We start from the raw sequence: 57,671 nt of genomic DNA on the forward strand, positions 1-57,671 counted from the left end.
CGGAAAAGAAAAACCGTTTTGAGCGAGAAACGAGACTCGAACTCGCGACCCTAACCTTGGCAAGGTTATGCTCTACCAACTGAGCTATTCTCGCATTCTGTAATGAACCTTTGTTCTTACTTTTGCGATGCAAATATAGATATTCCCTAGGTTTTCGCAAGTGTTTTTTTCAAAAAAATGTCAATTGTCCTCCTAAATTTCTGAGTGTTTGTACAAAAGAAAAGGGAAAAAATTTCTCAATTCTTTCCCTTTTATATTTAAATCAGCATAAATCGTTCTTATAAATTATCTTTTAAAAATTTATTAAAACGCTTGTACAGATGTAACCTGGTTTTACCTCCGTAAATGCTATGATTTCTGTTGGTATAAATTTGCATCTCGAATTGCTTGTCAGCTTGAACCAATCTCTCAGCAAACTCATAAACATTTTGTACATGAACGTTATCATCTGCAGTTCCATGGCAAAGCAATAAGCTTCCCTGTAGTTTGTCTACATGATTAATTGGAGAATTATCGTCGTAACCTTTAGGATTTTCCTGAGGAGTTCTCATGAAGCGTTCTGTATAAACCGAATCATAGTATCTCCAGTTGGTTACCGGAGCAATTGCAATTGCCGCTGCAAAAACATCAGGAGCTTTCTCCAAACAAAGCGATGACATGAATCCACCAAAACTCCATCCCCATATTGCAATTCTATTTTCATCGATAAAGGATTCCCCGGATAATGCTCTTCCCGCTGAAATCATATCGTCCGATTCCAATCTTCCCAACTGCATATAGGTACACTTGCGGAACTCCTGACCACGAGCACCAGTTCCACGAGGATCAACACAAACCACAATATATCCTTCTTGAGCAAGATATTGGTACCAATCAAAGCTCCATCTGTTCTCAACACTTTGGGAGTTTGGTCCACTATATTGAGTCATTACCACAGGGTATTTTTTAGAAGGATCAAAATTGAATGGCTTAATCATCCAGGCATTCAACATGGTCATACCATCAGCTGCTGGTAACATGGTAAACTCTTTTGGATTGTATTGATAACTCTTCAACTTTTCAACCAAAGCCTTGTTATCTTCCAACACACGAATCAATTTTCCTTTATAGTTATACAAGCTAACTGTGTTTGGCTGTGTAACACTCGAAAAATAATTGATATAGTATTTAAAACCATTACTAAATACTGTTCTGTTGGTTCCTTTAGCAGGAGTAATCAATTTCTTTCCAGTTCCATTCAATTTCACAGAATAAGTATTTCTGTCCATTGGCGAAACCTCTGCCGATTCGTAGTAACATACTTTCTTCGCTTCATCAAAACCTAGAAAATCTGTCATGTCCCAATCTCCTGATGTAATTTGATTAACTGGTTTTCCAGTAATCATATCAAACAAATACAAGTGGTTGAATCCATCTTTCTCATCTGGATAAATGAATTGAGTTCCATTATCCAGGAAAGTTAAGAAATCGAAATTACGCTCCTCAACGTAATACTTGTTTTCTTGTGTATACATTACATCCGACTCTCCTGTTTTGGCATTAGCTAACAAAAACTCCAATTTATTCTGATGACGATTCAAACGGTAAATGCTTAGCTTTTTAGGATCTTTGGTCCACTTCAATCGTGGAATGTACTGATCCTTCTCCTCGCCTACATTCATTTTCTTGGTAATACGATCTTCAACATTGTATACCCATACACTTACTTCTGAGTTTTTCTCTCCTGCTTTTGGATATTTGTAAGTATAGTTTTCAGGATAAAGAGCATTTTCTTTTACTTGTGGATACAAACCTTCAAACTTATTCATGTTGAACATCTTCACTTCGCTCTCATCGAACTTCATGTATGCCAAAAACTTACTATCAGGCGACCATGTAAAGGCTTTATTAAATTCGAATTCTTCTTCGTAAACCCAGTCAGGTGTACCATTTTGAATCTTATTGAACTCACCATCTTTGGTAATTCTAATTTCCGATCCGAAAAGTACATTATGAATAAACAAGTTGTTGTCTCTTACAAAAGCAATTCTATTGCCATTTGGCGAGAAAGTTGCCAATCGTTGCTTTCCATTTTTCGAAAGGGGAACCAACTCCTTATTTTTAAACGAATAAACGTAATAATCAGCCGTAAACGATCTTCTGTAAATTCTTTCCTGATTTGTTGTCAAAAGCAGCCTCTTCTCATCATTACTAAATGTATATTCACTGATATACTTTAAGTCAGTATCCTTCATTTCACTTAAATCGAAAAGTGTTTCAACAACTTTTCCTGTCGCAAAACTGTACTTTACAATTTTAGTTCCGTTTCCTTCCAATGTGGTATAGTGTACACCATCATTCATCGAGCGCAAGCCATACACCGATTTTTGCCCAAATGTGCGATTTAGCATCAAATCTTCCATGCTTATTTTCTTCACCTCTTGTTGTGCAAAAACTACGAGTGAGAAACACATCACGATAGCTGATGTTAAAATCAATCTTATTTTTCTCATGTTTGTTGAATTATTTACAATTTGTATAGGTTGTATTTACAAAGTCCAAAGATTCTACTTTTTTAGAGAAAAGAAAAATTTTTAATCCTGATATAAATCAGAACTAACAAGCATTACAAGTCTCCATCCTCGTCTTAAATTAACCTGTTATCGTAAGAAATTGCCAAATCTATTGAAATGCTAAATATTGCTCACAATTTAAAGTTCTATTTGAACAGAAAGTTATATCTTTGTGGATTGAATTTCAAAATGGTTGATTTATTATCTCAATTAACTGAATATTAGCACGAAATTCATATTTTCTATTTAAGTATATCATGCTGGTTTGTAGCGGTGTGAATAAAAATTAAAAACAATAGGATGATTAAAATTACATTTCCAGATGGAACAGTAAAAGAGTTTGAAGCTGGCATCTCTGGTATCGAGATCGCGAAAAGCATTTCCAGTCGATTGGCAAAAGAAGTTTTGTCGATAACCGTTAACGATCAGTTGTATGATCTTACACGTGCGATTAACGAAGATGCAAGTATTAAGCTTCACACTTGGAATGATGAAGAAGGGAAACACGCTTTTTGGCACTCTTCAGCTCACTTAATGGCTGAAGCCTTAGAGGTATTGTACCCAGGAGTAAAATTTGGTATTGGTCCTGCAATTGAAATGGGCTTTTACTACGATGTTGATTTAGGAAATGGTACGGTACTTACCGACAAAGATCTTCCTAAGATTGAACAGAAAATGCTTGAACTTGCACGTAGCAAGAACGAATATAAAAGAACCGATGTAACAAAAGAGGAAGCTCTTCAGTTTTTCGGTGAAAGAAATGAGGAGTACAAAGTTGAGTTGATCAACGAATTGGAAGATGGTACAATTAGCTTTTACCAACAAGGTGGATTTACCGATTTGTGTAGAGGTCCACACTTGCCAAACACAAGTTACATCAAAGCTATCAAACTAAACTCGGTAGCTGGTGCTTACTGGAGAGGCGACGAAAAACGTCCTCAGCTTACTCGTGTTTATGGTATTACTTTCCCAAAGAAAAAATACCTTGACGAGTATGAGGTAATGATGGAAGAAGCTAAAAAGCGTGACCACAGAAAATTGGGTAAGGAAATGGAATTGTTCACTTTCTCTCAAAATGTTGGTCAGGGGATGCCAATTTGGTTGCCAAAAGGTGCTCAATTGCGCGAAAGCCTGGAATCATTCCTAAAGCGAGTTCAAAAGAAATTTGGATACGAGCAAATTATCACACCGCACATTGGTAACATTAATTTGTACAAAACTTCAGGTCACTACGACAAATATGGCGAAGATTCATTCCAGGCAATCCAAACTCCACAAGAAGGAGAAGAGTATTTGCTAAAACCAATGAACTGTCCTCACCACTGTGAAGCATATAAATTCAAACCTCGTTCTTATAAAGACCTTCCTGTTCGTTTTGCAGAATTTGGAACCGTTTATCGTTACGAGCAAAGTGGAGAGCTTCACGGATTAACTCGTGTTCGTAGTTTTACTCAGGATGATGCTCACTTGTTCTGTACTCCAGATCAATTGAAAGATGAATTTAAAAAGGTAATCGATATCATTTTCATCATCTTTAAAGCATTGAACTTTACCGAATATGTTGCTCAGGTATCTCTTCGTGATAAAGAAAATCATGCAAAATATATTGGTGCTGAAGAAAATTGGGATAAAGCTGAAAAAGCAATTATCGAAGCGGCAGAAGAAAAAGGCTTGAACACTGTAGTGGAATACGGGGAAGCTGCATTCTATGGCCCAAAGCTTGACTTCATGATTAAGGATGCAATTGGTCGTAAGTGGCAGTTGGGTACAATTCAGGTTGACTACAACTTGCCAGAACGTTTCGAATTGGAATATGTAGGAAGTGATAACCAGAAACATAGACCAATTATGATTCACCGTGCACCCTTTGGATCTATGGAACGTTTCGTTGCAGTATTGCTTGAACATACAGGAGGTAAATTCCCATTGTGGTTAACACCTGAACAAGCTGTTATCATGCCAATTAGCGAAAAATATAACGATTATGCAAAAAAAGTTTTAAATTCGTTAAATAATTCCGATATTCGCGCCGTATTAGATGATCGCAACGAGAAAATCGGAAGAAAAATCCGTGACAACGAGTTGAAAAAGACCCCATACTTAATTATTGTTGGCGAGAAAGAAGCTACAGAAAATACAGTTTCAGTTCGTAAACAAGGAGAAGGTGACATGGGATCTATGACTATTACAGAATTTTCAGAATTTATTAATAAAGAAGTAGAAGCACAATTGTCTTCTATCGAGAATTACTAACTAAAATAGGAGGACCTAGCCATAGCTGGATTTCATCACAGAAACAATAGAGGTCAAAGAAGACCTCAAGAGGCTCAACACAAGATTAACCAAGCAATTAGAGCCCGCAGTGTTCGCGTTGTTGGAGATAACGTAGAACCAGGAGTTTATTCAATTTCAGAAGCATTAAAGTTTGCTGAAGAACAAGAATTGGACTTAGTTGAAATTTCACCAAAAGCCGATCCACCAGTTTGTAAGATCATCGATTACAAAAAGTTTCTTTATCAGCAGAAAAAGAAACAAAAGGAAATGAAGGCTAAAGCGGTTAAAGTTGTTGTAAAAGAAATTCGTTTCGGACCAAATACCGACGAACATGATTACAACTTTAAATTGAAACATGCCGAAAAATTCCTTAACGAAGGAGCTAAGGTTAAAGCATACGTTTTCTTTAAAGGACGTTCAATCCTTTTTAAAGATAAAGGTGAGATTTTATTGTTAAAATTCGCTCAAGATCTTGAAGAATTAGGGAAAGTTGAACAAATGCCTCGTTTGGAAGGTAAGCGTATGACTATGTTCATTACTCCAAAGAAAAAGTAGAATAATTTATATATACATTAATTTTTAAATTTGTACAATGCCTAAGATGAAAACAAATTGCAGTGCAAAGAAAAGATTTACTTTGACTGCATCTGGAAAAATCAAAAGAAAGCACGCTTTTAAAAGTCACATTTTGACTAAAAAAAGCACTAAAAGGAAGAGAAATCTTACCTACTTCGGTACTGTAAATAAAGCAGACCAGAAAAACGTTAAGTTAATGCTTAACATGTTGTAAGAATCAGTTATTGATTTTTTTAGTTATTAACCGAGTGGTTAGCACCAAAGAGTCCTTAAATGGAACGCTAACATTCAAAAATTAGGAATTATGCCAAGATCAGTAAATTCTGTAGCTTCAAGAGCTAGAAGAAAAAGAATTTTAAAAGAAACCAGAGGTAACTTTGGAGCAAGAGCTAATGTTTGGACAGTAGCCAAAAATACTTTCGAAAAAGGTTTGCAATATGCTTACCGCGATAGAAAGAAAAAGAAATCAAACTTTAGAGCATTGTGGATTCAGCGTATTAACGCAGCAGCAAGACTTGAAGGTCTTTCTTATTCACAATTAATTGGTTTGATGCACAAAGCTAACATCGAAATTAACCGTAAGGTTTTAGCAGATTTAGCTGTAAATCATCCAGAAGCATTTAAAGCTGTAGTGGGTAAAGCACAAGCAGCTAAATAGTACTATAAATTATTTACTTTGAAAAGGGGTTGTGTTTCACAATCCCTTTTTTACGTTTCAACTCCTAATAATTAGTACTTATTGCCCTCAGTAAGTACATTATCGAAAAAGCATAATAATAGCTGCAATGCTTGACATTATTATGCTTTGGATTTACTATTTTTGAAATCATAACAAGGGAAAGCTATTAACCAAACCAATTTCCCACTAAATAAACCACAAATGAGAATTGCATTAATAGGCTACGGAAAAATGGGTAAAGAAATAGAGCAAATTGCTCTGGATCGTGGCCATGAAATCGGATTAATTATCGATCAGCACAATCCAAAAGATCTTTGTGCAGATCATTTACAAAATATTGATGTTGCCATTGAGTTTACGAATCCAGATTCGGCGTTTGGCAATTATTTAAAATGCTTCGAAGCTAATGTTCCTGTTGTATCCGGAACAACTGGCTGGCTTGATCAACTACCAGAAATTGAGAAACAATGTGCTGAAGGCAAAGGTTTCTTTTATGCATCGAACTTTAGCTTGGGCGTAAATCTGTTTTTTGAATTGAATAAGAAGCTAACCAAACTAATGGCTCCATTTAAGGAATACAATGTGGATATGGAGGAAATTCACCACATTCACAAATTGGATTCTCCGAGTGGAACTGCTTTGACATTAGCTGATGGGATTATTGAAAATCATCCTAAAAAGGAAAAGTGGATTGAAGCTACCAGCATGAAGGAAGATGAACTTAGCATATTGGCCAAACGCCACGGTGCAGTTCCTGGTACACATTCCATTACCTGGCATTCCGAAGTTGATGAAATTATGATTCAACATCAAGCATACAGTAGAAAAGGATTTGCTTTGGGAGCAGTGCTGGCAGCCGAGTTTATGCCGAAAAAAGAAGGGTTTTATGGCATGAAAGATTTGCTTCAACTATAAAAGAAAATTGAGTAATCATTTAAATACAATTGAATGGCAAACATACTAAGAAACAAATGGTTTAAATTTTCAATCGCGCTAATCATTACTTTATTAATGATTATTTGGATTGGCAATTATTGGCTTTTATTAGGATTACCTATCCTTTTTGATGTTTATATCAGCAAAAGGGTGCATTGGGCCTTTTGGAAGAAAAAAGGAGTTAAGAAACAAAGTACAACTGTTGAATGGATTGATGCCATTATTTTTGCAGTAGTCGCCGCAACAATCATTAGAATGTTCTTTATTGAGGCTTACACAATTCCAACCAGTTCGATGGAAAAATCATTACTTGTTGGCGATTACTTATTTGTAAGTAAGGTAGCTTATGGTCCTAAAGTACCTAACACACCTCTATCCTTCCCTTTTGCACACCATACCATGCCTGGGACAAGCAAAACCAAATCATATTTGGAATGGATTAACTGGCCTTACAAGCGTCTTGCAGGATTGAATGAGATAAAACGTAACGATGTTGTGGTATTCAATTTCCCCGCAGGAGATACCATTGTGGTAGGAGCCGAAAATCCAGATTACTATTCTCAATTAAGAGCTGCTACTGCAACCATAAAGGAAAATGACATGAGAAGAGGACGTGCACTTCAATCTGATAATGCCTATATGAAAGTTGCTCGCAAATACTTCGCTCAAAATATGGAAATTGCCACTCGTCCGGTTGATAAACGTGAAAACTATATAAAGAGATGCGTTGCCATGCCAGGTGATACCATTTCCAGTGTAGACGGGCAGCTTTATATCAATGGGAAAGCTCAAGATAAAGTTGGAGAAGTGCAATACAATTATGAAATACGTACCAATGGCAGCATGATCAATCCTCGTAAATTAGAGGAAATGAATATCGCGAAAGACGAAATTAGCCATAGTGGTTCGGTTTATCACATGCCTTTATCAAAAGAAAAGGCCGATAAACTAAGTAAGCTAAGCAATATTTCATCATTGGTGAAGATGGTTCATGGGGTGGGCACTCCAGAAGATGTTTTCCCATTTAGCGAACATTACAACTGGAACAGAGATAACTTTGGACCTCTTGTAATCCCGCAAAAAGGACAAACCGTTGAGCTGAACATGAAAACTCTTCCATTGTATGAAAGAGCAATTAATGCCTATGAAGCTAATGATTTGACAGTAAAAGACTCTATTATTTACATCAATGGGAAAGCTGCAGATACCTACACTTTTAAAATGGATTACTACTGGATGATGGGTGATAATCGTCACCGCTCAGCAGATTCTCGTTATTGGGGATATGTTCCGGAAGACCATGTGGTAGGTAAAGCTTCATTCATCTGGCTATCGCTTGATAAGGATCAAAGCGGTTTTGGAAAAATCAGATGGGATAGAATTTTCAAGTGGATACACTAAGATATTGAAATCATATAAGTAAAGGCATCTGCAAAGATGCCTTTTTCTTTTATCTATATTTTTTATAGTTTCGCAATCCAAACAGAAGAACAATGGAAAATACTAAAGCTCTACTTTCAACAGCATATTTTGCACCAATTCAGTACTATTGCAAATTGATTCAGTATCCTAATGTGATGATTGAACAATGGGAAAACTATTCAAAGCAATCGTATCGCAACAGGTGTAATATTTATGGAGCAAACGGAGCATTGGCTATTTCTGTTCCAGTGGCAAAGGCTACCAATAAAAAGGTATTCACCAAAGATGTTAAGATCTCTTACGACACCAACTGGCAAAAACTGCATTGGAAAGGGATAGAATCTGCTTATAAATCATCGCCTTTTTACGAATATTACATCGATGATTTAGAACGATTTTTTAAGCAAAAATGGGACTTCCTTTTAGATTTTAATCTTGAAATTCAATCAGAGATTTGTGAAATCCTGGAAATAGAAAACAAGAACTCACTAACCGATGATTTTATTCCTGTAAACACTCCTAACATTGCTGATTTTAGAAATGTAATTCATCCAAAACCCCAAAAAGGAATAGATGATACCAAGTTCAATCCACAAACTTACACTCAAGTTTTTGGCGATAAACATGGTTTCATTCCCAACCTAAGCATTTTGGATTTGATATTTAATTTAGGTCCTGATAGTTCGTACTATCTGGAATCCTGCCTAAAGTAATGAAAGGTGATCTTTAAGATCTTGCATAATTGCATCATGATCGAATGCCAAGGCAGGTAATTTACTTACATCAATCCATTGAGCTTTTAATGCATCATCTTCGCCTTTAACTTGTGGTAAGGATTCTGCCTCCATTTGAGCCAAATAAACAACCGAAACCGTGCGTCCTCTAGGATCACGATCTACAGCTCCATATGTCTTGAACTGTGAAATAAAAACGCCTTCAAAACCTGTTTCTTCCTTTAACTCACGATACGCTGCAGTATCCAAATCTTCATCCATATCAACAAAACCACCAGGAAATGCCCATTTATTTTTGAAAGGTTCATTAGCTCTTTCAATTAACAACACATAGTGATTGCTTTCACATTTACAAAAAATGGCACAATCAACAGTTAATGCCGGACGTGGATATTCGTATGTATACATGATGTAGTTTGTGAATGAATGAGTGAATGAGTAAATGAGTAAAATAAATTAGACTTGGGCAATAATTCGCTTAATTACTCTTAATTTATGCGTGTAACGTTTGGTGTCTACATTAAAAATTCCTTGATGATCGACATTATCAATTCTCACCTTACCGGAAGCATGGATAATTTTGTGTCTGTCCCAAATAATACCAACATGTGTAATTTTACCTTCGGCATTATCGAAAAAGGCCAAATCACCTGGCATTGCTTCTTCTACAAAAGTTAATGGTTCACCCACCAAAACTTGCTGACTGGCATCGCGAGGTAAACTAATTCCATTCAGCTTGTAAACAATTTGTGTTAAGCCAGAACAATCTATTCCATAAGGTGTTCTTCCCCCCCAAAGGTAAGGTGCATTAAAATATTTTAATGCTGCTTCAATTATGGAATCACGCACATTCGTTTCATCTCCATTTTCTGTCACTTTTCCCTGGTAGAAGTACTTCTTCTCTCCTATTTTAAAAGATTTCTCTTCTCGATCGCAAAATGGGAAGGAACTTCCAGGTACAATCAATTTATTTGAATAATCTTTCTCCTGAAAAACCAGATTAAAAGTATCATTTGCAACCGCTGGTGACTGAGTAGCTAGCAGATTAAAAAATTCTTCATTGATAACACTTATCATTTTAGTATCAACCCAACCCTCGTAATTATCGTAGGCCAATCTTACCTTGCTCCAGTTTTCAACATCCTCAATAACTTCAAAATGCTCTCCAAATAAAATTTGGGTTACCATTTCGCTTTTTTCAGCAGGTTCGCTTCGAACCGGGATGATGCTTAAATCGGAAATTCCGTAATTCATGTAGTGGTTGCTTAATGATTGTTATCAATCAAATATAAAAAATATAATTATGTTTTTACATTTGCATTGATATATTTGCTGTATATATCGAAGGTAAAAGAAAGGAATAAATATTTTTTACCAAAAAATATTCAACTAATTTTATAAAAAGAATTTCAACACTCCTAATCAGAATAGAATGAATAAATACTTTAGGTTAATTCGACAAAACTTAAGTAACATTTATCGCTTTACCATTACAACAATTACCATTGTACTGATCATGCTTCTATTCCCGAATACGGGAAACTTTAAGTATGAATATCAGAAAGGTAAGCCTTGGATGCATGAAACACTTATTGCTCCTTTCGATTTTTCCATATTAAAAACTGAGCAGGAATTAAATCAGGATCGAGATAGTATTTTGAATCGATTCAGCCCTTATTTTAAAATTGACACTTCCGTTTACCCATCGGTAATAGAAAGGTTTGAAAAGAATTTTGAGAAAAAATGGAGAAGTTTTGAAAGGTCTTCAGCCTATAAAAAGCTAAATTATTCTCAAAAGAGATCGGATGCCGAAAAATTACTATGCTATAATTACCTAAAAACAAACCTTAAAAATTATTATAACATTGGGATTGCTGATTTTCAAAACGAAAAGCTACAATACAATTTCGAAATACCTGAATCAATTAACAGGTCAGTAAACAACATTAATGAGAAAGTTCTTACCAATAATGTATACTCGGCTAGAACTGCCTATGAAAACATTAGTGAAAATTTAAAAACTGATTACAACAAGCCTGTTTTTCAAAGTTTTCTTCAGAATTTAAATCTTGATTCTTACCTGACTCAAAATCTGTTTTACGACAAAACCATGTCCGATCAGATTAAAAACAGCATGCTTTCAAACGTTTCACTAACCAAGGGCAAAGTTGATTTTGGAACTCGTATTGTTTTAAGAGGTGATGTAATTAACGACGATACCTTTCTAATTTTAGAATCACTAAAAAAAGAATATGAAAACTTTTTAGGTGCATCGCAAAATCATTACCTAATTGTTGGTGGACAAGCACTATTAATCATTTCCTGTGTGATTCTCTTGTTTCTATACCTGCGAAACTTTAGAAAACAAATCTTACACGACAACAAAAAACTTCTTTTCATATTTCTGTTGGTTTCATTATTCGTTGCTCTCACCACTTTGGTATTAAAACTCCAGAATCAAAACGTTGATGTTAACATTTACATTATTCCATTTGCACTCATCACCATTGTGGTGCGAACACTAATGGATAGCAGAACAGCATTGTTTGTTTTCATTGTTACGGTTTTAATCACCGGATTTTTAGCCCCTAACGGCTTCGAGTTTGTATTCCTTCAATTGGCAGCAGGTATTATGGCCATTTACAGTTTGCCTAGATTGGAGAGACGTGGTCAGCTTGTATTAACCGCTATTATTACATTCTGTACCTACAGTGTAGTTTATTTCGCTTTCGCGATCACGCAAGAAGGTAGTATAGAAGAAATTGAATGGTTCAACTTTGTATGGTTCGCTTTTAATGGACTGTTACTTACCTTCTCCTACTCATTAATTTACATTTTTGAGAAATTATTTGGATTCCTTTCAGATGTTACCTTAATAGAGTTATCGAATCAGAACCATCCACTATTGCGACAGCTAATTCAACATTCGCCAGGAACATTCCAACACTGCTTGCAGGTTGCAAATCTTGCCGAAGCTGCAATCAATAAAATTGGAGGTAATCCTTTACTGGTAAGAACTGGTGCACTTTATCATGATATTGGTAAAATGAAACATCCGGTTTATTTTATCGAAAATCAGATGTCAAACAAAAACCCTCATGATGATCTTGAATTTGATAAGAGTGCACAAATCATTACCGACCATGTAAAGTATGGAGTAAAAATTGCAAAAAAACACAAATTGCCTCAACAAATTATCGACTTCATTGAAACTCATCATGGTGCAGGTAAAGTGATGTACTTTTACACATCCTTTAAAAACAAGTATCCCGATAAAGAGATTGACGAAGAGAAATTCCAATACCCTGGTCCAGATCCTTTTACCAAAGAAACCGCTGTTTTAATGATGGCTGATGGTATTGAGGCTGCTTCGAGAAGTTTGAAAGAAAAAACTCCCGAAACCATTCGCGAGTTGATCGATAAAATTATTGACAAGCAGGTAAAAGAAAATCGTTTCGCCAATGCGGATATCACCTTTAAGAATATCAACGAAATAAAGGAGATTTTCACCAACAACTTGATTAATGTGTACCATGCAAGAATTGAATATCCAAAAGAGATAAAAAACAAAAATTAATTAACTTGAAGATAAAACGAGCTTAGATAGACCTTTCTACCTAAGCTCGTTTTATTTGATACGAAATTACGTTTGCAAATTATAACATGTGTGAAAATCATTTTTGACACATGCTAAAATGGTTTTTGACGCGTGTTAAAATATTTTTTGACACGTGTCTAAATCATTTTTGACATGCGTTAAGAATAATTTTAATACCTATCAAAAATAGAACGGCAAAGCACGCTTGTTATAGACTTCCCCTTTAAACCACTAAAAACTTCGGCTTGAATCCTACTAATAGCGTGCACTCTAAAACAACAATATCAGTAGTTATTACCCTTCAACTCTCTTCATTCTGATCCAGCTTACTTTCACCCTCAGTTTCGGAAAACTCAATTTTTTTCCCACTCCTATTTTTTGTAACTTATAGATTGTGGCCAGCTTCATGCAAAACATATTAGTTTTTCATGTGAAATGGATATGATGTATAAGCATCTGTTTACTTAATCTTCACCCAAAACCCTACTATTATGATACGGAATAGCATATTTTTACTCGGTCTGATTGTATCAATTGCATTTGCAGTGTCTTGTCAACCTGAAAAAAAGGCAGAAGACAAAAAAACTGGCGATACTGTGATACAAAGAAAATTAGCCAATTATGCAGAAGTTAAACTTTCTGCTGATTTAAACTCCCTCTCTGCTCAACAAATAAAATTGTTCTCTCATTTAATAAAAGCTGCCGACGCCATTGATGATATTTATTGGATGCAAGCCTATGGGGATAAAAATGCCCTGCTAAATAACATCAAAGATCCTGATATGAAACAGTATGCCAAAATAAATTATGGTCCTTGGGATAGATTAGATGGATTTAAACCTTTTACAGAAGACTTTCCTCCAAGACCTTTAGGCATTGGCTTTTTTCCTGCTGATATCAATCAGGAAGAGTTCTTTCAATTGAACAACGATGAAAAATACGGTGCATTTACAAACCTAACAAGAGATGATAATGGTAAATTAAAAGTCGTTCCATATCATGTTACTTATAAAATGCAATTGCAATTGGCTGCTGATCATTTGAAGAAAGCTGCAATTCTATCTGAGTCTGACGATTTCAAGCAATATTTACTCCAAAGAGCTAATGATCTTACTTCTGACAACTTTACAGAAAGTGATCAGCTTTGGCTAGGGCTTAGCAACAACCAACTTGATTTTATTGCAGGTCCTATTGTAAATACAGAAGATCACTTAATTTGGACAAAATATTCCTATGGTGCCTTTATTCTATTAAGAGATAACGAATGTACCAACAACGTATCCAAATACGCTTCACTATTGCCATTCTTGCAACAAAATTTACCTGTAGATGACAAACTTAAAGCTGAATCTGTTAGTAGCAAGGCCAACCTGTCAATTTATAATGTTCTATATAACTCAGGCTATTGCAACGCTGGTAATAAACTAATTGGTTTAAATCTTCCTGTGGGACTTCAAAATGCCTCAGATGCAAAAAGAGTATATTTCAAAAATGTAATGCAAGCTAAATTCAACAAAATATTAAATCCAATAAGTGAATTGGTAATAGATGAAAAGCAACGTAAACATGTAAATTTTGAATCGTTTTTCTTAAATACCATTTTCTTTGAACTAACCAGTGGAATTGATATCACCAACACAATTAATGGAAATGGAGATGTAAAAGATGCCTTAAAAGAGCATTACAATGTAATTAATGAGCTAAAAAATGATGTACTAAGAATGTACCTTTTAAATCAGGTTCACAACATGAGACAAATAGAAGAAATAGATATGCTTGACAACTATGTAACCTATATGGCCGATGTATTTAGATCGATTCGATTTGGTGTTACAGATGCTCAAGGTGTAGCAAATATGATACGCTTCTATTATTTCCAGGAACATGAAGCTTTTAAATACCATCAGAATACAGGAACCTATAAAATCAATGATTACAAAATGGAAAAAGCAATTGAATCGCTTGCAAAAATGGTTCTTGAAATTCAAGGGAATGGTGATTACGCAGCTGCCGATAAACTTATAAAGGATAAAGGCTATATCAGAAATGAATTATTGCAAGATTTATATCGAATTCAACGTGCAAAAATTCCTAAAGACTTAACTTATGATCAAGGAGAAAAAGTAATAATTGCTGAAAAGTAATATTGCTTGTAACATGTAATTTTTAGAGGGCATCCAAGAGATGCCCTTTTTTATACTTAAAATAAAAGATTAATCATATATTTGAGTTTTCTCTTTAATAATAGAATATATGTTACGCCTACTAAGCTCTTTCTTACTTGTATTAATTGCAACTTTAAGTTTTTCGCAACAAATTAAAGTTATTGATAAAGAATCCAATAAGCCAATTGAAAATGTATACATATTTAACAAATACAATTCCATACTAACTAACAAATTTGGGATTGCTGATTTATCAGAATTTAAAGAAAAAAAGTTTTTACACTTTCAGCATCCATCTTATCAGAACCTGGAAGTGGATTTTAACGATATCAAAAATCAAAACTACATTGTTAAACTACATTCAAATATTTTCCCCATACAAGAGGTGGTAGTTTCTGCAAATAAATGGGAACAAAATGTCAAAGAAGTCCCTTTAAAAGTGCACAAATTAGACAAGGCCGAAATCACAAATTCCAACTCACAAACCACGGCTGAGCTTTTAAAATCATGTAATCAGGTTTACATTCAAAAAAGTCAGCTAGGAGGTGGTAGCCCAATGATTAGAGGTTTTGCAGCAAACCGGGTTCTTCTGGTTGTGGATGGCGTTCGTTTAAATAACGCGATTTACCGAAGTGGTAACCTGCAAAATGTGATCAGTATTGATGCCAACAGTCTGGAATCTGCAGAAGTAATTTTAGGACCTGGTTCAATTATATATGGTAGCGATGCAATTGGAGGTGTGATGGATTTTCATACCATAAAACCACTTTTTTCTACCTCAGGAAAAACCAATACCAATTTTAGATACAAAAACCGCTATTCATCGGCCAATAATGAATTCATGAACCATGTTTCCTATAATATTGGGAAAGAACGTTTGAGTTATGCCGGAAGCATTACTTACAGTGATTTTGATGATCAAAAAATGGGCAGTCATGGACCAAACGAGTATTTAAGAAATGAATATGTGATTAGAGAAAATGGGACGGACAAAATAATCATTAATTCTGATCCTAAAACCCAAAAAAAATCAGGCTACAAGCAATTCAACCTGGTTCAGAAGCTCAGGTACAAAGCTTCTGAAAATACCGATTTGCTTTATGGATTTCACTACACAACAAGTTCTAATATTCCTCGTTACGACAGATTAATTCAATACAAAGGAGATAAGCTAAAGTATGCAGAATGGTATTACGGGCCACAAACATTACAAATGCACAACTTTCAACTTGCATTGAAGAAAGCCAATCTTTTGTATGATTCATTCAGGTTAACTGCAGCATTTCAAAATTATAAAGAAAGTCGCCACGACAGAAAATTCTCCTCTACTACGAAACGAAATCGATCGGAGAAATTAAAGATCTATATCGTAAATGCCGATGCTGAAAAAAAATTATCAAAATCAACCCATTTGTTTTGGGGAGCAGAAATGACTCACAATCGGTTAAGATCGAAAGGACACAGTTCCCATATTGAAACCAATACTTTTGAGGAAATTGCAAGTCGTTATCCTGATCAATCAAAATACTCAACACTTGCTTTTTACAGCAATATCAAACACAAATTGAATTCAAACTGGACCTTAAATACAGGGATCAGATATTCTCATATCCGGATCAATTCTGAACTTGATCATACCTACTATGACTTTCCATTTACCAATCTTGATTTATCAACCGGGGCACTTAATGGAGGCGTAGGTGTTACATACAATTCCGATTCTGGTTGGGATTTTAAATTTAATGCAAGCTCAGGTTTTCGAGCTCCGAACATTGATGACATAGGTAAAGTCTTTGATTCTGAACCTGGAAAAGTGGTTGTTCCCAACAAAGACTTAAAACCAGAATATATTTACAATCTCGACTTTAATGTCAGTAAGAATTTTAATCAGAAATTTTTTATTGATATCAATGCATTTTATTCATTTCTTGATGATGCAATGATCCGAAGCGACTACAGTTTTAATGGTCAAAACACCATAATTTACGATGGTGCAGAAAGTGAAGTTCAAGCCATTGTTAATGCTGATAATGCAAAAATATGGGGAGTAAACTTCCAATGCATTGCAAAAATCAATCAAAACTTTTCTGCTACAGCAAATATGAACTACAACAAGGGCGAATACAAAGACGGTAGCCCTGTAAGGCATGTTGCCCCAATGTTTAGCTCATTTAAACTGGATTATAAGTCAAATAAACTATCTTCCAATATTGCATTAGAGTACAATGCTAAAATAGCTTACAAAGATCTTGCAGAGGTCGAAAAAGACAAAGCTTATCTGTATGCTGAGGATAAGAATGGCAATCCTTATTCTCCCGAGTGGTTAATTGTTAGTTGGAACAACAATTATAAACTTACAAACTCAATAAATCTTAACTTTTCAATCGAGAATATATTTGACAAAAGATATCGTCCGTATTCCTCAGGAATTGCCGGTGTTGGAAGGAATTTTGTAATAGGATTACAGTATCAGCTATAGAATTAACATTTACTGACTTAATCAAAAAATAAAAGCCGGTAAGCAATGCTTACCGGCTATATTTTTGATGATTTCTAATTGACTATATTAGTCAACATCCCACCATAATTTAGAATAAATTACATCTCCGTTACTTAATGCGTCTGCAGCAACTTTACGGTTTGCACCGTTTAGCGTTTGCTCTTGTGCAGGGTATCTCATTCTGTAAGGAAGATCAGTTACCTCTTCTACCAATGGAGTAAATACTTTATCTAACCATGTGTCAGCAGTTGGATCATAAACACTATATTCTGCAAATGGAGGAATTAATGTTTTAGGATATCCAGTACGACGATAGTTCATCCATGAAGTATGTCCTTGCATATATAAAGCAATATAGTTTTGTGTTAAAACATTTTCCTCATTTGCTGCAGGAACAGCTGCAAGATAATCTGTAATATCAGCCTCACTTACACCCCATTTTTCCATAGATGCGCGAATACCAGCTTCGTACCAAGTTTGATCCCATCCATTTAATTCACTTTGAATAAAACAAACTTCAGCATATTCCATCAATGTTTCTGCAAAATCAGGCTTATCGATAATATCAACACCTGGTAAAGATTCAATAGTAAAGGTAGCAGCTTCTGCAGAACTTTCAGAAATGAACATTCCAACATAATCACCATTACTATTTTTCTGTGCATACTCATGGATTCTAGGATCAATAATTCCTAAAAACGGATTCGCATTTGCACCAGCAGTTATAGTAGTATGTGTATGATCTACTAAGTTTTCACCTTTTAGTAAGTTGATGAAACTATGACCTACTGCGAAATCACTTCGGTTAGATACATTCCATGCTCTGTACATACGTGAAGCATTCTTATCTCCACTTTCGTATTTGAACATAGCGTTATCGCTATTTGCAGCAAAAACACCTGAAGCAATTGCATCTGCAATATGCGTATTTGCCAATGTAGCATTTGCACCTTTAATTTTATTAGCTATTCTTAAACGAAGTGAGTTTGCAAATACTTTCCACTTTGCAACATCTCCACCAAATACATTATCACCACTGATTCCAGTCTTCGACTCATCTAACTGGTTCGCTGCAGCTTGAAGTTCCTTTAGGATATCTTCATTAATTTTAGCTTGAGTAGCATAAACAGGACTAATAATAGCTTCAGCATCTCCAAAACCAGAAACTCTTAACGCTTGGAAATCAGGATCCTCAGTTCCGTATGAATAATAAGGAATATCACCCCAAGTATCAGTCATTAAATTAAAGGTCCAGGCAAGCATGATACGACAAATCGCTATTTGATTTTGATTGTCTCCAGATGCCGCAGCAGAAGACATTGTACTTTCATTTTCATTTAAGCGAATTATTTCTCTAAAGTTTTCAGCTATCTCATAAAGAGTATTTTGAGTTTGTCTCATAGACTCTCTATATACATAACGGTCTTCATCACCATATTCTGATTGTTGCCAATATTGCATTGTTGCATAGGTAAAACGACCAGAGAACCATGTGTCTTGAGTTGCATCAACAACTCTTTTCATATTGTTATTAAACAATGCTGCTGTAGGTACAGTGGTTGGTTCGTTAGGATTCTCAAAATAATCCACATCACACGCCACCATGAACAGAATCAGATTGAACGCAAGTAATATTTTAATATTTTTCATTTTCATCATTTTTTAATGTCTAAAAGTTTAATTTCAAGTTAAAACCATAAGATCTGAACATTGGCTGTAAACCTCCTTCTAAACCTTGAACATTACCGGAACCATTTGCAGCCATTTCTGGATCGAAACCTTTCTTAGCCAAGCCCCATGTAAATAAATTCTTACCGTACACAGAAATTCTAGCACTATTGAAAATTCCATTAAGGAAACTCTTTGGAATATTGTAACCAATAGTTACTTCTCTAAGCTTCACATAGTCAGCATCGAATACAGATTGAGCACTTGGGTATCCAAAACCATGATAGTGTCTTGCACCCCATCCTGCAGCTGAAACATACTTCTCATTTGCTGCTGTATTAGAAACAGTGTAAGTTCCATCTTCATTCCAAACTACATCACCAGTAACACCGTCAAGACGAAGACCTCCGCCATCTGCTACTGCATCACGAATTTCATTACCTTTATCATTTACACCTGCTGTTTCCTTATACATACCTGAGTACATACCCCACATGTGAGAAAGTGAGTAAAACTTACCACCTTTACGAATATCAATCAAGAAATTCATGTCGAAGTTTTTATAAGAGAAACCGTTACGGATACCTAAAGTAAAATCAGGTAATACTGAACCAAGAGGAACAAGATCTGATGTAGACTCATAATAACCATTAGAGCCAATTACTTTATTTCCAGCATCATCATAAAGGAAATCAGTTCCCCATAACGTACCGTAAGTATCACCTAAACTAGCTCTCAAGAAAACACCACCAAATGGAGCTCTCTGAATATCTAATGATTCCAGGTCATTATATAACTTTTCCAGTTTGTTGTTAACCTTAGTATAGTTGAACATTACATTCCACTCAAAATCTTTAGTACGAACTGGAGTAACACCTAATGCAATCTCAATACCTTTATTTGTCATTTCACCGGCATTAATAAATCTACTTGCGTATCCAGTTGCCTGTGAAAGCTGCAATGGCATAATTTGATCAAAAGTTGTATTGTCAAAATAAGTTGCACTTAAATCAATACGATTGTTAAATAAGTTCAAATCAAGTCCAATTTCCTTTGATCTTGTAGTCTCAGACTTTAAATTTTCATTTAATAAATCATCTGGAACACCTAGACGTGGTGTGTTCATAAATGCACCATCACCATTGTATTCGTAAGTTTTTTGAACATTATATGGTGCAGTATCATTACCTACTTCTGCCCAACCTAATCTCAATTTACCCATATTTAACCAGGTAATATCTGGAAGTAATTCTGAGAATACAAAACTACCTGAAATAGAAGGGTAAGAATATTTATTCTCAAAACCTGGAAGAGTAGAAGACCAGTCAGTACGATAAGTTGCTTCTAAGAAAAGCATGTTACGATAACCTACTGCAAATTGAGCAAAAACAGAATTTGTTTGTCTCTCACTTGTGAAATCATTCATTAATGCAGGGTCAACCGAGTTTAATAGGTTGTAAACGCCAGGAACTACAAGACCACCCGATGTTTGCCCACGTAATAAATCAAATCTTACATCTCTGCGATTAGCACCAACTAAACCAGATAAATCGAAATCATTAATTTTTTTCGAATAAGATACAATTCCTTCATAGTTAAATTCACTGTACTCTCTGGCTGCCTCGTAATAAGACGGAGTTGCCTGAGAACCTACTGCAGTTCTCTCGCGAATTGTGAAGTTATAGTAGTCACCATAAACACTACCTTTAACAAGAAGATTCTCTATAATTTCATAAGAAGCAGATACATTACCATAGAATCTATTTCTCATATCGTCAGAATAGTTCTCATAAGCTGTCCAATAAGGGTTATCAGCGTACTTAGGATGTGGATCAGTAAATGATTTTCTATTCCATGTAATAGGCTCACCTGTTGAAGTCTTATAGTTCTTCAATCTCTTATAATCCAATTGTCTTTGTCCCCACTGGAAAAACTTCTGACCTACTGAGTTATCACCATATCCAATTTCCGGACGTCCCATTGCTTCTGTTCTCACATAAGTTATACTACCATTAACTGATAACTTATCGGTAAGATCTGCTCTGGTTGAAACCTTAAAGTCATGTTTCTTTTGTGATGAATTAGGCATGGTACCGTCAACATCAGTGTATTTATATGCTAAACGTACACCGTAATCTTCACCTGACTTATTGATACCAATTGATGTAGTTGAAGTAACACCTGTTTCCCAAAAGTCCTCAACGTCATTAGCCGGAGCAACCCAAGGTCTGGTTTCTTTAACTGTTCCATCCTCATTAAAACCATCCCAATGAACAACGTTCACATTAGGATTGTATCTTGGTCCCCATGATTCATCAACCTGATATTGTGGATGTAAGTAAGTTTGTCCACCAACAGTAACTGTTGCGAAACCATTTACTCCACCAGCATCATCAGAAACGATAGAACCTCCACCATATTTTTTCTGCATTTCAGGAATTGTAGCTACTGTTTCGAAGCTCATGCTTTGGCTGAAATCAATAGAAAATCCCTTCTTCCCTTTGCTACCACTTTTTGTAGTAATCAAGACAACACCATTAGCAGCACGAGAACCATAAAGAGCTGCCGCAGCTCCTTTCAAAACAGAAATATCTTCGATCTCATCTGCATTGATATCGTTCAACATGTTACCATAGTCAATACCTCCACCACCAGAAGCAGCACCACCAGCATTATAGTTAGAGTTATCCATTGGAACTCCGTCTACAATAAATAAAGGTTGATTTTCCTGAGTAATTGAGTTAGCCCCTCTAATAAGAATTCGGCTAGAACCTCCCATATTTCCAGATGAGGCAATCTGTACACCTGCTACTCGTCCTGATAATGCACTAACAGCATCGGATTGTTGTATCTGATTCAATTCATCTCCGCCTACTTCTTGTGCAGCATAACCTAATGCCTTTTTCTCACGAGTAATACCTAATGCAGTAACAACAACTTCGTCTACTCCAATAGATTCAGTCTCTAAAACCACATCAATTACAGTTTTTTGACCTACTGTAACTTCTTGGGTAACCATACCTACGAAGCTAAACATTAAAACGTCTTCAGGGGATGCTTCTAAGGAATATTTACCGTCAATGTCGGTACTAGCACCAATAGTGGTACCTTTAATAACAACAGATACTCCAGGCATGCCTAGACCATCCTCAGCACTGGTAACTGTACCAGAAATCTGTTTGCTTTGCGCATTTACTACTTGTAAGCCCATAAAAATAAGACATACAAATAGTCCAATCATTTTTTTCATAAAAAAACTTTTTAGTTAGTAATTAAGTAAAGATGCAAAATGGTTAATGGTAATTCTTGAGGATAAAAATAGCACTTTAATTGGTTTTAACAAATTTTAACACATCTAAACGCATGCATATTCAAACGATTACGTAATAAATTATCAAACATTTTGTTTAGTTACCATTACTTTTTACTTTGATTATGATTTTATAATAATCGGAATTGTACATTCATTTAAACAATTGATTAAATGAATGTACAAATGATCTAATAATAACATCTACTACTAAAAAAAAACGCAGACATATTAACATATGTCACAAGCTATCTATTTTTACAGATTTTTATAAAAAATAATTTCATACCCCTTTTTTACTTTAGGTGTTAATGCAAAATTCAAATGAAAAATTTATTTGTATTAGTAATAATTCATAGATTAAAATCAATCATTAAATAAAACGAAAAAGGGCAGATCCAAACGGATCTGCCCCTATTCATATAACTAAACCTTTAATCTATGTGTTATCCACCACAGCTTAGTTGTTTATTCTTCACATTTATTCTAAATGTATGTCAGCAGTAAAGACGGTATAGCCTAAGTTATTTGCTCCATAATTACCAGCAATACCTACAGCATCTCCTTCATAATATATGTCATATTCAATCAACATAGTTGGAGTTGCCTCACAATTAGACCACACACCAGTACCTTTAATTTCATATGTAGATAGTTCTCCATCATACAGAGCGGTATAGATATATTGTCTTGGGATACTTATGGTTCCGGCTGCAATATTTACATCCACAACAACAGTTCCTCTTTCTGTTATTGTTTCTTGCCAAAAACCAGGACCGATCATTGTTTCACTAATACCACTTATTGTAAGTTTACCATCAACAAGTGCTGTTGTAATAGTAGATTGCCAATGAGTACCATCAGTACCACCCCATGATCCTTCAAGGTCATTAATTCCATTGTCAAGAGGGCAATAGTATATTTGTGTAACCTGACCGCTATAAGTAGGAATTTCCACTTTATATGGATTCGTATAATATTCATCAGCAAATTCCAGTTCAATATCATAAGCCTGATCAATAACCGAACCTGGACTCAACACAATACTTAATTCAGCAGTATTTTCACCTGCAGCAAAAGATACATTAGCAGGAATTGAAAACATGTTCTCTTCATTGGTTATCACTTTAACAGGTACATCTAAAGCAGAAGAGACATCATCACGTTTAATAGTTAATGAAAATGTATTGTCTATTGCCAAATAAACTTTTACATCTGTTGGATTTTCGTCAGCAAAGCGAATCGCTTTTGTACCTTCGACACTCGGGCTCGCCTCTACTGTATCCTCATATTCATCACAGCCTACAAACAACGCTGCAATCAGCAACAAAGCTGTTATATATATATTATTAATTTTCATATGTTTAATTTTAAACTGTAAAACACTATTAATCAACATCAGCAACCGGTTCTGGAACTGATGCAGAAGGGTTATTATCAGCATTTGTTAATAAAGAGTTAGCTTCAATTTCCGCTTCTGGTAGTCTCCATAATAAAATATCGCTTCCTGCAGGAATATGGAAAACCATACTTGCATTAGGATATCCACCACCTCTACGATCAACATCTTTATTTAAACGCATGATATCAAACCAATTCAAACCTTCTCCCCATAATTCGATTCTACGGTGACGATATACTTCATCCTGAATATCAGTACCTGATACAGGACAAACATAACTAGGATCTCTATAGTTATTAATAAAGTTCTCAAGTGTTGTTTTACCATCACCTCCACTCATTGCTTCTGCTTCTGCTTTGATCAAATACATCTCTTCAATTCTCATTAAAGGAATATCATTTGCATTTGTAGAAGCTCTAAGCTCTTCTTTGTATGGAGCAAATTTCACCTGTGTATAAGCAGGATAATTTTTTTCAGCCATTACATCAGCTTCTTCATCAGTAAGATTATCTGAATTACCATCTCCATCAAGCCACCATCCTTTACGAACATCAGTACTTGCAATGGTATTAAAAAGTGCTTTATTGATTTGCTTTCCACCATTGTACCAGCAATAACCATAATTGAAAGAACCCATGTGTGAAATCCAGTTTACAATCCCAGAATTAACAACAGCATCAGTTTCCGAAATAATAATACCCCACATCCAATTAGATTCATCAACAGTCCAAAAAGCTGGATCACTAGCTTCTTTGATACTTGATGGTGCAGCACCAGATTCAGCAATTGCACTTGTTGCATCGGCTGCTGCTTCACTATATCTGTGCATGGTCAAATTAATACGTGCACGAAGTCCATAAGCTACAGCCAAATTAATATATCGCTTATCATCACGTTTAATGCCTTTTCCTTCAGCAATTGTAAACAAATCAATTGCTTTATTAATGTCAGCCAATATCAGATCATATACTTCCTGAACTGTAGCACGAGGTGCTCCACCGTTATCAGCAATCTCCTTGGCATTTTTTTCGGTAATAATTGGCACACAAGGAGCCGTTTCATGTCCTACATAATTAAACTGAAATAATTGAGCCAAATTCCAATAACTAAACGCACGTGCCGCCAAACCCTGAGCAAGATAAAATTGAATAGTTTCATCATCAGTTTCAGGATCTATAGATCCAATCACATTATTGGCACCTCTGATCATATAATACATGTCATTCCAAATAATTTGACATTCATTTGAAGTATGTATACGATCCGTATAATCCAAGTCATTTCCAGACCAATTGTAACCATTATCCTCCTGAACTACATCCATACCATTGGCATCAGAAAACAGCATTACAGATGGATAACCAAAATCATTGTGTCGACTAGCTCCTAATGCGTCTTCATTAGGTGTCATCTGAGAAAATTGAGCAAATATACCATTAACACCAGCTTGAGCTTTGGAAGGGTCATTTAGAACCACTTCTTCCTTTTGCTCCGTAGTTACATTATCTCCCTCGGGAATAGTATCCAGGTCTTCACATCCGAAAAAAGCAAACAAAGCGGATGCAATAAACGCATATCTATATATTTTTTTCATATCTATCCTTTAAAATTGTTAAAACGTCAAATTAATACCACCAGAAATTGTTCTAATTGGCGTGTAACGAGCTGTTGAAGCTGCAGTAAAGCTTTGACGTGGATCTAAACCTTTTCTTTTTGACCATAATGCAACATTATCAGCTGCTAAATAAATACGTACTTTCTCAAGCTTTAGTTGCTGCACCAATTCCTGAGGTAATGTATAACCTACAGTAATGTTGTTCAAACTTAAATAATCCGAACTAGTAAGAAATCTAGTTGATGTAGAGTTTGCATATTTATCAATCGCATTCAAACGAGGAACATCTGTGTTTGTATTCTCAGGAGTCCAGGCATTGTAAATATCTTTGTGCCAGTTTTGACCAGCAGCACTTGATGTACCACCATGCATTAAGCGACGGTATCCAGAATCATATATTTCACCACCCAACTGATATGAACATTGTACAGAAGCATCAAAACCAAATGCATTGATAGTAGTTCCAAATCCTCCATATACTGTTGGTAATAAATCGTCAGAAGCTACCTTATAATCAGTTGCAACAGAATAATCATCTGTTTTTATTCTATTTCCTTCCTCATCTTCTGCCCAATACAGAGCTTTACCATTGGTTTCATCAACACCGGCATAATCAACCAGGTACATGCGATACATTGATTCACCTTCCTCATAAATTCTTGAACCGTCAATTAATTGACCACCCAATTCAGGATGCAATTCATTAATTTCATTCTTAAGGAATGTTGCATTGGCACTTGCAGACCATGTTATATCACTATTTTTAAAGATTGTATAAGACAAATCAATTTCTAAACCTGAGTTGGTCATAGATCCAATATTCATTGGAATAGAAGTATAACCATTAATAGCAGACATCGGTCTGTAATAAAGCATATCACTTGACTTACGACCAAAATACTCAATGGCACCAGACAATTTATTATCGAATAAAGCTAAATCAACACCAATATTATAAGATGTCGATGTTTCCCATGTTAAATCAGGATTTCCTTTATATGCCAAAGTTGCATCAGAAAAAACACCATCAGAACCTGTAACCTCAAATTGATCCTGCCAAGCATAATAGTTACCAATAGCATCATTACCTTGCTCTCCGTAAGAACCTTTTAGTTTCAGCATATTAATCCAATCAATAGACTCCATAAATGACTCATTGGAAAGAATCCAAGCAGCACTAGCAGAGTAGAAGTTACCCCAACGGTTATCTGGATGGAAACGTGAAGATGCATCACGACGGTAAGCTACATTAAAGAAATATGTATCATTGTATGAATAATTCACTCTACCAAACATACCTTTGGTTGCATATGAATCTTTTGATCCACCACCTCTAAGTTGATCGATAGCGTTGTTTACATAGTAATTTTCTGGATTATATAAGTTTTGTCCTGAAGCATAAACATACTCCGTTTCATATTCATAACCATCATAACCCGCTGTAATATCAACCTGATGAATATCATTTACATCAAACTGATAGTTTGCTACATACTGCTGATTAAACCCTTGAGTTCTTGTTTGCTGATTCCAAGCAGTACCACCATACGAAGCACTTTGTCCCATATAAGCGTTACCCAAATCATTGTAACGAGTATTGTCAACATTTAAACCATAACGAGCAGTAATGGTTAATCCATCAATTGGAGTAATTTCTGCAAACCATGTAGTATTTACAATATCCATAAGGTAATCCGTTCTATTGTAAATCAAATCTCCAGCTGGATTTGCAATAGACATAAACGAACGGTCCATATTTGTACTTTCACCATCTCCATAATCATAAACTTTACGTCCATTATTGGAAACAATTTGCTTCGTTTCCGGATCACGAACATACATCGGATAAATTGGTGCGATATAGTTAGAAACAAAGAATGCATTACCACTAGAACTTGTAGATGTTTGTTCTCCAGGGTAATCACTTGTAATCTTATTGATATTTACATTTGCCCCAACTTTTAACCATTCTTTTAACTGATGATCTCCTTTAAAACGTCCAGAAAAACGCTCAAAACCAGAACCATCAACTACTCCTTTATCATCCAAATAACCTAAAGAGATATAATAAGTACTCTTGTCAGTACCACCAGATATTGCCAAATTATACTCTTGTCTTGTTTTATTTTTAAATGTTTCATCAGCCCAATCGTCAGGAGTATAATAATACTCACCATCACTATAGCCTAATGTTGCATTAGGATTTAATTTACCATTAGTACCAATTAACAACTCCTTATCAGGAACAGTATACACCTGGTAACCAAGACCTCCATCAGTATCAGTAACAATTGTAGAATTTGCATAAGCATTTGCTGCTTCTGGCGATAATCCTAAATTATAAATACCTGCATTATAAATGGCCTTGTATGCAGTTTCCATGTAATTCTGTGGGCTGGTCATTACATCATAATTCTCAATTGCGCGAGAATTCACACCGACCTTCATGTCAAAATTTATTTTTGTCTTTCCAGCCTTAGCCTTTTTGGTTGTAATCATGATGATACCATTAGCACCACGAGCACCATACAAAGCTGTAGAAGCAGCATCTTTCAATACTGTCATCGATTCAATATCAGTTGAACTGATAGAAGATAGGTCTCCATCAAAAGGAATACCATCAACAACGTATAATGGATTTGATCCTGCGTTAATGGAGCCAACACCACGAATTCTAACAGTAGCTTCCGCACCTGGCTGACCATTATTGCTTAAAACCTGAACACCAGCAACAGAACCTGACAATGCCTGAGAAACATTTGACACTTGACGCTTTTCAAGAACTTCCGCGTCCATTACGGCTGCAGATCCTGTAAAAGCTCCTTTTGTTGATGTACCATAAGCGGTTACAATAACTTCATCCATACCAATGGACTCAGATTCCAAAACAACATTAATTACAGTTTGATCTCCCACTGTAATTTCTTGGGTAACCATTCCTACAAAACTAAACATCAAAACATCCGATGGATCAGCTTTAAGGGAATATTTACCATCAATATCAGTACTAGCCCCAATAGTAGTACCTTTAATAACAACAGATACGCCTGGCATCCCCAGTCCGTCTTCGGCACTTGTTACAGTACCTGATATCTGTTTACTTTGTGCATTTACCATTTGCATACCTATTATAAATAGACATACAAACAGTCCAATCATTTTTTTCATAAAAAAAACTTTTTAGTTAGTAATTAAGTAAAGATTCTATCTGGTTAATGGTAATTTGAGATTATAAATATAATGCAATTATAGTTTTTAACAAATTTTAACAGACCTCTGAAACCACAGAAACATATGACTTTTATCATGTTTAGTGTTTTTTTTCTTTAAATAATTGAGAAAATTTAATGTTTAAAAAACTATAAATCATTCACAAACAAATTATATTTTACTTCTTAATTAGATTAGTTCTTTTTTTATATTCAGAGTAAAAAAATATCGTTAATTAATAAAAGACCATTTATTGAAATACAATTTGAGGAGATATTACAATTACTTATTCTTACATTTGAAAAAAAATTTAAACAACAATGGAAAATATATTAAACAAATTAGAACCTAAGGAAGTTTGGAAACACTTTGAAGACATTTGTCAGGTTCCCCGCCCATCTAAAAAAGAAGAAAAGATAATTGAGTTTTTAATTGAGTTTGGAAAGAAGAACAATTTAGAAACTAAAAGAGATGAGATTGGCAATGTTTTAATTAAAAAACCAGCTACTCCAGGAAAAGAGAATCTGAAAACAGTGGTTTTGCAATCGCATATGGATATGGTTTGTGAGAAAAACAATGATACAGCTCACAATTTTGACACAGATCCTATTATACCTTGGATTGATAATGGCTGGGTAAAAGCAAAAGGAACTACTCTTGGTGCCGATGATGGCATTGGTATGGCTGCAGAAATGGCTCTTCTTACATCTAATAATATTGAACATGGTCCTATAGAATGTCTTTTTACTGTAGATGAAGAAACAGGTTTATCTGGTGCGTTTGCACTACAGCCAGGTTTTTTTGATGGGAAAATCTTATTGAATTTGGATTCAGAAGACGAAGGCGAAATTTTTATTGGATGTGCCGGAGGAATTGACACTTTAGCCAATATGGAATATCAAAAAGAGGAGGTTCCAAACGGACATTTCGCCATTAGAATTGATGTAAAGGGATTACTTGGCGGTCACTCAGGAGACGAAATCAACAAAGGCAGAGGAAATTCAAATAAAATACTGAATAGATTTTTATGGCAGATCAACAAGAAATACCATATTCGAATTAACGAATTTAATGGTGGTAATCTAAGAAATGCAATTCCTCGTGAAGCTTATGCTATTATTACCATACCTTCAGAATTTAAAGAAAATGTTAGAGCTGACTTGAACATTTACGCTGCAGAAATGGAACATGTTTGGGAAATTTACGAGCCTAAACTTAAAATTACATTAGAGTCTGTTGAAAAACCAGATTTTGTGATAGATGTCGATACCAGCAATAATTTAATGGATGCTATTTATGCTTGTCCGCACGGAGTTTTTACCATGAGCTCAAGAATGCCAGGTATGGTTGAAACATCAACCAACCTAGCTTCAGTAAAATTTATTGATGACAGTAAAATCCAAATCACAACTTCACAACGAAGCGATGTGGATAGTGAAAAATACAATATCGCTCAAATGGTTGGAAGTTCTTTAACATTGGCAGGAGCTCAAATCGAACATACCGATGGTTACCCTGGATGGGCCCCAAATCCTAATTCGGAAATTTTAACGGTTGCAGTAGATTCTTACAAAAAGCTATTTGGTAAAGACCCGGTAGTAAGATCTATTCATGCTGGTTTAGAATGTGGTTTATTCCTGGAAAAATATCCAGAGATGGATATGATTTCATTTGGACCTACTTTAAGAGATGTCCATTCTCCTGATGAAAGAATTAATATCGAAACGGTAGAGAAATTCTGGCAGCATTTGGTGGATATCATTCAGAATATGCCTACAAACTAAAAAACGATAATTCAGATAATGCGATCAATAATTGGTCGCATTTTTTCAATCTCAAATCGTGAAAATTTAAGTATTAAACCAAAGGATTTAGCCTCTTGTCATGAAACATGAACATTGGTCAAATCCTTATCAATTCTATTGTACAAATTCTTTCCGCTTTTATAGAAAAGATGTAGTTTTGCGTGCTATTTTAACACACACATCTTGAATCAAGAAATTTACCAAAATATAGAATCCTGGTTTGAAACATACTCGAACAGTTTTTCAAGCGAGAATGAAGAAATTCAATTGAACTTTGACCTTAAAAGAAATCATTCTTTTAATACGGTTGAGCTCATTACAGAACTTTCATCAGAATGTGAATTAAATGATGAACAGTTATTAATTTCTAAAACAATTGCTCTCCTGCATGATGTTGGAAGATTCGAGCAATTATTGAAACACGAAACTTTCTCGGATAACGAACAGGATAACCATATCGATTTAGGAATCGATCTTTTAAAATCGGAAAATGTACTTGGAAAACTCGAAGAAGATACCGCACAAATCATTTTCGAATGCATTCGCTATCATGATATCGATAACTTACCTAAATCCGTAAACGAAAATGCTTTAACATTTCTTAAGCTACTTAGAGATGCTGATAGAATAGACATTCTAAACATTCTTTCAAAGTACTATACCGAATATAAGCCTGGCGCTAATAAAAGATTAGAAATGGAGCTGGCAGATAAACCAGAAATCTCAAAAATGGTTTATAAATTGGTTATGGACGAAAAGGTGGTTAGCAAAAAGGATGTTCTTACACTTAACGAGCAAAAGCTACATCAAATGTCGTGGGTTTACGATTTAAACTTTAAAAAGAGCTTTAAAGTGGTAAGCGAAAAGAACTATCTAAAAAAAATCTACGAGTCATTACCTAAAAAAGACGAGGTTATTGATATGTACAGACAAATGAAAATCTATCTGGAAAACAACCTATAATCATCTCATCATATCTTTATTTAGATTTACTTTAAATTAATTACTTTATTTCTCTGTTTTAAATCGAAGAATATATATATTTACATCAGAATTATATATAAACACAGATTAACATGAGAGATATAGTTTGCAACTGTCAAATGGTAGACAGAAACACAATAGATAAAGCAATTCACGATAAAAATGCCACTACAATAGAAGAAATCAGACGATACACAGGAGCTAATACGGGATGTGGAAAGTGTATGTCGTACATAAATAGTATTTTAGACGTAGAAGTTCCTAAAATCGTTAAAAAGGAAGAAAGTACTCAAGGTAATAGATTTAAACTATGGTAATATAAAGCTTCGATTTTCGAAGCTTTTTTTTTATTTGTACTAATGCATAAAAACAGAAACAGGAGAAACGAAAAAACCACATCCTTTTCGCCTCTCCCATTAAAACCATTTTTACATCTGATATAATTAGTTGTTATAAATATATAACATCCCTTCAATATAAAAAAATCGGATATTTGAAAAGGTTAAACCTTCTGAAAGCCCCGAGATAACCACTTATTGTTCCAATAGATAAGCTCTAAACCCGAAAGCAAGACCACTAATGAGAAGCACTCTTATCCCAATGAAGCTGTTCCAAGCAAGATGGAAATCGTTACGTATCCGATAAGAACCATAAAAAAAAAGGCTGTCGATAACACGACAGCCCCTTTGATATATTAACTATAGATATTTGGCTACATTAAGAAGCTCAATAAGATACCAGCACCTACTGCTGAACCAATTACCCCAGATACGTTAGGAGCCATTGCATGCATCAACAAGTGGTTAGTTGGATCATTCTGTAGTCCCATATTCTGAACTACACGTGCACTATCCGGCACAGCTGATACACCTGCAGCCCCAATCATAGGATTAATAGGACGATCTTTTGGTGAAAGCCAGTTCATGATTTTAGCGAAAATCACACCACCAGCAGTTGCTACAATAAATGAGGCAGCACCAAGACCGAAGATCATAATTGAGTCAGCAGTTAAAAACACGTCAGCCTGAGTAGAAGCACCTACAGTAACACCCAATAAGATTGTAATGGTATTAATCAATGCATTACTTGCAGTATCTGCCAAACGGTTCGTTACAGTTGATTCTTTTAACAAGTTACCAAAGAACAACATACCCAATAGAGGTAGAGCCGTTGGTGAAATGTATGCAGTCAGCAACAAACCTACAATAGGGAAAATAATCTTTTCAAGACGAGTTACCGCACGAGGTGGCTTCATCTTAATCTTTCTTTCCTTCTTGGTTGTAAGCAAGTTAATGATTGGAGGCTGAATTACAGGTACCAATGCCATGTATGAATAAGCTGCAATCGCAATAGGACCAATCAAGTTCTTCACTGTCTCACCATTGGCCATAACGTTCATACCATTTGCCAGTTTCGACGATAGGAAGATAGCCGTTGGACCGTCAGCACCACCAATGATACCAATTGCACCCGCTTCCGGTGGAGCAAATCCTAACCAAAGAGCACCAAGGAAAGTAGCAAAAATACCAACCTGAGCCGCTGCTCCCAATACCATCAACCTTGGATTCGAGATCAAGGATGAGAAGTCGGTCATTGCACCAATTCCCAAGAATATCAGTGGCGGATACCATCCATTCACAACCCCGGAGTATAGAATATTCATTACTGATCCTGGTTCGTAGATACCCAACTTTAAGTTGAAGTCAACGGCCTGGAACATTGGAATATTACCAATAATAATACCAGTACCAATAGGAATCAGTAGTAATGGCTCGTAATCATATTTAATTGCTAAGAAAATGAATACCAAACCAATTAGAACCATTAATAAGTTTCCTGCCGTAACGTTTGCAAATCCGGTAAACTCATAAAAGTTTTTCAACCCAACTACGGCACTTGAATTGTGCTCGCTATCTAATACAGGGTTTCCAAAGTTTAGAAAGTCACCTTCAATTTTTGCATTTCTTTCAGCAATTTGAAGAACTTCTGAAGTTGTTACATATGCATTTGAACCTGAGTTAGGGTCAGTATTCTTATGCAAGTGAGTAACTTTTTTAGGATTAAAAGTCATCGTTAATTTAGCACCATTTAGCACCCAATGACCAGTAAATCTCTGCTTAATAGAGTCCATTGTAAAGGTATTATCCTTCTTGAACTCGATAGTTTTGTAACGTTTTACCGTTATTTTCGATTCACCAATAGGATTTGGAATATAACCATCAGCGTGGTTCACCCATTTTCCGCTTGTTAGTTTAGCTGTTGCATCCCCTTGATCTTGAGCAATAGAGTTTATTGCGAACCCCATTATCAAAATCATCGAGAATACCAATGTATAAAGTTTTCTCATTGTGTCAGTTCTTTGACTTTAAATTCAAAAATGTTATGCAATTTCAACAAGAACATCGTCCTGAAGTACACTTTCGCCTACTGCAACCTTAACGGCTTTAACAGTACCTCCTTTTTCAGCCATAACATTATTTTCCATCTTCATTGCTTCCATTACCAACAGAGTATCACCTGGGTTAATGGTATCACCAACAGCAACGTTGATTTTAATAATGCTACCTGGAAGTGGAGCCTTAACAGCAGTTGCTCCAGCACCACCTTTTTGAATTTTTCCTTCGCCTGGCTTGTTTATAACAGGCTTGCGAACTAGTGTAGGAGTTTTTGTTGCTTTTTCTTCAACATGTACATCTACATCATAGCTAGTTCCGTTCACTTCAATTTTGGCATTCGATCCTTCAAAATCCTTGATTTCTACATCGTACTCCTGCCCTCTTATCGTAAATTTGAACTTTTTCATTTTTTTATCTTGGTTGATTATTTACTCCATAAATCTTAGAACTCCACGGAGAATAATTCTTAGTAACTTTTTTAATTGTGATGATATTGCTTTCTTCATCGTGCAATTGATTGAAGTGCATATGCAAAGCCATTGCAATAGCTGCATTTACGTTTCCTTCAACTGTTAAATCATCAACTTCTGCGCAAGGCTTACCTTCTTTTACAAGCTTCTTTCTTAAATTAAGCTGTAGAAGTTTAGGCAAATTGGTGAAAACAATAACTAAAAGTACCAATGCAACAAATACAATTGAGTACCCTACTAATGCTACTGTCCATCCTCCTTGACTTCCTATAGATAATAAATTCATCATCATAGTGCTATTTTTTACAATGGAATATTAGAGTGCTTCTTAGGTGGATTCACCAACTTCTTAGTCTGTAGAGACTGGAATGCGCGAATCACACGGAAACGAGTATTTCTTGGCTCAATTACATCATCGATATAACCGTAAGAAGCAGCATTGTAAGGATTAGCAAATGCCTCATTGTACTCAACTTCTTTTTCTTCAATGAACTTCACTTTTTCATCATCGTTCAGTTCAGCAAGCTTTCTACCGTGAAGTACTTCAATCGCCCCTTTAGCACCCATTACTGCAATTTCAGCAGTTGGCCAAGCGTAGTTCAAGTCACCACGAAGTTGCTTAGAAGACATTACATCGTGAGCACCACCGTAAGATTTTCTAAGAGTAATAGTTACTTTTGGTACCGTAGCTTCACCATAAGCGAACATTAATTTCGCACCGTGAGTAATGATACCACCGAATTCTTGTCCTGATCCAGGTAGGAATCCAGGAACATCAACCAATGTTAAAATTGGAATATTGAAACAGTCACAGAAACGGATAAATCTAGCCGCTTTTCTAGATGATTCAATATCAAGAACACCAGCAAGGAAGTTTGGTTGATTAGCAACCACACCTACTGACATTCCGCCCATACGAGTAAAACCAACGATGATATTCTTAGCATAGTGACGGTGAACTTCCAGGAATTCTGCATCGTCAGCAATTGCATAAATAACATCCTTCATATCGTAAGGCATGTTAGGATTGTCAGGAATAATTTCATTAAGAACGTCCTCCATTCTATCAATAGGGTCGTTACTCGCTACGATTGGAGCTTCTTCCAAGTTGTTTGAAGGCATGTAAGATAACAACTTACGAATAATAGCAATACCTTCTTCCTCATCTTCCAACATGAAGTGAGAAACACCTGATTTAGAAGCGTGCATTTTAGCTCCACCAAGATCCTCTACTGTAATATCTTCACCTGTTACAGTTTTTACAACCTTAGGTCCGGTAACAAACATATATGATTTCTCTTCAGTCATCATGATGAAGTCTGTCAATGCTGGAGAATAAACAGCACCACCTGCACATGGACCAAAAATTGCAGAAATTTGAGGAATAACCCCAGAAGCAAGAATATTTCTTTCGAAGATTTCAGCATATCCTGCCAAAGCAGTAACACCTTCCTGAATACGAGCTCCACCTGAATCGTTCAAACCGATAACTGGCGCACCCATTTTCATTGCCATATCCATGATTTTGCAAATCTTCTGCGCAAAGGTTTCCGATAATGAACCTCCAAATACAGTAAAATCTTGAGAGAATACAAATACCAATCGTCCATCGATTGTACCCTGTCCTGTAACAACACCATCCCCTAAGAATTTGGTTTTTTCCATACCAAAGTTAGTACAACGGTGACTTACGAACATGTCGAATTCCTCAAAACTTCCTTCATCAAGAAGCATGTCGATTCTTTCGCGAGCTGTATACTTGCCTTTCTTGTGTTGAGATTCGATTCTTTTCTCACCTCCACCAAGCTTAGCCTCTGCTCTTAAATCAATTAATTTTTTAATCTTATCCTGACTAGCCATAACTTTTATTGAGTTATTATTTTAACGTGAGTCCGACCTAAAATTCCATCCTTAGAAATTTATTTCGAGCTCACGTTAATTAGTATATTATAATTATTGAGTTTTTATGTAATTATGAGTTTTTATTTTTCACCACAAAGCTCTGTCAATACTCTCATGGTTGATTTTGGATGTAAGAATCCAATCTTCAAACCTTCAGCACCGCCACGAGGAGCTTTATCGATTACTTGGCAACCAGCTTCCTGAACATCATTCAATGCTTCTTGTACGTCTTCAACAGCAAAAGCCAAGTGGTGCATACCACCTCCTGTTTTCTCTACAAATTTTCCGATTGGTCCTTCAGGATCTGTAGACTCCAACAACTCGATCTTTACGTCTCCAACTTTAAAAAAAGCAGTCTTCACCTTCTGATCAACAACTTCTTCAATTGCGTAACACTCCAATCCCAATACTTTTTCATAAAATGGAATTGCTTCTTCTAAGCTTTTTACAGCGATACCGATATGTTCAATATGCGTTGGTTTCATACTAGTTAATTTTTAAAAATTTATTTTGGACAAAAATATCTAATCAAAAAATTTTGGTCAATGATCTTGAACATTATTAAAGTTGTTCTTCAACATATTCTTGATTTACGACCAAAAAACCTATTTACTTGTTGAATTTCAATAAAATAACACTTTAATTCGAGTATTACGATAACGATTTCATATATTTTTTTCGAAAACCTTTGCAGAATTAAACGTCATTTTGAATTGCACTCCAAAGGAAAATGTTTTTTTCAAATTAAATGACAAAATTTTTACTATTACAAAACATATCTCTGCAGCATATTAAAGAGCTAAAACTCCGGTTCTATTTTGACAAAATATTGGGCGAGAACACCTACGATATTTATTTACTAGCTATACGGAAAATTATTCTTGATTATTCAAATAAATCAGCATATAAATAAAGACAATAATGCAAGTCTTTTATTTATATTTGCACTTTGAAACAACATTCAACCAGTTTTATAAATTTATAAGTTGACTTTAAGATGATTTTATTCTTCAAAAAAGACGAAGTACACTTTGTTGTTCAGACAACAAACCAATTGAATGGATTAGATCTTGACAAGCTATCGTGGCTGTTTGGTAATGCAGAAAAATTAGATCAAGACACACTTGATGGAATTTTTGTGGGTCCAAGAAAAGAAATGATTACTCCTTGGAGTACAAATGCTGTGGAAATCACTCAAAACATGGGAATTGACGGTTTGCTAAGAATAGAGCAATACATACTTGTTGATTCCGACAAAGCTGATTTTGACCCTATGCTTCAGTCGATGTATAAAGGCCTGGATCAGGAAGTTTATACCATTAACAAGCAACCAGAGCCAATTGTTTACATTGATGATATTGAAGAATACAATCAACAAGAAGGTTTAGCATTAAGTGCTGATGAAATTTCTTACTTGAATGATGTTTCAGAAAAAATTGGTAGAAAATTAACAGATTCTGAGGTATTCGGTTTTTCTCAAGTAAACTCAGAACACTGTCGCCATAAAATCTTTAATGGCACCTTTATTATAGATGGAGAAGAAAAAGAATCTTCATTATTCCAATTAATTAAAAAGACATCAAAAGAAAACCACAACAGAATTGTATCTGCATACAAAGACAATTGTGCTTTCCTTGGTGGACCTAAAGCTGAGCAATTTGCTCCTTTCTCACACGACAAAGCAGATTTTTTCTATACCAAGGATATTGAAACTGTAATCTCGCTTAAAGCAGAAACTCACAACTTCCCTACTACGGTAGAACCATTTAATGGTGCTGCAACTGGTACCGGTGGTGAGATTCGTGATAGAATTGCGGGTGGTAAAGCCTCTGTTCCAATGGCTGGAACTGCAGTTTATATGACCTCATATCCTCGTTTGGAAGCATCTCGAAATTGGGAAAATGCAACTGAAGCAAGAAAGTGGTTGTATCAAACTCCTGAAGAGATCCTTATTAAGGCATCAAATGGAGCTTCTGACTTCGGTAACAAATTCGGACAGCCACTTATTGTTGGCTCTGTTCTTACTTTCGAGCACTTCGAAAACAACAAAAAGTATGGTTACGACAAGGTAATCATGCAGGCCGGAGGTATCGGATACGGTCGTTTGGAGCAAGCTCAAAAAGATATTCCTGAAAAAGGTGATAAAGTGGTTCTGCTTGGTGGAGATAACTACCGCATCGGAATGGGTGGTGGAGCCGTTTCATCGGTTGCAACCGGAGAATTTGATAACTCCATTGAATTGAATGCCGTTCAGCGTTCGAATCCTGAAATGCAAAAACGTGTATGTAATGCGATTCGTGCAATGGCTGAGGCTGATGAGAATCCAATCATCTCTATCCACGACCATGGTGCAGGTGGACACTTGAATTGTCTTTCGGAGTTGGTTGAGGAAACCGGAGGAAAGATTGACTTGAATGCCCTTCCCGTTGGTGACCCTACCCTATCTGCAAAAGAGATTGTAGGTAACGAATCTCAGGAAAGAATGGGATTGGTAATGAAGGAAAAAGATGTTGAGCTTTTGACTAAAATTGCAGAGAGAGAAAGAGCTCCTATCTATCAGATTGGTGAAACAACTGGTGATATGAGATTTACTTTTGAAGATAAAAAGACAGGTGAAAATCCTATTGACCTTGGACTTTCTGAAATGTTTGGTAAACCACCAAAAACAATCATGAATGACAAGACAGTTAATGAAGGATTCGAAGCTGTTTCATATGATATTAACAAATTTGAAGAATATTTAGAGGATGTTCTTCAATTAGAGGCAGTAGCTTGTAAGGATTGGTTAACAAACAAAGTTGACCGTTCGGTAACAGGTAAAATTGCAATGCAGCAATGTGCTGGACCTTTACAATTACCATTGAATAACCTTGGTGCAGTTGCTATCGACTTCCAGGGTGAAAAAGGGATTGCAACTTCTATTGGACACACTCCTGTAGCTGCTTTGGTTGATTCTAAAAATGGTAGCCGCTTGTCGGTAGCTGAATCGTTAACCAATATGGTATGGGCTCCAATTGAGAAAGGTTTGAAAGGAATTTCACTTTCTGCAAACTGGATGTGGCCATGTAAAAACGAAGGCGAAGATGCTCGTTTGTACAATGCCGTTGAATCTATCAGTGATTTTGCAATTAAATTGGGAATCAACATTCCAACTGGTAAGGACTCACTTTCCATGACTCAAAAGTATGGACAAGATGATGTTGTTTACTCTCCGGGAACTGTAATCATTTCAACTGTAGGTGAGATTATCGATATCAAAAAGATGATTTCTCCGGTAATGAAAAATGATGCAAACTCTCACTTGGTATATCTTGATTTCTCTAAAGATGATTTCCAACTGGGTGGTAGTAGTTTTGCTCAAATCGTTAACAAACTAGGCAAGCAAACTCCTGATGTTACCGATGCAGATTACTTTGTGAAGGCATTTGAAACATTACAGCAATTGATCCTTGATGGAAAAGTATTGGCTGGGCACGATATTTCTGCCGGCGGTATGATTACTGCTTTATTGGAAATGTGTTTTGCTGACAACAATTTAGGTGCGAACATCGACTTAAGCTCGATTGAAGAGAAAGATTTAATTAAAGTACTTTTCAGCGAGAATCCAGGTGTTATTTTCCAGGTTGCGGACAAGGATGCTGTTAGCAAAACTCTTGCTGATAATGGTCTTCGTTTCCACTTTATTGGTTCTCCTGCTGAAGCTGGAAAACTTTCAATTGCTAAAAATGATCAATCTTTCAATTTAGATATTGCAAGTTTACGTGACCTTTGGTTCAAGACTTCTTACTTATTGGATCGTAACCAATCAGGCAAAGATCTTGCATTGGAAAGATTCGAAAGCTATAAGAAGAATGAATTAACATACAAGTTCCCTGAGAACTTCACTGGTAAATTCGCTCAATACGGTATCGATCCTAAGAGAAAAGACTTGTCAGGTGTTAAAGCTGCTATCATCCGTGAAAAGGGTGTGAATGGAGATAGAGAAATGGCTTGGATCATGCATTTGGCTGGTATGGATGTGAAAGATGTTCACATGACAGATTTGATCTCTGGCCGTGAAGATCTTAGCGATGTAAATATGATCGTATTTGTTGGTGGTTTCTCTAACTCTGACGTTTTAGGATCGGCTAAAGGTTGGGCCGGAGCATTCCTTTATAATGAAAAAGCAAAAGCTGCTCTTGACAACTTCTATAGCAGACCTGATACCTTAAGTTTGGGTGTATGTAACGGCTGTCAGTTGATCTCTGAGCTAGGATTGATCTATCCAGAGCATGAAAAGCATCCAAAACTGCTTCATAACAACTCTCACAAATTCGAATCGGGATTTGTTAGCGTTGAAGTACCAGCCAACAACTCGGTAATGCTTTCTTCTCTTGCAGGAAGTAAATTAGGAATTTGGGTTGCTCACGGTGAAGGTAAGTTCGATTTACCATATGCCGAAGAAGAGTACAACATTCCTATGAAGTATGCTTACAATCAGTATCCTGCCAATCCAAATGGATCTCCATTTGCTACAGCAGCAATCTCTTCGAACGATGGTCGTCATTTAGCTATGATGCCTCACTTAGAGCGTGCTACTTATCCTTGGAACTGGGCATATTACGACGAAAATAGAATGGAAGATGAACTAACTCCATGGGTTGAAGCTTTCGTAAATGCTAAAAACTGGATTATTGAAAATAAATAATCTCATTTGAAATATACTTTAAATGCCTCTGCCATGCAGGGGCATTTTTTTTATCAATAAAGAATGCGTAATTCTGCTTTTTCTATAAAACTATACCAAAAAAAAGCCTCAGGTAAATGTTACCTGAGGCCAAAATCAATATTATTTATCTTCTAAAAATACTATCGAACAACTTGAATCTTACCTGAATAATTTTCACTTCCAGCTTGAACTCTAACAATGTACAAACCAGCTTTTAATGATTCGATTTTAATCGTATTTTCTCCAGAATTATTGCCTCTCTTTGAAAGTACTTTCTTACCTCCTAAGTCAAAAATCTCCACAGCAAATTCTTTGGCTGCATTTCCCAATGCAAGTTTAAATTCACCTCTACAAGGATTAGGATACATTTTAAACTCCTTAGTAGTTTCTTCAAGAACATTATCAATTCCTGTTGCAATAACATCGATTTCTAATGAATTTGATTGGAATGGAGAATCAAACTTATATCCAATTAAATGAGCATTATATTTTCCAGACTCTTCAAAATCGATATCATAACTAGATGTACCTATTGAACCGCTATTTACAGATTCATAAAGTTCATCATTCAAATAAATTTCAACTTTATCATATCCAACCGGGAATTGAGCCTTTAGTAACAATTTATTATCATCAACTAATTCTAAACTAGTAACTGTAGGAAGCTTACTTATTATCTCAATCTCTTTCTGATTTGATTTAAAGGATTTATCAGCAACATATCCTATTACATATGCATTATATGTACCTGTTTCATTCAAAGTAACAGAAAATGATTGATCTCCTTTATCAGGAGTGTCAATGGTCTTATCTAAGTTACCATTAATATAAATTTCAAGTTTTTGATAATCAACTTTTACATTCATACTTATATTAACAACCTTATCTTCAACCTCAACCAATTCTGTAATTACTGGAACACGATCGATTTCAGGAACATGTACACTCCATACACCTCTACCATGAGTCGCAAGAACAACTTGATTTCCTACCACCTGCATATCGTAAATTGAAACCGGCGGTAAATTTCCTTCTAGCATATGCCATGAAACACCATCGTCATTTGACTCAAAAACTCCAATCTCAGTTCCTGCCCACAAAGTTTTTGTATCATGCGGCATTACTAACATACAATGAGTTACTACATCAGGAAATCCATTTGCACTTACAGTACCTGATGCTCCAAAACCAGTAATATCTTCCCAAGTTTGACCTAAATCCTTTGTTCTAAGTATTTTCGGAGCCTTACTTAAAGAGTACACTAAATAAGCTGTATTGGGTTCACTTGGATGTGTTGCAATTCCACTAATATATACAGCCATATCTCTCTCAGTATATGCATTTACCCCTGTAAAAGTTTCTCCCTCATCATTTGAGACAAAAATTTTATAACTACCACTTTGAGTCATAGCTGCACCACCCCAAACAATTTTTGGATCAGCCAAGGATACCTCTATATTGTGCTGACTGGATACTCCTTTCCATGCAGCATCAATATTCTTAAGAGTCCAATTTGCACCAAAGTCAGTTGATTTATAAACTCCATCTTTAGCTACTGCAAAAACAACATCCGGATGCCATTTAGAAGCAGATAGTTTTGTTAAAAAAGGACCATCTTCTTCAGTTATTCCTTTTACCGAAGACCAATTTTTACCTCCATTTAATGACTTATAGATTGCATTATAATATATACTACCAAGCAATTTATTTGGATCTTCACTATGCCACAAACATTCAAAACCATCTCCACCCAAACGGAAAAAGTATTTAGTTGTTGAAGCAGCATCTTCTCCAGCTGCAGATTGCCAAGTTCCATTGTCTTGCATTCCTCCTATATACTCATTGGCATTAGGATTTTTTGCAACACCATAAAATTGAGTGGTAATATAATTATTAGGCTTTTGTGTAAATGTTTTTCCATTATCTTCTGATACCCCAATACCTCCATCATTACCATTTACGATACGGAAATTCTCCCCATCCATCGGAATTATAGTAATATTATGATGGTCTGGATGTAAACCTGGAATTTTTGTATCTCCAAGCCCAGCACCTTGGTCATAACCATTTGAACCTCCATAATTGCCATAAGCATCAGCAACACTGGTTTTCTTACCATCGAACACTTCTACACCTCCATACTCGATAATAATTTTCGAATTAGGAAGATTTGCATCATCCCAGGTTGCACCAGCTTTTAGCTCTGGCCAAATCATATAAAGAGCCTTTTGTACATGACCTCCATTTACTGCCACACTTGCATCAGCTGCATCTGCATTGTATTCTATTGCATTAATATATAGATACTCTCTACCTAGATCACCATAAGCATCACTTTCCCCATTTCGAGTATATAAATTAAATTTTCCATCTTTCTCTTGATCTCGAAACGAAACCATCAATTGCTTATTATTAGTAATATCCCATACCTCAAAAGGAACGTCTACATAATCCACATAAGTATATTCTGCATCATCCACTCCGGAAGTTCTCTTGTCAGGAACAGTAAAACGATGCGCTTTCTGGCTTAATCCAGGACCAAATCTAAGCTCTACCGAAGTCCAATCTGTTGACAACACATTAGATCCTATATCTGTTTTTAAACCGCCATCCAAATGACTTCCCCCAAAATTTACAAATGATAGAAAGTCGGTATTTTCGGTATAAGCAGATTTAACTGCCGGATTTAATTCCGATGGTGTCTTGTTAAAAGCAAGCTGCCACATATCAACACCGGCAACAAATACTACACTATCAATAAATGGATGAGCCGCTATGGTATTGTCATATCCTCCTTGTCCTCCAAGAAAGTTTTGATCATCGTTATACTTCGACCAATTGTTTGCATTATCTTTGGATAAGAATACATGTGATTCTTTACTTGAGATATTTACACTTGTATAAACAAAATTCCGATCAACAGGAGAAACTGCTACTTCGTAACGAGTACCTGCAGAAAGCCCTTTTGAAAATACTTTCCAACTATCACCTCCGTCAATAGTACGTAAAACTCCTTTTCCATTTTCTCCTGCAAAAATTGTATCTCTTGCTTCTGGAAATGCAGATAAATCTTCAACTCCATCGGTACTTTCATAAACCTGATTCCAAGTAGTACCACCGTCAACCGATTTAAAAATTCCCATTTCTGTTGCTGCAATCACAATGTTTGCATCAATTGGGTTCACGAATAAACGGTTAATGTATCCAAATTTCTCATCTGTTGCAGTACTTGCCAATTGACTCCAACTTTCACCTCTATCTTCTGATTTCCAAATTCCATTTCCTAAATTCTGAGCACTTCCGGGAAAGCTCTCACCTGTTCCTGCATATATAATATTATGATTTGACTTAGCCATTACCAATGCATTAACTGATAAATTCGTCAAATCATTCGATAAATTCGTCCAGTTTTCAGCTCCATCCGTAGTTTTCCAAATACCTCCTGTTGCACTTCCTGCAAACCAAGTATTCTTATTTGAGTCATCAGGATCCACGATTATGGCACGTGTACGTCCTCCAACATTGGCTGGCCCTCTAGATATAAAGTTCAATTTAGTTTCTGAACTCTTAACTTTCAATCGAAATTTACGAGCTTTCTGAAGTTCTTTTGTTTTGTAATTCATTTCATAGCCAGACTCATCCTCTCCCATTCGAGTTGTAATAGCCTTAAAGTACTTGCTATACATATCAGGCTTATCTGCCTTACTGTAGCCTACTTTTCTTTTTGCCTTTTTTTTCTGAAACTGATTTTGCCAGAACTCTTCAGGCGTAAAATCATTACTCGAGAATTGTTTTTTATCCTGCTTAATGTACTTCGTTACCGCAAGCCCCGATAAAACAATTAGTCCACCCGCAAGTAGATAATAAAATTTCTTCATAAACTTTTAAAGTTAATTAGTGATTTGGTTAGTTAATTAATTGGTTAATTAGTTATTTCTTATTTTTTACTGTTTCAGTTATTTTTTTCTTTGCTATTAGATCAAACACATAAGTCCATTTCCCTGTATCTTTCGGATTTGTAATATATCCTTTCTGCATGGTAATTAGAAGTTGTGTTTTGTTATGCCATTCGATCTTTGCGCTGGCAATTTTATCTTCATAAACAATAACTCCATTTATAATATCATACACAAAAAACTCTTTTAACTGATTTGGATTAGGTTGTGATTTTGAATTTAATTTCTCACAAATCACATAACTTTTGTCAGAATTAAATTTAAACTCGACTTCCTCTCCAAACTTATCTTTAGCAAACTGCTGATAAGTGATCTGGTCACTTTCATTTAGTTTTTCACTCAATTTGTTCTTCGTTGCACATCCAAAGAATAGCATTATCAAGATTATATTTAGAATTATAGTTCTCATAAGTGTAATTTAAATAAGTTTCAAATCCAACTAAACATCAATACTATATAGCTGTATAAATCATTTTTTCAAAAAGAGGTAATAAATATAATAACATTACAGGATATATAAAATTTCAATAAAGAATATATAAGCAATATAAATATTGTACAATTACATTTTATTTATTCAAAATTTAAACCTACTTCATTTTTACATTTAACAGAATAATAACTGCAAACACTTTAAATTCTCAATTTCAAGCAATTCAACATTTAGAATTGTCTATTCCCAAAAATGCAATCTTTTTTGTAACTTATATCCATTCTGTTTAAAAAAAAACTATGAAGAACATATGTCGTATCTTTTTATTTGCAATTATTTTTGGGGGATGTAATACTGCTAAACAAACATCAAATCCTAAACCTCAAATTCCTATATCCAATCATGACAAAAAGGTTAAACAAATTGCACCTGCTACTTGTTTATTAACTGTTACACTCATGAAGAATTCTTTTGATACCAAAACCATAAAAGCAAAAGTCATTAAAATACACGGTTATGGTTCAGGATTTACACGCTCTTTTAATGCCAATCAAGAAATTGTATTGAATTTATCAGATAAACATTTAAAAGAAATTAAAAATTACGAAACCATCTCATGTGTCATTTCTCAAGTAACAACAATGAATAATAATTCGTACTTGAAGCTCATTGAAATCAAACAATAATTTTACCAATTAAAATATCCTACTACTCCTCTTACACTTTCTTAGACAAATTGTTTTTGATAAGTAATACTAATATTTATAGTTAAAATGCACCTAATCCTTAAGTGCTAAACAAACACTGATTAAAATGAAAGATTTATTAGTTGTGATAACGATCTCTATATTTAGTTTTACTTTACTCGCTCAAAACAAGCCGAAACCGTCAGATGAGAAAGTAAAATTTGAAGTGAAAAACATTATCATCACAGAGAAAACTTTCCTGAATCTTACCAACAGAAGTGTAAACAAAAGCAAATTATCCAAAATTGCGGATCGTAAATCAGGTAAATACAATTTTGCCGATGATCCCATAAGAAGAAATGAGTTTGAATTCAATCAGCTCAAAAATCCTTTAACCGGAAGGATCCCAAAAAACATCAAACTCCTGGAAAAAAGATATGTTCTTTCTGCAAAATCAAAATTACAAAGTGATCTCAAAGCCGATGAACTTACCTATCAAATTAGTGGACCACGGAACGTTGGAGGTAGAACAAGAGCTTTGGCAACCGATATCAGCGACGCATCAGGCAATACAATACTGGCAGGTGGAGTTACAGGAGGGATGTGGAAGTCAACTGACAGAGGTGTTTCATGGATCAGAACCACAAACCTGGACGAACACCCAAGCGTTACCGCAATCGCACAAGATCCAAGAAGTGGTTCACAAAACATTTGGTACTATACTACGGGAGAATATTTAGGTAGTGCTAGCGAAGATGGAGCATTCTACGCTGGAAACGGAATATTTAAATCTACAAATAATGGCGACACCTGGGATCTTTTACCTAGTACTGCCGAAAATACTTTTGCCTCCTTCGATCGTTTTTTCGACATCTGCTGGAATATATGTGTAGATCCTAACAATGGAGATGTATATGTTGCAACATATGGAGCAATTTATATTTCAAAGAATGGGGGTACAACATGGACTCGTGAACTGGAATCATTTAATACTACTGATCCTAACTACGCTCCTTACACAGATGTGATTTGTACTCCTGATGGTACCAAATATGCAAGTATTAGTTCTGGAGGAGATAAAAATGAAGGTATCTGGAGAAAATCAAGTGGTTCTGTAAGTTGGGAAAACATAAGCCCCGAGAATTTTCCTACATCCTATGATCGAATTGTTTTGGCACATGCCCCTGGCAATACCACAAAGGATATCGTTTATTTACTGGCCAGAACCAGCGGTGATGGCTTTCAAGATCATAGTTTTTGGAAATTGACTTATGATGTTACTGCAACAAATCCTGCTAGTTGGGAAGATCGTTCACAAAATTTACCTGAAAGAGGTGAAGGCGACAGAGATGTAAACGGATACAACTCACAAAATTCATACAATATGGTGATTAAAGTATCGCCTTCTAATGAAAATGTTGTTTTTATTGGAGGAACAAACCTGTTTCGCTCTGATGACGCATTTGCAACAAAGGCATCACCTGTAAGTGATGGCATTACCAACAATTCTAATACATATTGGATTGGTGGATACGCAGCTGAAAATGATGTTAGTCAATATGACAAGCATCATGCTGATTTGCACGCCTTAACATTTATCGACGCCAATACCTTATTAAGTGGTCACGATGGAGGCATTAGTATTACCAATAATTTTATGCAGACCAATGATTCTGGAATTGAAGATGATAATGAAAATACACCAGAAAACAACAAACCTGTAGATTGGGAATTGCTAAATAATGGATATTTAACCACACAATCTTACACCATTGCAATTGATCATGACAATGTTGACAGAACAACTCTTATATCCGGATTTCAGGACAATGGAACCTGGGTAGCTGATAATGCCAATGCAACAACAGATTGGATAAGATGGGGATCGGGTGATGGAAGCTTCTGTAGCATAACCAACAATGGCAACACAATTATCTCCTCATCGCAAAATGGAACAACATATTTAGAAGATAATGTATACGATGAAGACAACTATTACTTTACAAGAATTGATCCTGAAGGTGCAGAAGGGCAATTGTTTATTAACCCTTTTATAATCGATACCAATAATCCCAAGCTAATGTATTATGCAGCAGGTCAATTTATCTGGAGAAACCTCAATATTTATGAAATACCCAAGTTAAGTAACGATAAAGCCACAGTAAATTGGGAAAAATTAGATATTTCAGAGGCAACAGGAACGGTTAGTGCACTTGCCACATCAACCTACCCTGACAATATCCTTTACTATGGTACTAGTAATGGGAAAGTATATCGAATTGACAATGCCAATTCAACAAATGCCGAAAGAGTAGAAATCACAGCTTCTAATATGCCGGAGGGTAACGTGATATCAATTGCTGTAAATCCTTTAAACGGAGATGAACTAATGGTTGGTTTCTCCAATTACAAAATAGAAAGTATCTATCATTCTACCGATAAAGGAGATAGTTGGACAGCTGTTAGTGGAAATCTGGAAGAAAATGGAAATCCTGAAGGCGATGGCCCTTCGGTTCGTTCAGTATCCATTATGCCAACCCCTAATACAACCCTTTATTTTACAGGAACAAGTACCGGTCTTTACAAAACCGATAACTTAAATGCTAATCCAATAATTTGGACTCAGGAAGCAGAAAATTTAATTGGAACCACCATATCAGCAATGGTTAAAAGCAGACGTGATGGTTTTATTGCCATAGGAACGCATGGCAATGGTGCTTTTACCGGGAATATTGATTTTAGCAATTCTCTCCCAAAGGCACTCATTGGCATCGAAAATAATCAATTGCAAGTAAATGAATCAACCAATTTTATTAGCCGTTCGATTGGTGATGGGATTAACAGTTGGAATTGGAACTTTGAAGGAGGAACACCCTCAAATTCAACAGAGAAAAATCCAACAAACATAAGCTACAATCAGGAAGGGACTTATAGTGTTAGTCTTACAGTTGCAAACCCTATTGGAGAAGATACACAGACCATTACAGCAGCCATAAATGTAGGAGGTCAGCCTGTTGGTATTGATGACAACATCACTGACAATTCGATTAAAGATTTACGAATCTATCCTAACCCTATGGTAGGTCAAAGCACAGTTAAATTTCCAAATCAAAAAAACAAACAATACCGATTAATTGTTATTGATGCCAGTGGTAAAGTCGTTCGTATTATCGAAAATATCACCGGAAATAACGTAATCATTAACAGAGAACAACTTAAACCTGGAGTTCATATCATTAATCTTTCTGGTGAAAAAATTTACAAAGGAAAGCTTTTGGTGAAATAGAAGAACAAACAATAATAAAAAAACAGCATCGGGCATTTCTGAAACCTGATGCTGTTTATTCAATGTATTCTTAATTTCTTAGCTCGTTAACTGATCGAGTAAGTTTTCCTCATCATCCATTGAAAAGTTTGAAAAATTAAGGGCTGTTTCCACTATTGCCAAATGCGAATAAGCCTGAGGAAAGTTTCCTAACATTCGCTTGGTAGCAAAATCGATATCTTCAGCAAATAAACCCAGGTGATTCGAATAAGTAAGGAGCTTCTCAAATTTTTCTTTTGCTTCCTTTTTCTTGCCGATTTTAAACAAACTATTAATCATCCAAAATGAACAAATGGTAAAGGCTGACTTTGGTGTTCCAAAATCATCTTGATTCTTGTATCGATACATTAAACCATCGTGTTCCAACTCTTTTTGGATGGTTAAAACAGTAGATTTAAACTTCTCATCCTTGCCATCAATAAATCCGTAAGGTTCCATTAACAAAACCGAAGCATCCATATCCTCCGATCCGTAATATTGGGTAAATGCCTGTTTCTTTTCACTCCATGCTTTCTTCAAAATATCGTCCTTAACCGAATGTCTTAGTACTTTCCATTTTGCCATATAATAATCGCGCTTGAGTAAACTGGCAATTTTAACAGCACGATCGAACGCCACCCAACACATTACCTTACTAAAGGTAAAATGCAGACTTCGGCCTCGTATTTCCCAAATCCCTCTATCTGGTTTTTTCCAGTTTTCCTCAACCACCTTAACAATACTTCTTACAATGGTCCACAATTCCTCGCTATGTTCCAGCGAGGTTTCAAACATTTCAAAATGCTGATGAATCAGATCCAAAAGAATACCGTAAATGTCATTTTGTTTCTGTTTGTATGCCGCATTTCCAACTCTAACTGGTTTAGATCCTTCATAACCGGATAAATGATCCAATTCAAACTCTGACAATTTCTTTTCTCCATTAATACCATACATGATTTGAATTTTCTCCTTCTTTTCAGGAATAATATCCATTATGAACTTCAAATAACGTCTGGCAACATTGTAATGTCCAAGTTGAGTTAATATCTTCACTACCATTGAACCATCGCGAATCCAGCAAAAGCGATAATCCCAATTGCGAACCTCTCCAATAGTTTCAGGAAGCGAAGTTGTTAATGCAGCCAATACAGCCCCACTTTTCTGATAGCTTAGTAACTTCAACACCAATGCACTTCGGGTAACCTGTTCATTGTATTCCGGTAATATTTTTGTCTTTTCGCTCCAGTTTAACCAATAAGTCTTTGTTCTTTGTAGCTTTAAATAAACACGCTCAATGTCCTGCTTCAAAAGTTTCTGATTGTAGCTGATCAGGCAAAATTCATTTTTCACCAAACTTATTACTTCACCATCCAGAATAGCTCTATTATCAAAACTTGAATACAAATAAAGCGAATCGTAATTGCCTTTTGTAGTAAATGATTTTATAAAACCTTCCTCTGAAATAAGATTTTCAGTTTGATTTCTGGCATAGTCCAATTTAGGATCATATTTTAGCTTAAAAGTTGGCTTTCCATATACCAACCTAAAAAATCGTATCACATCAGGTGGTGCGTAATATTCTTTATCATCGGTAAGAAACCTTGGCATAAAATCCAATACCTCAAATACTCCATCTACACATTCAAATCTTGTTTTTAGGATATTGGTTTTTGATCTGTATTCTTGCTTTATTTCTAACAAATTCTCTGGAACAATTTCAAAACTCCCTCCTATCTCCTGGTCCAAAATCTTAGCAAATGCCGATGAAGAATCGAATTGAGGCAAACAAACCCAATCCAATGATCCTTTTTCTGAAATTAAAGCAGCACTTCGGCAATTACCAATTATTCCATAATTTAAATTCTTCATAAAAAATTACTATTTTAGAGCTTAACAATATATGATTTGTCAATTCATTTGAGCTTGACAAATCCACAACAACACAAAACACACAAACAATCAAACACTTAAGGAAAGTAAATTGATATCAAAAAAATAATATCAAGATTAAGTAATTGTTAAATTTTAATTGTTTGCGTTAGATATGATTCGGAAAATAGAGATTTTTCACGAATATTAATAACATTTCTACCAAAATAAAAAACCACATTTTATGAATAGAATTCACATTGTCTCCAACAGACTTCCTGTAAGTATAAACGTAGAAAACGACAATATCAAACTGATACCTAGTGTTGGTGGTCTGGCAACTGGTATGAGATCGGTATACAAAGAATATAATGGCAAATGGATTGGATGGCCAGGTTTACCTAGCGATGAATTAGGTGATGATTTAAAAGCAGATATTGAAGAAAAATTAGTTGAAGAAGATTGTGTTTCCGTTCATCTGTCGAAGGAAGAAATAGATTTGTATTACGATGGTTTTAGTAACAGAACCATTTGGCCTCTTTTCCATTACTTTGCCCAGTACATCGATTATGAGCCACAACTTTGGGAGGCATTTGTGAACGTGAATCAGAAATTTGCTGACAAAGCTCTTGAAACTCTTGAAGAAGGAGACACCATTTGGATTCATGATTACCAACTCCTTCTGGTGCCGGAAATGATTAAATCTAAAAAACCAGGAGTTACAGTTGGTTTTTTCCTACACATTCCCTTCCCTTCATTCGAGGTGTTTAGAATTCTTCCATGGAGAAAGGAACTGATTCAGGGAATGCTTGGCGCCGATTTAATTGGCTTTCATACTTTCGATTATCAAAGACACTTCTTTAGTTGTGTTCGCAGATTAATGGGGTATGAAATATCCTTTAACGAAATTCATATTGAAGATAGAATCATCCTGGTTGATTCATTTCCAATGGGAATAGACTACGACAAATTTAGAGATGCTGCCACACAAACTTTTCAAAAACCTTTGCAAGAGAAATCAAAGCTGCATCGAGAATTGGAAAAATACTTTCTTGTTTCTCCAAACAGAAAACTGATTCTATCCATTGATAGATTAGATTATTCGAAAGGTATTCCCAACAGACTTCAGGCATTTGCTAAGTTTTTGGAAGAGTATCCGGAGTTTATTGGAAAAGTTACCTTAATTATGCTGGCTGTTCCTTCGAGAGGTACGGTTGAGCACTACATCAACCTTAAACGTGAAGTTGAGGAGTTGGTAGGTAATGTAAATGGTAGATTTGGTAGCATTAACTACACGCCCGTTTGGTATTTCTATAGATCCATGCCTTTCGAAAGCCTAATTGAACTTTATAGCTCCTGTGATGTAGCTTTGGTTACTCCTGTAAGAGATGGAATGAATTTGGTAGCTAAAGAATATGTGGCTTCACGTACCAACCGAACCGGAGTTATTATATTGAGCGAAATGGCTGGTGTTTCCAAAGAAATGGGTGAAGCGCTAATGATCAACCCTAATAACACGGGAGAAATTGCACACAGCATTTATCAGGCACTAACCATGCCTCTTGAAGAGCAGCGTGAACGTATGATTTATTTGCAAGATAGAATCAAACGTTATGATGTTTTCAAATGGTCATCGGAGTTTGTAAAATCATTACGAAAAGTAGAGAAACTTCAAAATTCTATATATGCAAAGAAAGTAAGCTCTTCTATTTTAGAGAAAATAAAAACTGAATATGCAGGTGCGAAAAAAAGATCCATATTCCTTGACTATGATGGAACGCTTACAGGATTTAAGAAAAACCCGAATGACGCAAAACCTGATGAAGAATTGCACAAAATTCTGTACAAACTAGAAGAAAATCCTCAAAATATAATTACCATTATTAGTGGACGTGATCGTGAAAGTTTGGAAAACTGGTTCGAAGGACACAAAATCAATTTAATTGTTGAACATGGTGTATGGATAAAGAAACATGGCAAAGAATGGAAAATGCTTGCCAATGCCAATGATACTTGGAAACCTGGTATTCGTCCTATACTGGAAACTTTTGTTGATCGAACTCCAGGTTCTTTTATCGAGGAGAAAAATTATTCCTTAGTATGGCATTTTAGAAAAGCTGAACCTGAACAGGGTGAACTTAGAGCCAATGAACTAAAAGATGAATTAACAACCATGATTGCCAATCATAATCTTGAAATATTGGAAGGAAACAAAGTAATTGAAGTAAAAAGTGGTGGTATCAATAAGGGAATGGCATCTCTGCAATTCCTACAAAACCAAAACTTCGATTTTGTTTTGGCTATAGGCGATGATTGGACAGATGAATACATGTTCAGAGAACTGCCAGAATCATCCGTTACCATTAAAGTAGGCTTAAAACATACAGCGGCCAAATATAAAGTCGACTCTGTAGCTAAAGTTCGCAGTTTACTTTCCGAATTGAATTAATGAGCCTAAAGATTTTAAAAAAAAGGTGGCAATATTGTCACCTTTTTTTTCTGATATTCAGTTAGAATTAATATTCTATCAGTATTTTTTCTCCAATTTTATAACTGATAGCTGGAAAATAGCTATTTTCGCACGAACCAAGATTTTTCTAAAATGTTACACAAACAATTCGATTTTTTAATAATCGGAAGTGGACTTGCAGGATTATATTCAGCATTCGAAGCCTCAAGATATGGCTCTGTTGCTATCGTAACCAAATCTAAATTAGATGTTAGTAATTCATACTATGCACAAGGAGGAATAGCTGCGGTAACTGATTCTGACGATTATCCTCAATTGCACCTGGAGGATACACTTATTGCCGGCAGAGGTTTGTGTGATTATACTCCTGTTGATATATTGGTGAATGAAGGTCCTGATCGAATCAAGGATTTGATAAAGCTTGGAATGCAATTCGATACAGAAAATGGTGAACTTTCTTTAGGTTTAGAAGGTGGTCATCACAGAAGAAGAGTTCTGCATGCAGGTGGCGATTCAACCGGAAAAGAACTGGTGAGATTTCTGATCCAAAAAGTTTTAAATACTTCCTCAATTACAATTTTCGAAAACCAAATGGTTTATGAACTTTTGGTTGAAAAACAAAAATGCCTGGGAGCACGAAGTTTTAATCGAAACGACAATTCGAATCTTTACATTCAAGCAAAATCTACCATACTAACTTTGGGAGGAGCTTCAGCAGTATATCAACGAACTACTAATCCGGAAACTACAGTTGGAGATGGAATTGCTCTTGCATATAATGCAGGTGCAGAAATTACTGATATGGAATTTATTCAATTTCATCCAAGCTCGTTTTATTCCGAAGAAGGCTATACTTTTTTAATTAGTGAAGCAGTCAGAGGCGAAGGTGCTCATTTAATTAATTCTAAAGGGGAACGATTTATGACCCAAATTCATGAATTGGCAGAATTGGCTCCCCGAGATATTGTGGCCCGTTCCATTTTTTATGAAATGCAAAAGTATGGCGATAAACATGTAACGTTAAGCTTAAAACACCTGGATAGTGAAAAATTGAAGAATCGATTCCCTTCGATATATGCAAAATGCAAAGAATCAGGAGCTGATTTTTTAGATAAAATTCCTATTGCACCTGCAGCTCATTATACCGTTGGTGGAATTAAAACCGATTATAAGGGAAAAACGAATATCGACAAGCTTTATGCTTGTGGTGAATTAGCATCAACAGGAGTTATGGGGGCCAACCGATTGGCCTCAAATTCACTTTTAGAATGTTTAGTATTTGGAAAAAGGGCCATTCAAGACGCTCGAGAACATACCCAGTTTGCCCCATCAAAAACAAATCAAGAAGGAATTTCTATTGATCATTCTTTATCTGATTTGTTCTTAAATCATGTTAATGAAATCGCCCAAGCAATGAATACAAAGGTTGGGATTGTAAGAACAGCTCAATATTTACAAGAGGTTCTGGATTTACTAGATAAAGTAAAATCCAATTTTCCTTTTAAAACCAATGAATACTACAGTATTCGTATGCAAAACTTATTAAGTGTTTGTAATTTAATTACAACTGCAGCATTGGCTCGCAAAGAAAGTCGTGGAGGTCATTATCGTAAAGATTTTAATACCGAAAATGAAGACTTTCTTGCTCACTCGGTACAACAATTAAATAAAGAGCTTACTTTTGTACCTGTAGAAATAAAATCAGAATAATATCACTTCATTCAAATGGAAGAAACAGGATTGAATATTCAAGAATTAGAATATATAATCGAACACGCTTTTCGTGAAGATATTGGCGATGGCGATATCACAACCAATAACCTGGTACCAGAGAATTCGGTTGCAAAAGCAAGTATGACTGCAAAAGCAGATGGTGTAATTGCAGGATTACCAATTGCTGAAAAAGTTTTTAAAAAATTAGATCCGAACTTGATATGGAAACCATTGGTAAAAGATGGTGATACCATTAAAAAAGGGGATGTAATTGTTGAAATGCAAGGCAGCTTTAGGGCATTACTAACAGGTGAACGATTAGCCCTGAACTTAATGCAAAGAATGTCTGGGATTGCAAGCGAAACTGCAAAGTATGTTGCTGAAGTTAAGCATACAAATGTTCAGATATTAGATACCAGAAAAACTGTACCTGGTCTTAGAACTTTGGATAAATATTCGGTTAAAACCGGAGGAGGAACCAATCATAGAATTGGATTGTATGATTTGGTAATGATCAAGGATAATCACATCAAAATTGCAGGTGGAATTGCTCCTGCAGTTGAGCAAATCAGAAAATCCATTCCTCCACACATCAAAGTTGAAGTGGAAACAACAAATCTTGAAGAAGTGAAAGAAGCTGTTGTTGCAGGTGCAGACATTATCATGCTTGACAATATGAGTAACGAAGCCATGACAGAAGCCGTGCATCTTGTAGATGGTAAAGCTAAAACAGAAGCTTCAGGAAATATGAGCCTGGAAAGATTAAAAGGTGTTGCTGAAACAGGTGTAGATTTTATATCAATTGGAGCACTTACTCATTCGGTAAAAGCACTAGATATCAGTCAAAATATTATTCTATAGTTTAATTAGAAAGAGGTTTCCTAAAATGGAAAATAAAGAGATTATAAGACAGATTGAGGAGTTGAAAAAGGCAAAGAATGCAATTGTTCTTGCTCATTATTATACACATCCTGAAGTACAAGATATAGCAGACTATATTGGTGATTCATTGGGCTTAGCACGTGAAGCAGGAAATACAACAGCTGATATTATTGTATTTTGCGGCGTTCATTTTATGGCAGAAACTGCATCAGTCATTTCACCAGATAAGAAAGTTTTAATTCCTGCACAAAAGTGTGGATGTTCGCTTGCTGAAAGTATTACTGGTAAAGACATTCAGGAATGGAAAGCTAAAAACCCTGACGGATTAGTGGTTTCATATGTAAACACTACTGCTGAAGTAAAGGCTGAAACCGATTATTGCTGTACTTCATCCAATGCAATTCAGGTGGTAGAACATTTAGGAAAAGACAAAAAAATCTTTTTTACTCCTGATAAAAATCTTGGTGCATTCATTGTAAAGAAAACAGGTATTGAGATGGATTTGTGGAACGGCGATTGTTGCGTTCATGAACGAATAGACAGCAATATGATTGTTGATATGGCCAATCAATATCCAGAAGCAGACATTTTAATTCATCCCGAAAGCAAGTGTGCCAATGATGATGAAATTTTGAACATGCCAAATGCCTTCTTTTATTCTACAGCTGGTATTATCAAGCATGCAGCCGAATCAAACAAAAAACAATTTATCATTGCAACCGAATTGGGTACTCTACATCAATTGCAAAAAGCAAATCCAGAAAAAGAATTTATTCTTATTCATCCAAAAACCATTTGTGGCTCTATGAAAAGGGTGAAACTACAAGGGGTGCTGGAAGCATTACAGGAAGAAAAATATGAAGTTAAAGTTCCTGAAGAAATATCAAAAAAAGCAATAACATCCATTCAAAGAATGCTTGAAATAGGCTAACAAAATTAAAAACCTTTCTATATTTTAGGAAGGTTTTTTTTTCAACTTTCGCTAGCTTTTTTAATGTTGATAACTTGCGAATAACAAAAATATGGTATATTTAGCAATCAGTAATAAAACCATATACCATTCTAGTAATAACCAATCTAAATAAACAACAACCTAATAACAATTTCTCTTTTTTAACGTACATCTAACACCAAACAGCTATTGTTAACGAACGATCTTTTATAAAATGCAATTTCCCCTTAAACTTGTATTATTAATTTTCTGTCTTTTCCCCTATTCCATTTTTGCACAAGAGAAAATAGATCAACTAAAAAAGCAGTTGAAAATAGAACCAGACAGTAGCAAAACTAAGTTACTAATCAATATTTCCGGAAAATATGCTGTAACTAACCTTGACAGTGCTTTTCTCTATGCTAACAAAGCATACAATTTTGCCAAAATCAATCAGGAAAAATCGATTTTAGTCAGAGCTGGTTTAAATTTAGCTAACAGGTATTCTCAACTCGGAC

At 35.4% G+C, this 57,671-nt stretch carries 37 protein-coding genes and 1 tRNA gene (1 of these 38 running past the window's edge); 21 read left to right on the forward strand and 17 right to left on the reverse strand.

Features of this window, described 5'->3' with window-relative positions:
* Nucleotides 1-21: 21 nt before the first annotated feature.
* Together NQ163_RS10445 and NQ163_RS10450 are read right to left on the reverse strand one after the other, a co-directional pair.
* Nucleotides 22-94: transfer RNA gene (locus NQ163_RS10445), tRNA-Gly, on the reverse strand.
* Nucleotides 95-278: 184 nt separating this feature from the next.
* Nucleotides 279-2,492, reverse strand: coding sequence for a S9 family peptidase (locus tag NQ163_RS10450; protein WP_268190281.1), 2,214 nt, complete (start codon nt 2,490-2,492; stop codon nt 279-281).
* Between the two features lie 360 nt (nt 2,493-2,852).
* On the opposite strand from NQ163_RS10450, the gene thrS reads away from it, so the two are divergent.
* From thrS to NQ163_RS10485, 7 genes are all read left to right on the forward strand, one after another.
* Nucleotides 2,853-4,805: a threonine--tRNA ligase gene (thrS, locus tag NQ163_RS10455; protein ID WP_268190282.1), complete on the forward strand. Its 1,953-nt coding sequence runs from the start codon at nt 2,853-2,855 to the stop codon at nt 4,803-4,805.
* 21 nt (nt 4,806-4,826) lie between these two features.
* Nucleotides 4,827-5,381: a translation initiation factor IF-3 gene (gene infC / locus NQ163_RS10460; protein WP_268190358.1), complete on the forward strand. Its 555-nt coding sequence runs from the start codon at nt 4,827-4,829 to the stop codon at nt 5,379-5,381.
* A 46-nt stretch (nt 5,382-5,427) separates the two neighbouring features.
* Nucleotides 5,428-5,616: a 50S ribosomal protein L35 gene (gene rpmI, locus NQ163_RS10465; protein WP_425593783.1), complete on the forward strand. Its 189-nt coding sequence runs from the start codon at nt 5,428-5,430 to the stop codon at nt 5,614-5,616.
* 90 nt (nt 5,617-5,706) lie between these two features.
* On the forward strand, nt 5,707-6,060 hold the full coding sequence (rplT, locus tag NQ163_RS10470; protein ID WP_120239044.1) for a 50S ribosomal protein L20: 354 nt from the start codon (nt 5,707-5,709) through the stop codon (nt 6,058-6,060).
* Between the two features lie 222 nt (nt 6,061-6,282).
* Nucleotides 6,283-6,996 carry a 4-hydroxy-tetrahydrodipicolinate reductase gene (gene dapB / locus NQ163_RS10475; RefSeq protein ID WP_120239043.1) on the forward strand — a complete coding sequence of 238 codons (714 nt, stop codon included), beginning with the start codon at nt 6,283-6,285 and terminating at the stop codon, nt 6,994-6,996.
* Between the two features lie 33 nt (nt 6,997-7,029).
* The gene (gene lepB, locus NQ163_RS10480) at nt 7,030-8,418 is read left to right on the forward strand and encodes a signal peptidase I (protein ID WP_268190283.1); all 1,389 of its coding nucleotides are present in this window, start codon (nt 7,030-7,032) and stop codon (nt 8,416-8,418) included.
* Nucleotides 8,419-8,510: 92 nt separating this feature from the next.
* Nucleotides 8,511-9,152, forward strand: coding sequence for a WbqC family protein (locus tag NQ163_RS10485; protein WP_268190284.1), 642 nt, complete (start codon nt 8,511-8,513; stop codon nt 9,150-9,152).
* On the opposite strand, the gene NQ163_RS10490 is transcribed toward NQ163_RS10485, so the two are convergent.
* Together NQ163_RS10490 and NQ163_RS10495 are read right to left on the reverse strand one after the other, a co-directional pair.
* Nucleotides 9,144-9,581 (reverse strand): NUDIX hydrolase, encoded by a 438-nt coding sequence (locus NQ163_RS10490; protein ID WP_268190285.1) that lies wholly within the window; start codon nt 9,579-9,581, stop codon nt 9,144-9,146. The genes NQ163_RS10485 and NQ163_RS10490 overlap by 9 nt on opposite strands.
* A 48-nt stretch (nt 9,582-9,629) precedes the next feature.
* The gene (locus NQ163_RS10495) at nt 9,630-10,427 is read right to left on the reverse strand and encodes a C40 family peptidase (protein ID WP_268190286.1); all 798 of its coding nucleotides are present in this window, start codon (nt 10,425-10,427) and stop codon (nt 9,630-9,632) included.
* Nucleotides 10,428-10,605: 178 nt separating this feature from the next.
* On the opposite strand from NQ163_RS10495, the gene NQ163_RS10500 reads away from it, so the two are divergent.
* The 3 genes from NQ163_RS10500 (at nt 10,606) to NQ163_RS10510 (ending at nt 17,415) form a co-directional block, all read left to right on the forward strand.
* A complete protein-coding gene (locus NQ163_RS10500) occupies nt 10,606-12,750 on the forward strand; it encodes an HD family phosphohydrolase (RefSeq protein WP_268190287.1) in 2,145 nt (714 codons plus the stop codon).
* Nucleotides 12,751-13,262: 512 nt separating this feature from the next.
* Nucleotides 13,263-14,915: a Zn-dependent hydrolase gene (locus NQ163_RS10505; protein WP_268190288.1), complete on the forward strand. Its 1,653-nt coding sequence runs from the start codon at nt 13,263-13,265 to the stop codon at nt 14,913-14,915.
* 109 nt (nt 14,916-15,024) lie between these two features.
* Nucleotides 15,025-17,415 (forward strand): TonB-dependent receptor, encoded by a 2,391-nt coding sequence (locus tag NQ163_RS10510; protein WP_268190289.1) that lies wholly within the window; start codon nt 15,025-15,027, stop codon nt 17,413-17,415.
* 87 nt (nt 17,416-17,502) lie between these two features.
* On the opposite strand, the gene NQ163_RS10515 is transcribed toward NQ163_RS10510, so the two are convergent.
* From NQ163_RS10515 to NQ163_RS10535, 5 genes are all read right to left on the reverse strand, one after another.
* The gene (locus NQ163_RS10515; protein WP_268190290.1) at nt 17,503-19,086 is read right to left on the reverse strand and encodes a SusD/RagB family nutrient-binding outer membrane lipoprotein; all 1,584 of its coding nucleotides are present in this window, start codon (nt 19,084-19,086) and stop codon (nt 17,503-17,505) included.
* Nucleotides 19,087-19,105: 19 nt separating this feature from the next.
* Nucleotides 19,106-22,354 carry a SusC/RagA family TonB-linked outer membrane protein gene (locus NQ163_RS10520; RefSeq protein ID WP_268190291.1) on the reverse strand — a complete coding sequence of 1,083 codons (3,249 nt, stop codon included), beginning with the start codon at nt 22,352-22,354 and terminating at the stop codon, nt 19,106-19,108.
* Nucleotides 22,355-22,895: 541 nt separating this feature from the next.
* Entirely contained in the window at nt 22,896-23,774 is an 879-nt protein-coding gene (locus tag NQ163_RS10525; protein WP_268190292.1) for a hypothetical protein, read from the reverse strand.
* A gap of 28 nt (nt 23,775-23,802) precedes the next feature.
* A complete protein-coding gene (locus tag NQ163_RS10530) occupies nt 23,803-25,410 on the reverse strand; it encodes a RagB/SusD family nutrient uptake outer membrane protein (RefSeq protein ID WP_268190293.1) in 1,608 nt (535 codons plus the stop codon).
* 18 nt (nt 25,411-25,428) lie between these two features.
* Nucleotides 25,429-28,599 (reverse strand): SusC/RagA family TonB-linked outer membrane protein, encoded by a 3,171-nt coding sequence (locus NQ163_RS10535; protein WP_268190294.1) that lies wholly within the window; start codon nt 28,597-28,599, stop codon nt 25,429-25,431.
* Between the two features lie 362 nt (nt 28,600-28,961).
* Between NQ163_RS10535 and NQ163_RS10540 the strand changes: the two genes are divergently transcribed.
* The 3 genes from NQ163_RS10540 to NQ163_RS10550 all read left to right on the forward strand — a co-directional run bounded on the left by NQ163_RS10540 (nt 28,962) and on the right by NQ163_RS10550 (nt 31,747).
* A complete protein-coding gene (locus NQ163_RS10540) occupies nt 28,962-30,425 on the forward strand; it encodes an aminoacyl-histidine dipeptidase (RefSeq protein WP_268190295.1) in 1,464 nt (487 codons plus the stop codon).
* Between the two features lie 204 nt (nt 30,426-30,629).
* Nucleotides 30,630-31,409 carry an HD domain-containing protein gene (locus NQ163_RS10545; protein ID WP_268190296.1) on the forward strand — a complete coding sequence of 260 codons (780 nt, stop codon included), beginning with the start codon at nt 30,630-30,632 and terminating at the stop codon, nt 31,407-31,409.
* 113 nt (nt 31,410-31,522) lie between these two features.
* On the forward strand, nt 31,523-31,747 hold the full coding sequence (locus tag NQ163_RS10550; protein WP_268190297.1) for a (2Fe-2S)-binding protein: 225 nt from the start codon (nt 31,523-31,525) through the stop codon (nt 31,745-31,747).
* Nucleotides 31,748-32,142: 395 nt separating this feature from the next.
* Here NQ163_RS10550 and NQ163_RS10555 read toward each other — a convergent pair whose 3' ends face one another.
* The 5 genes from NQ163_RS10555 to mce form a co-directional block, all read right to left on the reverse strand.
* Entirely contained in the window at nt 32,143-33,777 is a 1,635-nt protein-coding gene (locus tag NQ163_RS10555) for a sodium ion-translocating decarboxylase subunit beta (RefSeq protein ID WP_268190298.1), read from the reverse strand.
* A 33-nt stretch (nt 33,778-33,810) separates the two neighbouring features.
* A complete protein-coding gene (locus NQ163_RS10560) occupies nt 33,811-34,233 on the reverse strand; it encodes a biotin/lipoyl-containing protein (protein ID WP_110361928.1) in 423 nt (140 codons plus the stop codon).
* Nucleotides 34,234-34,237: 4 nt separating this feature from the next.
* Nucleotides 34,238-34,582: an OadG family protein gene (locus tag NQ163_RS10565; protein ID WP_268190299.1), complete on the reverse strand. Its 345-nt coding sequence runs from the start codon at nt 34,580-34,582 to the stop codon at nt 34,238-34,240.
* A gap of 17 nt (nt 34,583-34,599) precedes the next feature.
* Nucleotides 34,600-36,156 carry an acyl-CoA carboxylase subunit beta gene (locus tag NQ163_RS10570; RefSeq protein ID WP_268190300.1) on the reverse strand — a complete coding sequence of 519 codons (1,557 nt, stop codon included), beginning with the start codon at nt 36,154-36,156 and terminating at the stop codon, nt 34,600-34,602.
* A gap of 122 nt (nt 36,157-36,278) precedes the next feature.
* Nucleotides 36,279-36,683 carry a methylmalonyl-CoA epimerase gene (mce, locus tag NQ163_RS10575; RefSeq protein ID WP_110361930.1) on the reverse strand — a complete coding sequence of 135 codons (405 nt, stop codon included), beginning with the start codon at nt 36,681-36,683 and terminating at the stop codon, nt 36,279-36,281.
* A 512-nt stretch (nt 36,684-37,195) separates the two neighbouring features.
* Between mce and purL the strand changes: the two genes are divergently transcribed.
* Nucleotides 37,196-40,885 carry a phosphoribosylformylglycinamidine synthase gene (gene purL / locus NQ163_RS10580; protein WP_268190301.1) on the forward strand — a complete coding sequence of 1,230 codons (3,690 nt, stop codon included), beginning with the start codon at nt 37,196-37,198 and terminating at the stop codon, nt 40,883-40,885.
* Nucleotides 40,886-41,046: 161 nt separating this feature from the next.
* On the opposite strand, the gene NQ163_RS10585 is transcribed toward purL, so the two are convergent.
* Together NQ163_RS10585 and NQ163_RS10590 are read right to left on the reverse strand one after the other, a co-directional pair.
* Nucleotides 41,047-44,784 (reverse strand): T9SS type A sorting domain-containing protein, encoded by a 3,738-nt coding sequence (locus NQ163_RS10585; protein WP_268190302.1) that lies wholly within the window; start codon nt 44,782-44,784, stop codon nt 41,047-41,049.
* A gap of 52 nt (nt 44,785-44,836) precedes the next feature.
* On the reverse strand, nt 44,837-45,271 hold the full coding sequence (locus NQ163_RS10590; protein ID WP_268190303.1) for a hypothetical protein: 435 nt from the start codon (nt 45,269-45,271) through the stop codon (nt 44,837-44,839).
* A 323-nt stretch (nt 45,272-45,594) separates the two neighbouring features.
* Here NQ163_RS10590 and NQ163_RS10595 point away from each other — a divergent pair, with 323 nt between their 5' ends.
* Entirely contained in the window at nt 45,595-45,981 is a 387-nt protein-coding gene (locus NQ163_RS10595) for a hypothetical protein (protein ID WP_268190304.1), read from the forward strand.
* Nucleotides 45,982-46,108: 127 nt separating this feature from the next.
* Nucleotides 46,109-49,267, forward strand: coding sequence for a PKD domain-containing protein (locus NQ163_RS10600; RefSeq protein WP_268190305.1), 3,159 nt, complete (start codon nt 46,109-46,111; stop codon nt 49,265-49,267).
* Nucleotides 49,268-49,345: 78 nt separating this feature from the next.
* Here the strand turns inward: NQ163_RS10600 and NQ163_RS10605 are convergent, their stop codons facing one another.
* On the reverse strand, nt 49,346-51,157 hold the full coding sequence (locus NQ163_RS10605; RefSeq protein ID WP_268190306.1) for a glycoside hydrolase family 15 protein: 1,812 nt from the start codon (nt 51,155-51,157) through the stop codon (nt 49,346-49,348).
* A gap of 244 nt (nt 51,158-51,401) precedes the next feature.
* On the opposite strand from NQ163_RS10605, the gene NQ163_RS10610 reads away from it, so the two are divergent.
* The 5 genes from NQ163_RS10610 to NQ163_RS10630 form a co-directional block, all read left to right on the forward strand.
* Nucleotides 51,402-53,606 carry a bifunctional alpha,alpha-trehalose-phosphate synthase (UDP-forming)/trehalose-phosphatase gene (locus NQ163_RS10610; RefSeq protein WP_268190307.1) on the forward strand — a complete coding sequence of 735 codons (2,205 nt, stop codon included), beginning with the start codon at nt 51,402-51,404 and terminating at the stop codon, nt 53,604-53,606.
* A gap of 153 nt (nt 53,607-53,759) precedes the next feature.
* Nucleotides 53,760-55,337, forward strand: coding sequence for an L-aspartate oxidase (gene nadB, locus NQ163_RS10615; RefSeq protein ID WP_268190308.1), 1,578 nt, complete (start codon nt 53,760-53,762; stop codon nt 55,335-55,337).
* 15 nt (nt 55,338-55,352) lie between these two features.
* On the forward strand, nt 55,353-56,201 hold the full coding sequence (nadC, locus tag NQ163_RS10620; RefSeq protein ID WP_268190309.1) for a carboxylating nicotinate-nucleotide diphosphorylase: 849 nt from the start codon (nt 55,353-55,355) through the stop codon (nt 56,199-56,201).
* 25 nt (nt 56,202-56,226) lie between these two features.
* Nucleotides 56,227-57,153 (forward strand): quinolinate synthase NadA, encoded by a 927-nt coding sequence (nadA, locus tag NQ163_RS10625; protein WP_268190310.1) that lies wholly within the window; start codon nt 56,227-56,229, stop codon nt 57,151-57,153.
* A gap of 328 nt (nt 57,154-57,481) precedes the next feature.
* On the forward strand, nt 57,482-57,671 hold the 5' portion of the coding sequence (locus NQ163_RS10630) for a tetratricopeptide repeat-containing sensor histidine kinase (protein ID WP_268190311.1). Its footprint extends 1,865 nt past the window's final position; the window shows 190 of its 2,055 coding nt (coding positions 1-190); it begins with the start codon at nt 57,482-57,484; its stop codon lies beyond the right edge, outside the window.

The sequence above is a fragment of the Marinifilum sp. D737 genome, assembly GCF_026672275.1.
Classification (GTDB): Bacteria; Bacteroidota; Bacteroidia; order Bacteroidales; family Marinifilaceae; genus Marinifilum.

What these genes read in the sequence shown, in the direction of transcription:
- NQ163_RS10450 (WP_268190281.1), bottom strand. Translation starts at nt 2,492, where the DNA reads ATGAGAAAAATAAGATTGATTTTAACATCAGCTATCGTGATGTGTTTC.
- thrS (WP_268190282.1), top strand. Translation starts at nt 2,853, where the DNA reads ATGATTAAAATTACATTTCCAGATGGAACAGTAAAAGAGTTTGAAGCT.
- rpmI (WP_425593783.1), top strand. Translation starts at nt 5,428, where the DNA reads ATGAAAACAAATTGCAGTGCAAAGAAAAGATTTACTTTGACTGCATCT.
- rplT (WP_120239044.1), top strand. Translation starts at nt 5,707, where the DNA reads ATGCCAAGATCAGTAAATTCTGTAGCTTCAAGAGCTAGAAGAAAAAGA.
- dapB (WP_120239043.1), top strand. Translation starts at nt 6,283, where the DNA reads ATGAGAATTGCATTAATAGGCTACGGAAAAATGGGTAAAGAAATAGAG.
- lepB (WP_268190283.1), top strand. Translation starts at nt 7,030, where the DNA reads ATGGCAAACATACTAAGAAACAAATGGTTTAAATTTTCAATCGCGCTA.
- NQ163_RS10485 (WP_268190284.1), top strand. Translation starts at nt 8,511, where the DNA reads ATGGAAAATACTAAAGCTCTACTTTCAACAGCATATTTTGCACCAATT.
- NQ163_RS10490 (WP_268190285.1), bottom strand. Translation starts at nt 9,581, where the DNA reads ATGTATACATACGAATATCCACGTCCGGCATTAACTGTTGATTGTGCC.
- NQ163_RS10495 (WP_268190286.1), bottom strand. Translation starts at nt 10,427, where the DNA reads ATGAATTACGGAATTTCCGATTTAAGCATCATCCCGGTTCGAAGCGAA.
- NQ163_RS10500 (WP_268190287.1), top strand. Translation starts at nt 10,606, where the DNA reads ATGAATAAATACTTTAGGTTAATTCGACAAAACTTAAGTAACATTTAT.
- NQ163_RS10505 (WP_268190288.1), top strand. Translation starts at nt 13,263, where the DNA reads ATGATACGGAATAGCATATTTTTACTCGGTCTGATTGTATCAATTGCA.
- NQ163_RS10510 (WP_268190289.1), top strand. Translation starts at nt 15,025, where the DNA reads ATGTTACGCCTACTAAGCTCTTTCTTACTTGTATTAATTGCAACTTTA.
- NQ163_RS10515 (WP_268190290.1), bottom strand. Translation starts at nt 19,086, where the DNA reads ATGAAAAATATTAAAATATTACTTGCGTTCAATCTGATTCTGTTCATG.
- NQ163_RS10520 (WP_268190291.1), bottom strand. Translation starts at nt 22,354, where the DNA reads ATGAAAAAAATGATTGGACTATTTGTATGTCTTATTTTTATGGGCTTA.
- NQ163_RS10525 (WP_268190292.1), bottom strand. Translation starts at nt 23,774, where the DNA reads ATGAAAATTAATAATATATATATAACAGCTTTGTTGCTGATTGCAGCG.
- NQ163_RS10530 (WP_268190293.1), bottom strand. Translation starts at nt 25,410, where the DNA reads ATGAAAAAAATATATAGATATGCGTTTATTGCATCCGCTTTGTTTGCT.
- NQ163_RS10535 (WP_268190294.1), bottom strand. Translation starts at nt 28,599, where the DNA reads ATGAAAAAAATGATTGGACTGTTTGTATGTCTATTTATAATAGGTATG.
- NQ163_RS10540 (WP_268190295.1), top strand. Translation starts at nt 28,962, where the DNA reads ATGGAAAATATATTAAACAAATTAGAACCTAAGGAAGTTTGGAAACAC.
- NQ163_RS10550 (WP_268190297.1), top strand. Translation starts at nt 31,523, where the DNA reads ATGAGAGATATAGTTTGCAACTGTCAAATGGTAGACAGAAACACAATA.
- NQ163_RS10555 (WP_268190298.1), bottom strand. Translation starts at nt 33,777, where the DNA reads ATGAGAAAACTTTATACATTGGTATTCTCGATGATTTTGATAATGGGG.
- NQ163_RS10560 (WP_110361928.1), bottom strand. Translation starts at nt 34,233, where the DNA reads ATGAAAAAGTTCAAATTTACGATAAGAGGGCAGGAGTACGATGTAGAA.
- NQ163_RS10565 (WP_268190299.1), bottom strand. Translation starts at nt 34,582, where the DNA reads ATGAATTTATTATCTATAGGAAGTCAAGGAGGATGGACAGTAGCATTA.
- NQ163_RS10570 (WP_268190300.1), bottom strand. Translation starts at nt 36,156, where the DNA reads ATGGCTAGTCAGGATAAGATTAAAAAATTAATTGATTTAAGAGCAGAG.
- mce (WP_110361930.1), bottom strand. Translation starts at nt 36,683, where the DNA reads ATGAAACCAACGCATATTGAACATATCGGTATCGCTGTAAAAAGCTTA.
- purL (WP_268190301.1), top strand. Translation starts at nt 37,196, where the DNA reads ATGATTTTATTCTTCAAAAAAGACGAAGTACACTTTGTTGTTCAGACA.
- NQ163_RS10585 (WP_268190302.1), bottom strand. Translation starts at nt 44,784, where the DNA reads ATGAAGAAATTTTATTATCTACTTGCGGGTGGACTAATTGTTTTATCG.
- NQ163_RS10590 (WP_268190303.1), bottom strand. Translation starts at nt 45,271, where the DNA reads ATGAGAACTATAATTCTAAATATAATCTTGATAATGCTATTCTTTGGA.
- NQ163_RS10595 (WP_268190304.1), top strand. Translation starts at nt 45,595, where the DNA reads ATGAAGAACATATGTCGTATCTTTTTATTTGCAATTATTTTTGGGGGA.
- NQ163_RS10600 (WP_268190305.1), top strand. Translation starts at nt 46,109, where the DNA reads ATGAAAGATTTATTAGTTGTGATAACGATCTCTATATTTAGTTTTACT.
- NQ163_RS10605 (WP_268190306.1), bottom strand. Translation starts at nt 51,157, where the DNA reads ATGAAGAATTTAAATTATGGAATAATTGGTAATTGCCGAAGTGCTGCT.
- NQ163_RS10610 (WP_268190307.1), top strand. Translation starts at nt 51,402, where the DNA reads ATGAATAGAATTCACATTGTCTCCAACAGACTTCCTGTAAGTATAAAC.
- nadB (WP_268190308.1), top strand. Translation starts at nt 53,760, where the DNA reads ATGTTACACAAACAATTCGATTTTTTAATAATCGGAAGTGGACTTGCA.
- nadC (WP_268190309.1), top strand. Translation starts at nt 55,353, where the DNA reads ATGGAAGAAACAGGATTGAATATTCAAGAATTAGAATATATAATCGAA.
- nadA (WP_268190310.1), top strand. Translation starts at nt 56,227, where the DNA reads ATGGAAAATAAAGAGATTATAAGACAGATTGAGGAGTTGAAAAAGGCA.